The organism is Nannocystis bainbridge (assembly GCF_028368995.1).
In the GTDB taxonomy this organism is placed as follows: Bacteria; Myxococcota_A; Polyangia; order Nannocystales; family Nannocystaceae; genus Nannocystis; species Nannocystis bainbridge.
Genome location: NZ_JAQNDL010000003.1, coordinates 2993038 through 3033751 on the forward strand (window position 1 = coordinate 2993038; position 40714 = coordinate 3033751).

Genomic DNA, 40714 nt, shown 5'->3' on the forward strand with positions numbered 1-40714 from the left:
CGGCCTGCGCCGCGCCTCCGACATCCGCCCTGACGACATCGACATGGCGAGCGTGGCCGACTCGGCGATCGCCCGCATCGACGACCTCGCGCTGCCGCAGGACGACGACGAGATCGAGGCGCGCAGCCATCGCCCGCCGCCCCGCGCGCCCGAGCGGTCGTCGTCGGAGCGCTCGGGCGAACGCTCACCGTCGGAGCGCTCGGGTGAGCGCTCGCCGTCGGAGCGCTCGGGCGAACGCTCGCCCGAGCCGTCGAACGACGGCGTGCCGGTGCTGCGCCGCCGCGTGCAGACGCTCGAGCGCCGCGTCGCTCAACCCGCGACGCCGACCCCCTCTCGCGGCACGCCGACCTCGGTGCCGGCCCTGCGCGCCACCCCGGCCTCGATCCCCGTGCGCGCCACCCCGGCCTCGATCCCCGCCGTGCCCGCGCGCGCCACCCCGACGTCGATCCCCGCCGTCCGCACGACCACGATCCCGCCCGGCCAGAGCTCCGCGCCCGCCCGCAACGCCCCGCCGCCCCGCGCCGACGCCAGGCCGATCAAGAAGGCCAACACCGTCGACCTTCTCGAAGACCCGGAGACGCGCGAGCTGATGCTCGGCCAGTTCTGGCAGTTCGAGGGCGTCAACGGCGTGGCGATCATCTCGAGCACCGGCAAGGTGATCGCCGAGGACATGCGCAACAACAGCACCGTCGTCACGCTCGCCGGCTTCTACATGCGTGGCGCCGCGCGGATCGCCCGCACCCTCGGCTATCACGTGTTCGACGGCGTGATCGCCCGCTCGGCCAGCGGTCAACAGATGATCATGGTCGGCATGGGGGCCACCTCCGCCGTGCTGTCCATCGCGCCGGGGCATGACCCGGAGGCCATCCGCGACGCGATTATGGGAGTCGATACCAAACGATGACCGCCGAGCCGAATCGCCAGCTAGTCAGCCTCCTCGAGGAACTCGACCGGCTCCCCGGCGTCCGCGGCTCGCTGGTGGCGACCGTCGACGGCGGCTACACCGCCAGCGAGAGCAACTTCGACGCCGCCACCGCGACCGACATCGCCAAGACGGTCCGGCGCATGGTCGTCGCCTCGGCCACCGTCGGCTCGCCCATCGAGGAGCTGCTGATCACCTTCCACACCGCCCGCATGATGATCGTCCCCGTCCGCGAGGAGGCGACCCTCACCATCATGCTCGAGCGCGACTCGGCCCAGCCCTCGGTGCGATCGGTCCTGAAGACCAGGCTCACCGGCCTGCGCTCGTCGATCGGCAGCTCGTCGTCCGAGAGCAGCATGTCGGCCGGCTCGGCGCCGATGCCCGAGCCCGAGGACGAGGTCGACCGCCTGATGCTCGGCGAGCTCGGCCCGGTCCTCCGCGAGGTCCAGAACGTGTTCACCTCGTACCTCATCCGCGCCGGCAAGACCGCCGGCGAGGCCGGGGTGATGATGCGCGAGCAGATCCGCGAGTGGCTGCTGATGGTCAACCCGTCGCCCTACACGTTCCCCGTGCTGGTCGACGCGCTGGTCCAGCTGACGAACCGCGACGAGCGCGAGAACTTCAAGGTCGACGTGCAGCAGGCGATGCGAAACTCGCGGCTGTGGCCGAAGAAGAGCGTCCGCTGAGCCGCGACGCGCCGGTCGGGCCGGGCAGCGTGCTCGGCCAGCCCCTCACGCTGCCCTGAAGCCGCGAGCCGTCTGCTTCAAAGACATGCCCTCCAGGACATGTCCTTTCAAGCATTGCCTTCAGGACATGTCCCAAAGGGCATGTCCAGAAAATCCTTAAAAAGATTCACACCGGCACGTCGAACTCGCGCAGGGCCTGGTTCAGGCTGGTGCGCTCGTCGGTGCTCTCTTTGCGGCGGCCGATGATGAGGGCGCAGGCGATCTGGAACTCGCCCGCGGGGAAGCGCTTGGGGCGGGTGCCGGGGACCACCACCGAGCGGGCGGGGACGCGGCCCTTGTAGGTCACGGGCTCCGGGCCGGTGACGTCGAGGATCGGCGTCGAGGCGGTCAGCGTGACGTTGGCGCCGAGCACGACCTCGCGCTCGAGGTGCACGCCCTCGACCACGATCGCGCGCGAGCCGAGGAAGCAGCCGTCCTCGACGATCACCGGCGTCGCGCCTGGCGGCTCGAGCACCCCGCCGATGCCGACCCCGCCTGACAGGTGGACGTTGCGGCCGATCTGCGCGCAGCTGCCGACGGTCGCCCAGGTGTCGACCATCGTCCCGCCGCCGACGTACGCGCCGATGTTGACGTAGCTCGGCATCAGCACCGCCCCGGCCTCGATGAAGCTGCCGTGGCGGGCCGTCGCCGGCGGGACCACGCGCACCCCGGCGCTGGCCCAGTCGCGCTTCAGCGGCATCTTGTCGAAGTACTCGTAGGGCCCGAGCTCGATGGTCTTCATCTCGCAGACCCCGAAGTAGAGCAGGATCGCCTGCTTGACCCACGCGTGGACCGTCCACGGCTCGCCGGCCGCCCCCGGGCTGGCGACCCGCAGCTGACCCCGGTCGAGCGCGGCGATCGTGGCCACCACGGCGTCGCGGTACACCTGGTCTTTGAGCAAGGTTCGATTGGCGAAGGCCTCGCCGATCCGGGCCTGGAGGTCCGCGGGGTCGTGGGACGAGCTCTGCATGCCTCGGGGCATCGCACAGCCCGGTACCGGGGCGCAAGGCGCCCTCGGCCCTCCCGTGGCGCCCGCCCGCCCGGCGGCCGTGGTACCCTCGACGCCGAGGTGTCCATGCCGTCCTGCCTCCGCCGCGTCCCTCTCGCGCTCGTTCTGTCCCTCGCGCTCGCGCCGCTCGCCCACGCCGGCGAGCCGCAGACCGTGTCCCCTGCCGAAGAAGAGGCGCTCTACAAGAACGAGCGCGCCACCGCGTTGCCGGCCAAGGAGAAGCCGGCCGGCGTCAAGTTCGCCCGCGAGGGTTGCTTCAACGACCCCGCGAAGTGCAAGTGCCAGAACAACGACGCCACGCAGAGCCAGTTCTGCGGCACGATGCTCGGCCACTTCTGCCCCGACAGCACGCTGCGCTACCTCGCCGCCGCCTGCATGGACCTGTTCGGCGGCGCGACGCTGTGTCAGTGCGCGGCCAAGCAGCAGATCGAGGGCTACATCAAGGCCGAGGACGCCGCCAAGGCCAAGGCCGACAAAGAGGCCGCCAAGAAGGCCGCCAAGCAGAAGAAGAAGGCGAAGTAGCTCTCTCGGGACAGGCCTTGCGAGCGCACGAGCCTGTCCTTCGGGACAGGCATGACCACCTGTCCCGAGAGCCACCTGCTCAGCGGTCGAACAGCGCCATCAGCTCCGCGTGGCGGCTGGCGGCGTCCTGATAGCCGAGCTCGATGAGCTGGCGGCAGTAGTCCGGGTCGAACAGCAGGTACGACGCCAGGTCGCTCTCCTGGCGGGCGTCGTCGGCGGCCACCGCCCAGCGGATGAGCCGCGCGACGATCCCCGAGTAGCGACTGAGACCGGTGCGGCGCACCGTGTCGAACGCGATCCGGCCGATGTCCTGGCTCGGGCGGATGAGCAGCGTGTCGACCGACTCGTACGCGGTGGTCTTGTCCTTCTGCATCCCGTTGGCCAGCCGCTGGGCGAAGTCGGGCCCGAACTCGCGCGCGCCGGCGGCCAGGATCTGGTTCATGCGCTCCACCCGTTCGATGTCGGCCTCGACCTTCTCGAGCAGCAGCACGTTGAGCACCTTGCCGAGCATGAACATCGCGCTCGGGAAGGTGCCCTCGGCCTCGTGACGGATCTGCCGCACCTCCTCGTCGCCGGGCGTGTGACGCAGGCTGATCACCAGCAGCCGCGTCGCGCCGAGGCGCATCGCCGGGCGCAGCGGCGTCTGCTGGCGCAGGCCGCCGTCGGCGTAGAGCTGGTCGCCGACCCGCACCGCCGGGAACAGCACCGGGATCGCCCCCGACGCCAGCGCGTGCGAGGCGGTGATCGGCGTCAACACCACGTTCTGCCGCTGACTCTCGGGCCAGCGCTGCGGCAGCTTGCCGTCGGCGGTCTGCACGAAGGTGGTGACCGTCCCGGTCGCGACCTCGGTGGCGGTGCAGGCGACCGCGGAGAGGTGACCGTGATGCAGGTTCTCGGTGATGCCGCGCCACGGCAGGCGCGCGCGCACGAAGTTCTGGATCGCGCGCGGGTCGATGAGGCCGCCGATCTGCTGGCCGTGCCCCGCCTTGTCGCCGGTGCGGCCGAACAGCACCTGCGGCAGGCTGCGCATCTGCGTCCAGCCGAACCGGCACACCTCGTCGAGATCGAGCTCGGTCCACACGCGCGCGAGCAGGCGCCCCTGCGCGCGAGGGCGGTCGGCGGTGGCCGCGACGTAGGCGCCGTTGATCGCGCCGATGCTGCTGCCAGTGATGATGTCGAAGCGACACTCGCCGCGGATCCGCTCGCGGATGTATCGCAGGACCCCGACCTCGTAGGCGCCGCGGGCCCCGCCGCCCGACAGCACGAGCCCGACGCGCGGGCGCTCGCCGCTCATGCCGACGCTCCGCGCGAGCGGCCACGAGCGAGCGACGCGGCCCGGTCGTCCGAGCGCCGCACTAGAAGCCGATGTCCTTGCACGTGCACTTCGACGCGTCCTTGCAGTCGGGCGGGGCCGGTTGGTTGCTCGGGTTCATCGACAGCTGGAACACGCGGCCCGCGTCCTGCGGATACTTGTAGATCGTCTGCCACACCGTCTCGCCGTTGTCGGTGCCGGCGATCAGCTTGGCGTCCTCGTTGGTGAGGAACGGCAGCTCGAGCGTGGCCGTGCCAGTGATCGGGCCGGTGTTCGCGGTCGACAGCGGGCCGGCCGAGGCCTCGATCGTGATGAACTCGCAGTTGGCCTTGGGGAACTTGCCGAGCGCCTGGGCCGGGCAGTTCGCGCCCACCGCGTCGGGCAGGTACACCACCAGCGCCGCCTCGCACGACGTGCCGCTGCACCTGTACTGACTCTTGAACTTGTGCCCCTTCGAAGACACGCACGGGTCGACGCACATCTCGATCTTCACCGGGATCTTGTCGCCGGGCTTGACGTTCGTCGCCGCGCACACCGTGCCGCGGAAGAACGGCAGCGTGGCGGTGAAGGTGGCCGGCGCGGGATTGGCCCCGGTGCCCTCGACGTCCAGCTCCTGCAGCTCGCACGTCTTGGTCGTGTCGTCGCACGCCTCGCCGCGGCGAGCACAGGGCGCGCCCGCGCTGCACTCGCCGCCGTCCTCGGCGAAGCAGCCGAACATGAACCCCGCGATCGCGAAGGTCGTGACACCGAACACTCTTCGTAAGCGAATCATGATGGCTTCGTTCCTCTTTGCTCTCAGCGGTGCATCGTAGCCGATGTTTCGCTGACCACGCACCTCCGCGTTCGCCTGGGTGAGACCTGGCGCCGACCGCCGTTTCGTGGCCCTGGGCCGGCAGTTCTACGGTGACTACATTTCGACCCTGGGTATCTAGCGCTTGACACCGGGAGCGCGAGCGCCGGTTCGCATCGTCGCTGTCGCGCGCCCTTTCCAGGAGTTCATTTTCATGCGCTCAAACGCCCTTGTCTCACTCTCCATGGTGCTCGCTTTCGCCGCGTGCAACGAACAGGAGCCCGCGACCTCGGCCACCGACAGCACCACCAACGGCACCACGACGGCGCCGGCGACGGCGACGGAGACGCCAGGGACGAGCACGACGACCACCACCGGGGAGGACGCCACGACCACCACCGGGACCGCCACCGAGGCGCTCCCGACCACCGGACCGACGCCGACCACCGGCACGACCGTCGAGGAGACGACGACCTCGACGACCACGACGACCTCCACGACCACCACCGGCGAGCCCGAAACGGGCGCCACGACGATGACGGTGATCCCCTCGACCGGGCCCTACGAGAGCTGCAGCATCGCCAACAACGTCGAGTGTGACGGCGACGCCGCCTGCGTCGATTCGACCAGCACCACCGGCAAGGTCAAGGGCTCGTTCTGCGCCCCGAAGTGCATGGGCACGTGCCCGAAGCCCGACGGCCTCCCCGCCAGCGTCCAGGCGATCTGCGCCTTCGACACCGACATGGACCAGCAGGCCGACATCTGCGCGCTGCTGTGCATGATGGCCAACGACGACTGCCCCGAGGGCTCGGCGTGCGAGGACATCGGCATCCCCGAGATGCAGATGATGAAGTTCGGCGTATGCACGTACCCGCCAGGCTGACGGGCCGGCGCGTCGCTCAGGCCGCCGCGGTCGCGGCCTTGAGCACGCCCTCGAGCTCGCCGTTGGCGTCCATCTCGCGGACGATGTCGCAACCACCGACGAACTCGCCGCCGACGTAGAGCTGCGGGATGGTCGGCCAGCTGGCGAACTGCTTGACGCCCTCGCGCACGGCCGGGTCGGACAGCACGTTGAAGGTCTCGAACGGCACCGCGTGCTTCTTGAGGATCTCGACCACCATCGCCGAGAAGCCGCACTGCGGGAAGCTCTTGTTGCCCTTCATGAAGAGCATGACCTTGTTGTTGGCGACAAGGTGGGCGATGAACTTCTGGACGTCCTCGTGGGCTTGCATCGGTGGGGTCTCGCAATCAGGTCCGAAGGACCGTGAAGTGGCTCAGGTCCGAAGGACCGTGAAGTGGCTCAGGTCCGGGGGACCGTGGATTCGCTCAGGTCCGAAGGACCGTGGATTCGCTCAGGTCCGAAGGACCGTGGAGTGGCTCAGGTCCGAAGGACCGTGGAGTGGCTCAGGTCCGAAGGACCGTGGAGTGGTGAATTGGCCAGGAGGGTCGCGGCCCGTGCGGGGGGTGGTCCCGCGGGCCGGCCGTCGCGCGCATTCGATCGCCGGGGCCGGCCGGTCGCGGCGTTAGATACACGCTGGCCCGCACCCCAGCAAGGCGCCGTGAACGCCCTTCTTGCGGAAGGTCGCCCGCTCGGGTCATAACCACTACCGCTCGCATGGCGCCGCGGACCCTGCCCTCGCCCCAGTGCTCACGTCGGACCTGGTTGCACGGCCTCGCCGCCGCCGCCGGGGCCGCACTCCTGCCCAGGCCGGCGCGCGCGGACGAGTCCGCCGCCGAGTCGCCGCCCAAGCGCATTCTCATCGTCGGCGACAGCATGATCGCCGGCGGCGTCGGCCTGTTCCTCGAGAACGGCCTGCGTGACGAGCACAGCTATGTGGTCCGGCGCAAGGGCAAGAGCAGCACCGGCCTGGCCCGGCCCGACTTCTTCGCCTGGCCCAAGGAGGCGAAGAAGCAGGTCGACGAGTTCGCGCCCGACGCCGCGGTGGTGATGTTCGGCGGCAACGACGTGCAGGGCCTGCGCATGCCGGACAAGGGCTGGATCACCTGGCCCGAGCCGGAGTGGCCGGAGGAGTACGCGCGGCGCGTCAATGACTTCGCCGACATCGTCGCCGCCGACGGCCGGCCGTTGTTCTGGATCGGCATGCCGGTGATGCGGCCGGAGAAGTTTCACGTGCGGGTCCAGCGGGTCAACACGATCTACCGGGCCGAGATGGCGATCCGCCCGAACGCGCACTTCATCGACATCTGGCGGCTCCTGGCCGACGCCAAGGGCGGCTACACCGACCGGCTCGACGCCGACGGCGAGCCCGGGGGCAAGACGATCCGGGTCCGCGCGGGCGACGGGATCCACCTGAGCGTCGCTGGCGCCCACCGCGTCGAGGCGCATGTGCGGGCCTTCGTCCACGCGGTGCTGTCCGGGTCCCAGCCGGACACTTCGGCCGACCTCGCGGTCGCGGGTGCGCCAGCGGTCGCGCCCACGCCTGCAGGCTGATACCGGCGGGCCTTTCGCGGCCGACAGCCGTGCGCCGCCCGGTCGGGCGCGAACGCGGCGTGGCAAATTTCGACGGGCAAACTCACCTCCGCCATGCGAGGCGATGCACATGCACCTCGCGCGCGGCCGGCCGCTTGGGGCAACATAGCTCGCCCGTGAGCGAGGCCCCGCACAAGCGCCTGCGTGACCGGTGGATCGCGTGGGTCCTCGTGCAGCACCGCCTGGTGCTCGCGCTGGCGCTGCTCCTCACCGTCGTCTCTGCCTACCTTTCGTCGCTGCTGCGCATCGACAGCGACCTGCGTTCGCTGTTGCCCGTGGACCACCCCGTCCTCGCCAGCATCGACCGCATCGAGACTTCGTTCGGCGCGCTCGGCAGCGTCAACGTCGTGCTCAAGGAGGGCTCGCCCGAGCAGCGCCACGCGCTCGCCGACGCCATCGCCGAGCGCGCCGCCCAGAGCCCGCTGGTGCGCGACGTCGAGTACCGCCTGCGCAGCGATTTCTTCGCCGAGCACGCGCTCTACTACCTTGCCGACGCCGAGATGGAGGCGCTCGACGAGCACTTCCAGGCGTGGACGCACTACGAGCTGTGCCGCGCCGAGCCCGACGTCTGCCTCGACCAGCCCGACCCCGAGGCGCCCAAGGCCCTGCGCACCTTCATCCGCAGCAAGCAGGACGCGGCGCTGGCTCGCACCAGCTTCCAGGACTACTTCGAGCGCGACGAGATCTCCGCGCTGGTGCTGCTGATCCACCCGACCCAGCCGTCGAGCGACCTCGACTTCGCCGCGGCGGTGTCGAACCAGATCCGCGCCGACGTGGCCGCGGTGGTGAGCCAGCCCGGCACGCCGTGGGCCGACTCGGGGATCCACTACAGCGTCGTCGGCCCGTACACGATCAAGGCCGAGGAGCGCGAGACGATCCAGCGCGACATGCTGCGCAGCGGCGCGTTCGGGGTCCTCGGCGTCATCGTGATCCTGTACCTGCTGTTCCGCTCGGGCCGCGCGGTGCTGACGCTGCTGGTGCCGCTGGTGTGCGGCGTGACGTGGTCGATGGCGGTGACGGAGATCGTGCTCGGCCGCCTCAACGCGATCACCAGCCTGATCTCGACGGTGGTGGTCGGCATGGGCATCGACGCCGGCATCCACATCCTCGTGCGCGTGCGCGAGGAGCAGGGCCGCGGCAGCGACCGCGAGGCGCTCGCCCGCGCCTTCGGCAACGTGATCGGCCCGCTGCTGATCGCCTCGGCGACCACGCTCGGCGCGTTCGCGGTGATGGCGAGCTCGGTGTTCCCGGCGTTCCAGGAGTTCGGCCTGATCGCCGGCTTCGGCGTGGCGCTGTGCCTGCTGGCGATGGTCACGGTCTACCCCGCGATCCTCTGCCTCGTCGGCGTCAAGCGGGTCGGCGAGCCCGAGGCCGGGCGGCCGCGGCCGCGGCTGCTGACGCGCGTGGTGCTGGCGCGCCCGGGGCTGATGCTCGGGCTGGTGGCGGCGCTGACCGTCGGCGCGGCCGTGTTCGCGCCGCGGGCCGAGTTCGAGAACTCGACCCGCGAGCTGCAGTCGGCCCGCACCCGCGCGCTCTACAAGCCCGAGGTGTTCCTCATCAGCAAGATCTTCGGCAAGGACATCCACGCCGGGGTGCTGGTGGTCTCGACGCTCGACCAGGCGCGCGCGGTGCTGAACCAGGCCCGCGCGGTGCAGGCCGAGCGCATGACCGATGGGACAGGTACCGTCGTCGCCGAGCTGCTCGGCGCGCCCGACCTGTTGCCCGATCCGTCGATCGACCCGGCCAAGCGCAAGGAGACGATCACGGTGATGACGGCCGACATCCCCGAGCGCACGTGGAAGCGGCTCGAGGAGCGCGCGGCCGGCACGGGCGAGGACGCCGAAGAGGGCCTGGCGCCCGAGGACGCGCGTCGGCTGCAGAACATGCTCAAGGCGGAGCCGGTGACGGTCGAGCGCCTGCCGCCGGCGATCCGCGACAAGGTGTTCAGCCCGGACGGCCGCTTCGCGGTCTACGCCTACCCGAACTTCGACGCGGCCGACATCTCCATGGGCCTCCAGTTCATGGAGGAGACGGCCAAGTACACCGAGGGCGTCGAGGGCCTGCAGTCGGACGACGCGCTGTTCGTCGGCGAGACCACGGTCTACGCGCTGATGTATCAGCTGATGCAGTCGGAGGCGCCGACGGTGCTGGCGATGGCGCTGCTGCTGGTCGCGGTGATCGTGGTGGCGCAGATCCGTTCGCTGCCGCGCACGCTGCTGACGCTGGCGCCGCTGCTGCTCGGCATGCTGTGGCTGGTCGGCCTGATGGCGGCGGCGGGCGTGCGCTTCACCCTGTTCAACATCCCGATCTTGCCGGCGATCCTCGGCATCGGCGTCGACAACGGGGTGTACTTGACCGACCGGATCCGCCACATGCGCGACCAGGCCGGCGGGATCGCCCACGCGCTCGGCGAGACCGGCGCGGCGATCGGCGCGGCCACTGCGACCACGGCGATGGGCTTCGGCGCGTTCTGCATCGCCGACTCCGGCGGCCTGCGCGGGATCGGCGTGCTCGCGGTGTTCGGCATCGGCATCGCCGCCGTGACCGCGATCCTGGTGCTGCCGAGCGTGGCCGCGATCGCGGCCCGCCGGCGCAAGCGGTAGTCGTTTTCGCCTTCAAGGACATGTCGCTCGGGACATGTCCTTCGAGACATTTTCCATGGCTGGCCCACGGGTGGCGCGAGGTCGCGCGAGCTGGTAGCGTGCGTGCGTGACTGCGCCGAGCGAGCGAGGGTCCGAGCTGCGGGGCGCGGCCGCGTTCGTCGCCGCGGCGGCGCTGCTGGCGGGGGCGCTCGCGCTGGTGCAGGTGCGGCTCGAGCCGCCGCCAGCGCTCGGCGAAGATGTCCCCGAGGACATGTTCTCCGCGACACGAGCGCTCGCGCGGCTGGAGCGGCTCATCGGCGACGACCTGCCCCACCCGGTCGGCTCGGCCGCGGCGGTGGGCCTGCGCGCGCGCATGCTGGCCGAGTTCGCGGCCCTGGGGATCGACGCGGAGGTCCAGGAGGGCTTCGCCTGCGGTCCGCGCAGCGCCGGCTGCGGGCGGGTGTGGAACGTGGTCGCGGCGCTGCCGGGGATCGAGGACGGGCCGGCGCTATTGGTCTCGGCGCACCACGACTCGGTCGCGGCCGGGCCCGGCGCCGGTGACGACGGCGCCGGCGTGGCGGCCGTGTTCGAGGTGGCGCGGGCGCTGCTCGCCGGCCCGCGGTCGCGCAACCCGATCGTGTTCGTGCTGGTCGACGGCGAGGAGTCGGGCCTGCTCGGCGCGCAGGCGTTCGTCGACGCCCACCCGCGCGCGGCCTCGATCGGCGCCGTCATCAACCTCGACGCCGGCGGCACGCGCGGCGTCACCTCGCTGACGCGCACGACCGCGAACGACGATGGCCTGGTCGCGGCGGTCGCCGAGGCGGTGCCGCGGCCCTACGGCGCCAGCGTGATCGGGGCCGTCTACGGGCTCACGCCCTACGACACCGACTTCACCGTCTACAAGAACGCGGGCTGGCCGGCGCTCGACTTCGGCTTCGGCGAGGACAAGGCCCACTACCACACCCCGCTCGATCGCCTGGACAACCTCGACGCGGCGAGCGTGCAGCACCTCGGCGACACCGCGCTCGCGGCCGTGCGCGCGCTGGCCGGGGCCGACCTCGCGGCCCTGCCCGGGCGCTCGCGGGTGTACGTCGACGCGCTCGGGGCCCGCATGCTGCACCTGCGCACGCTGTGGATCCCCGGGCTCGCCGCGCTCGCGCTCGGGCTGCTCGTACCGGTCGCGCGTCGGCTCGCGCGCGAGTCCGGCGGCGATCGTCGCTCGTGGCTCCGGCGCGGGCTCGGCTTCGCGGCGCTGGTCGGGCTGCCGGCGGCGATCGGCGCCGGGTGGATGGCGGCGATCGCCTGGCTCACCGCGGCCGAGGTCGCCGGCCACGCGGCCCCGCTGCCGGCCCGCGTCGCGCTGTGGACGATCGTGCTGGCGACCGGCGGCGCGCTGGTCGGGCCGCTGGCGCGCGCCGACGCGGCCGCGCGCGCGTGGCTGTGGCTCGGGCCGTGGCTGTGGCTGGCGGCGATCGCCGCGATCACGGCGGTCGCGCTGCCGGGCGCGAGCGTCGGCGTGCTGCCGCCGGCGCTGGTCGCCGGCATGCTGGCGTTTTGGACATGTTTCTTGGGCAATGCTCGTAAGAGCATGTCGTGGAGGACATGGCCCTCGGGACCTGTGATCCTCCTCGGCCTGGCGCTGCCGGCGCTGATGTGGCTGCAGGCGGCGGTGCGGGTCGAGGCGGTGTTCGGCCTCGAACCGGCGGCGGCCGGGGTGCTGGCGCTGCTGGCCTCGCTGCTGGCGCCGCTGTGGCACGGGCTCGGGCGCCTGCGCCGGCCGCTCGTGCTGGCCCTCGCGGTCGCCTGCGCCGTCGCCACGGCGATCGCCGTCACCTCGCCGGCGTACAGCGAGGCGCGGCCGCGGCGCCTGAGCCTGCTGTATCACCTCGACGCCGACAGCGGCGCGGGGCGGTGGATCGTCGGCGCGGACGCGCCGCTGCCGGCCGCGCTGCAGGCGGCCGCGGCGTTCGGCCCGGCCGGGCCGGCGTTCGCGTGGGACAGCGACGCTTCGCCCAGCTTCGTCGCCCCGGACGGTTCGTCGCCGCCCGGGCTGTCGCCGCCGACAGTCGAGCCCGAGGCGGACCCGGAGCCGCCACCGGGCGCGGGTCGGCGGGTGGTGGTGCGCGTGCGGTCGACCCGCGGCGCGCGGGTGATGGCGATGTTCGTGCCCGCGGCCGCGGGGCTGCGCAGCGTGGCGATGAACGGGGTGGTCCTGCCGCCCTACCCGGAGCACCGGCGCAAATACGTCGAGGGCGGCGAGGTCTACGGGATCGTCGCGCCGCCGCCGGAGGGCGTGGTAGTGACGCTCGAGCTGGACAGCGCCGCCGCGGTCGAGGCTGTCGTTTGGGACCTCTCGGAGGGGTTGCCCGCGGCGGGTGACGCGCTGAAGGCGGCGCGCCCGACCTGGGCCGTGCCCTCGCACGGCGGCGACCGGACCATGGTCTCGCGCCAGATCTCGCTATGACGGCCTGGGCGCAGTTCCGTCCACATGGCCGCAGATGGGCCGAAGCACCGGCGACAGCCGGTCCGAGGTCGTCGCCGCCGCCCGGGTTGCGGGCGCGCGAGACCCGAGGCCGGCGAGGCACGAAGCCCTGGCCCGCGCGCCTGCCGGGCCGCGTCGGCGAGCTCACCCGCGGCGCGAAGCTGCCCGGTTTTGTCGCCCTCCGCACGTCCGGCGGCGACGCCCGGCGACATTTGCTATGGTGAACCGGAAGGCGGCTGGCCGCGCGAGCGACGGGCCGTGACAACCCTTCACGACGGACTACTCTGGCTCCACTCATGAACCGCCTCCGGCCCACCAAAGGGCGCCGGCCCTTCGGCACCCCGCGTCGCCTGCGCCCCGACCTCGCGCGTGACGGCGTGCTCGAGGCCGATCGCGAGGCCCCGGAGACGCAAGCGCTGGTGCGCCGCGGGGTCGGTTGGGACCAGTCGGCGGCGCTCGAGACGACCCCGTTCCGCGAGACGGACCCGCTCGATTCGCCGCTGTCGTCGCGGATCTTGAGCCTGCTTTCCGACCCGCGGATCGATTTCCTGACGGTGGCCTCGGCCGCGGACGCGCTCGGCTCGCCGCGCCAGGACGTCGAGAACGCGCTCGAGGCGATGCGCCAGGCCGGCGTGCTGCTGGCGATCGGCGGCGGCTCGGTGGTCCGCTACGGGGTCACGCCCGAGACGAAGGGCGAGCTCGAGGCCGAGTTCCGCGCCGCCGCGCAGGAGCTCGGCGAGCACGCGCTGCTGGCTCGCCTGTCGACCGAGTCGGCCATGGTGCCGTTCGAGGACGAGGAGCCGCGGCTGCCCGCGACCGCCGGCCTGCTGAGCCTGTTCCTGCCCGGCACCGGCCAGCTGCTCAACGGCGACATCGGCCGCGCCTCGCTGGTGTTCGCGGTGTGGAGCCTCGCGTGGATCACCCATCTGTCGCCGGTGTGGACCTTCGTGTGCCTGTACGCCGGCGCCGAGGCGTTCTTGACCGCGAAGATCCGCAGCATGGAGCGCAAGCTGGCCGAGGACAACCACGCGCTGCCGCCCGCCGGCGCCGGCCCGAAGAAGCTGCCCGCGCCGCGGCCGACCTGAGTCCGTTCGGGCAGGTCCCGGGTCGGCTTTGCATCGAGGTGTTCTTTAGAGCATGTCCCCGGGCACATGCTCTTTCGAGCATGCGCGAAGGGGCATGCCCTTTCGAGCATGTCCCTTCGGCACGCCGCGCTCAGCCGTGATCGATCGGCCCCGGCGCGACGCCGCGGGCGCGGCTCGGCAGGGTCAGCGGCACGTAGGGCAGGCGCTGGGCCGGGGTGAACTCGGCCGGCGCGTGCAGCCAGCGGTAGCTGAGCCAGCGCTCGAGCACCGACTGGGTGTAGGCGCGGGTCTCGTCGTAGGGGATGGCCTCGATGAAGAGGTCGAAGTCCCAGTCCTTGCGCTTCTCGAGCCACTTGTCGACCGCGCCGGCGCCCGCGTTGTAGCTGGGGATCGCCAGCGGCACCGCGGCCTCGTCGCCGCCGTAGCGACGGACCAGGTTGCCGAGGTAGAGCGTGCCGAGGTCGAGGTTGAGCGACGGGTCGTGGAGGCGGGCGTCGTTGAAGCTCTCGACGCCGGCCTGGCGCGCGAGGTCCTTCGCGGTCGCCGGCATCAGCTGCACGAGGCCGCGCGCGCCGGCCCACGACGTCACGCCCGGCTCGAACCGGCTCTCGGTCTGCATGATGGCGAAGGTGAGGAACCACGGGACCTGGTGGGCGCCCTCGCCGGCGCGCACGAGGTCGGAGAACGCCAGCGGGTGGGCGATCGTCCACAGCTCGCGGTTGGCGACCCCGGGCGGGCTCTGGCGCCAGCTGCTGCCGAGCGCGCCGAGCAGCCGCTGCGATTCGCCGTAGAGCCCGGCCTGGGCCAGCACCGCGGCCGCGGGCCAGCCGTCGATCTTGGCCTCGCTGAGCTCCTCGCGGGCCTCGTCGCCGAGGCCGAGGCGGGCCAGCAGCAGCGCGCGCTCGGCCGCGGGCGTGGCCGGCAGGTCGAGGCGCGGGGCGGACTGATCGGCCGCCTTCGAGAGCGCCGCGATCCCGCGCGCGAGCGGCTCGTCGCCAGCCTCGCGCAGGCGCGACATAGCCTGAAGGCCAGGATAGCTGAGCGGCGCGGTGGCGACGACGTCGAGCCAGGCGGTCACGGCATCGTCGGCGCGGCCGAGCCGGTGCAGGCCGCGGCCGCGGAAGTAGTGCAGCTTGGCGCGGTCGCGCAGGTCGAGGCCCTTGCCGGCGAGGCCGTCGTCGGCCAGCTTGAGCGCGTCGGCCGGGCGGTCCTGCGTCAGCGCCAGCACCAGCAGCCGGCGCCGCGCCTCGAACGCCATGTCGCCGCCGGCGAACTCGCCCAGCATGCGCTCGTAGGCCTGCCGCTCGCGCGGCTTGTCGCTCTTCTCGGCCCACGACTCGCCGGCCAGCAGCAGCGAGTCGTCGGCGTAGCTGTGGTCAGGGAACTCGTCGGCGACCGCGGTGAACTGCTTGGCCGCGCGCTCGTACTCGCCCTCGGCGTAGCGGCCGCGACCGGCCTGGTAGAGGGCCTTGACGAGGGTGTCCTTGCGGACAGGCCCGGCCTTGCGGCAGGCCATCGCCGCCGACTCGAACACCGGGCGCGACTTGGCCCGCTTGCGCTGCTTGAAGATCGCCGTGCCCTTGAGGAACAGCGCCTCGCAGCGGTCGGCCTCGGGCGGCTGCAGCGCGAGGAACTCGTCGACGTCGCGCAGGACCGCGGCGTAGCGGCTGCGCGCCAGTTGATCGCGGATCTTCGCCAGCTGGCGCTGACGCATGGCGTCGCGGTCCTCGGTGAAGCTGCGCCGCAGTCCGACCTTCTGCGCCAGCGCCGGCAGCCGCTCCTCGGCCTCGCTGCCGTAGTCGGACAGCGGCACGTCGAGCAGCAATTTTTCGTAGAGCTCGATCGCCTCGCGCAGCTCCTCGGGCGCCTCGCCTTCGGCCAGCAGCCGGGCCCGCTTGGCCCGCACCTCGTGCCGCCGCGGCGACTCGGGGAACTTGGCCAGGAAGCCGGCGTACTGCGCCAGCGCGCCGGCGCGGTCGCCGGTGCGCGCCTTGGCGTCGGCGCCGGTGATCGTCGCGGCCGGCTCGATCGCGGTGCCGGCCGCGGCTTCGACCAGGCCGGCGAGCGGCGCCACGGCCTTGTCGGGCATGCCGGCGTCCAGCCACGCCTGGGACTCGAGCAGGCGCAGGCGCGGGGCGACCGCGGACAGCCCGGGCGCCGTGCGGGCCTCGGCCAGCCGCCTGGCGCCCTCGGCGTACTTCTGCGCCCGCAGGTCCTCGAGCGCGCGCAGCCACAGCGCCGCCCCGCGGTCGTCGGCCGCGAGCGCGCCGTCCTGCAGCACCTCGTCGAGCAGCTTGACCGCGGCGGGGAAGTTCTGCCGCTCGCGCGCGAGGATGGCGTCGCGCCCGGGCCCGCTGGAGAACCACAGCTTGCGCTCGGGCTCGGCGACCGTCGGCGGGTCCTTCTTGGCGTCCTTGTCGGGCTCGCTGTCTTGCCGGCCGAGGTCGCCGGTGAACAGCGGCGGGGTGGACTCGCCGCGACATGCCCCAAAGGACAGGCTCATCAGGACGAGCAGGGCGACCGGGCCGCGATTCGAAAGGCGTTGCATCACCTGCTCCTTAGACCAGCCGCGTCGGCTCGTTCTCTGGGTCGTAGATCTCGACGCGATCACCACCGGCGCGGCGGGCGATCGTCAGCGCGACCTCGGCGGCCTTGATCAGCGCGTCGGCGGTCGGCTCGTGCAGCAGCGCCAGGTCGGCGACCCCGAGCGACAGCGTCACGTGCGTCGCATCGGCGCCGGGCAGCTCGCGCGCGGCGATCGTCTCGCGCAGCCGCCGGGCGGCCCGCGAGGCCCGCATGGCGTCGACGTCGCGGCACAGGAAGGCGAAGTCCTCGTCACCGAGGCGGGCCAGCAGGTCGTCGCTGCGGGTGCTCTCGACGATCGTCAGGCACATGGCCCGCAGGACCTGGTCGGCGGTCGCGTCGCCGACGCTCGCGCGCACGCCGGCGAAGCCGTCGACCTCGAAGCGGACCAGCGCCAGCGGCTTGCCGTGCCGCAGCGCCACGGCGACGTCGCTCTCGAGCCGATTCAAGAAGTAACCGCGGGCGAACAGGCCGGTGAGGCGGTCGCGCAGCGTCGACTCGTACAGCTCGCGCTGGTGGTCGTCGTCGGTGTCCTCGTGGAAGGTGAAGCGGAGCACGCTGGCGGCCCCGAGCTGGATCTTGTCGCCCTCGCGCAGCGCGTAGCGATCGACGCGCTCGCCGTTGGCGAAGGTGCCGTTGGTCGAGCCGGCGTCGGACAGGTAGTACACGCCCTTGTCGACCGTTACGGCCGCGTGGGTGCGCGAGATTCCCTCGTCGTTGACCCGCACCGTCGCCGTCAGCCCGCGGCCGATCGTGGTGTACTTGGGGTCGAGCTCGAACATCTCGCCCATGCGGTCGCCCGCGAGCACCACGACGAACGCCTTCCGCGGCGCCTCCTTGTCGGAGGCGCGGTCGGGAGCCTGAAATCGTCCGGGCGCGGCGGCCACTGGCCGGCATCGTAGGGCCCGCCGGCCCCGCGGGGCAACATTTGGGCCCTTCCAGGCCGGGGCGCCCGCGGCGCGCGCTGGAGGGCTTGCGCGGGCCGGGTGGCCGCCCCATACTCGTGATTCACCGCGGCGCCCGTCGTCGCGGCGAAAGTCCAACCACTCACGGGGGTGTCAGGTTTCGACGGGGGTTCTGAACGTGATGGATTGCGTGCCGGGGCTGCTCACTCAGCCACGTAAAAATGAGTGGGAATCATAGCTGCCAACGACAACAGCTACGGCCAGATGGCCCTCGCGGCGTAAGAACCCGCGACATCCCCCCCCCAGAGGCTCCGATAGGGACGGGGGTGTGATTACCGGAGCTAGCGTGAGCGCCTCGCCCCGAGCGCTCGTGCGAAATGAGGGGATCGCGACGGAGAGGGCCTGCCGTGGGCATGCTCCGGAGCTAAATCAAATTCAGCGGCTACGCACGTAGTGGTCCCACCGGATGGCTCGCGGACCCGGGTTCAACTCCCGGCGCCTCCACTCGGCCGGACTCGGCAACCGAGTCCGGCCAACCTTTTTTCGCACGGTAACGAGCAAGGTCTCGTCCACCATGCCGCCCCGCTGGCAGACCCGCCCCACGGCAGTCTGAGCGGGGCGTACTTTTTTGGTCGCCCGCGGCTTCGAGAGCGAGTTTGCCGCAGCCGGGTATCCGGCTCGCCCACGGCAGCGCCTCGCTAGTCTTGCCGCGACCGGCCGAGCTGAGATTCGCGGCCGTGACGGGCGCGCTGGCTGGGGACGCTCCTGGTCGCCCCAAACTGAGCCGCCGCGAACGGCCTCGAGCAGCTTGGCGCGCTTGGCCTTGTACTCCTCTTAGTGAGGAGCTCGGCCTCGAACGCGGCCTTGAGCTTGCGCAGCTTGGCCTCGAGGCTGTTGTCGTCGGCGGCCGCTGCTGCGGCTGCTGGAACTGCTGCTGCTGCTTCACGGCGCCGGCATCCCCGACAGCCGAGCGCTTGCCGCGATCGGCTTCCAGGTCCCCGACCCTGCCCGGGACACCGCGTCGGCTCTCGGCCTCGAATCTCTCAGGAGATACCGTCGATGCAGTCGGCCACGGCGAACAGCGCCTGGTCGCCGGGGTCGTCGGGGTCGAAGCAGGCCTCGTCCACGCTCTGGGCGGCCGCGGGCAAGGCGGTGATCCGGCGAAAACCCTGGCCCGGGCGCAGACGCGGCGAGCGGAGCAGGTACACGCGTCCCCGCGAGACGTAGAAGACCCGGCGCTCGTCGGCGTAAAAACCGTCCCGGACGCGCACCAGCGCGAAGTCCTCGCCGTATACGTGCATCTCGAGCGTCGCGGCGGGCGCGGTGCGGGCGACCTTCCGGGTCTCCGGGGTCATGAAGGTCGCAAAGTCGAGCTGCTCCCAGGCCTCGTAAGCACGCATCGGTCGCCTCCGATCAGACAGCATTTAACAGCGGCCGGCACCCACGCCGTCAAGCGCCATCGCCGACAAGCCCGCGAGCCGGCTGTGCCTCGCGCTGGGGATAAGCCCGAGACCGCCGCCGGAACGCGCGACCGACGGGGCTCTGCGGCCATGCAGAAGCAGGATTCGCGCGTCCGCGCTTGAGCCCGCTCGCGCGAGCAAACCGCACAGGCCGCACCTGCCGCGCCAAGGCCCGCGCGGAGGCGCGCAGCTCGCATGTCCTTTAAAACATGTTTTAAAGGGCATGGTCCAAAAGCCCTGCGCATGAGGACACGTCGAGCCGCGCCGGAGGGCCCAGGGCAGGAACAGCCTGACGAACTCGATTCACTCGAGCCCGAGCGACCCACACGAGCACCACCACGTTTACGCATGTCCCTCGGAACATGCCCCTCAGGACATGCTCTTTGAAGCATGTCCCCCGGAGCATGCCCCTCAGGACATGCTCTTTGAGCAGAAGAGCCCGAAGGTACAGCTCAGCCGAGCTCGACGCGCACCGTCGAGATCAGCCGGCGCAGCGCGCGGGCCACCACTTCGGTGTCGGGGTGACGCAGGATCGCGTAGCCCTCGCCGTCGTAGGAGTCCGCGCGGGGTTGACCGATCTGCGGCAGCTTCACGTCGACCACCAGGGAGCCGAGGTCGCGCTGGGCCTCGTTCAACCCGTGGAGCGCGACCACGCGGGCGCCCGGGCGGGACTTGCCCTGACCGCGGAAGAACGCCACCCCGGCCGCGTACTTGCGCACCGGCGAGTCCCACTGATCCAGCACCACCAGTCGGGCCCAGCGCTCGTAAAAATCGACGTCGTGGGCGTACGAGTTGAGGCTGACGATCTGCGCCCCGGGCGGGCGCGCGCCGACCTCGGAGATCGCCACCGGCGGGCCGCCCGGGCGGTCGCGGCGGAACCACTCCATGTGCGACAGACCGGTGCCCATCCCGAGCGCCTGCAGGGCCGCCAGCGCGTGCGGGCGCGCGAGCCGGGTGTCCTCGGTCTCCTCCTCGCGCGGCATCATCACGGTCCACTGAATCCACGGGTTCTCGAGCACGTGCAGCGGCGGCGGATCGTACAGCGTCGACGAGAACCACACCGGCTTGCCCTGGATCGTCACCGTCTCGAACGAGCGCTCGCGGCCGGTCACGAACTCCTCGGCCACCGCCGGGCGCTCGGGCGACGGGCGCAGCGCCGACAGGGCGTGGTGCAGCGTCTCGGCGTCGGTGACGCGGAACGTGCCCTTGGCCGCGGCCGCGTCGGGCGGCTTCAAGATCAGCGGGTAGCCGACGTCGAGCGCGAAGGCCCAACCCTCGCCGGCCGAGGTGATCCTTCGGTGGCGCGCGCACGGGACTCCGGCCCGCTGCAGCACGTCCTTCATGCGCGCCTTGTCGCGGAAGTTGCGCGACACCTCCTCGCCCATGCCCTCGATGCCGAGGCGGTCGCGCAGCTGACCGAGCTGGACCTGCAGCTGCTCGAGCGTGCCGAGCAGGCGGTCGACCCCGCCGAGGCGGTGCCCCACCGTCTTGACCGCGCCCTCGAGGTGGCCGACGTCGAGCGCGTCGGCGACCCGCTCGAACGCCGCCAGCCGGCGCCGCACCTCGGGCGCGATCCGGTCGAGCGGCTCCTGCGAGATCAGCCCCAGGCGCACGTTCGGCAGCGACGCCACCGCGTGCACGAAGCGCATCGTCGCCGGGAGGTTGAAGGGGGCGATGAAGATGACGGCGGGCATGATCGGATGTCTCTTCGCGCAGGTCCTTCGGGACAGGAACCTACGGACAGGCTCAGGAGTGCTCGGCCAGGTACTTCGGCAGCATCTCGCGCCAGGTCGGCCAGTCGTGGTCGTGGTCCTCGCCCCACAGGTCGACGCGGTTGGGCACGCCGCGGCGGCCGAGCACGCTGGCGATCTCCCACGAGTTGCCCGGCCGGTCCCAGCGGCCCTCGCCGACCGCGAGGATCGCCAGGCGCGTGCGCAGGCGGGCCAGCTGCGGGCCCTCCGGCAGCGTCGGCACGAAGTGGATCGGCGAGAAGTAGTGGAGGTCGAGCGTGTGCACGCCGTCCATCCAGCCGGTGAGGTTGTAGGTGCCGCTCATGCCGATCGCCAGGGCGAACGCGTCCGGGTGGCGGATCAGCGAGGCGACCGCGTTGAGCGCCCCGATCGACGCGCCCGCGGTGATGATCTCGATGTCGGGCGTCTGGCAGTCGGTGCGGATCGCCGGCACCAGCTCCTCGGCGACGAACGCGTCGTACTGGTTCTGCAGCCACGCCTTTTGCTGCGGCGAGCGGTCGTCGCGGATCCAGTTCTTCCCGGCCGTGCTGTCGGGCGAGTAGACCTTGATCCGGCCGGCGTCGATGAGCGGCGAGAGGGCGCGGATCATCAGCATCCGCTCGCACTCCTCGCAGTCGCCCCCGGCCGTCGGGAACAGGAGCACAGGGCGGCCGTAGCTGCCCCAGCGCGCAAAGGAGACCTCCTGACGGAGGCGCGACGAGTACCAGGTCGAGCGACTCTTATCCATGGCCATGGTTGAGGAGGCACCGCGAGGCGGGCCGGGTGGCCGGCGCCGACCCCGTCGCGCGGGGCCGGTCGAACCGGTTCTTTGGGACATGTCCTTCGACACAGGCTAGTTCTTGGCCTTCTTGCCCTTGCCGCCCTTCGGCGGGGCGGCGGGCTTGAGCGGCGCGAACGCGGCCGGCTCGGGCTGCGCGGCGACCTCGGCCGCCGGCGCCTTCTCGGTCGGCGTGGCGACCTCGGGCGTGGCGACCTCGGGCGTGGTGGTCACGGGCGTGGTGGTCACGGCCTCGGGCGTGGTCACGACTTCGGGCGTGCGCACGGCCTCGGGCGTGGTCACGACTTCGGGCGCGGCAGCGGCGGCCGTCGCCTGCTCCTTGGCCGTGTTCATGCGGTCAGCCTCGCACTTGCGCCAGAACTGGATCAGGCCGAAGAAGTGGTCGGTGAACGCCTCCACCTCGTGGGCGGGGAACAGCGCGGCGACCTTCTGGCGCACGAAGCCCTTGGCGGTGTCGGTGCCGAAGAACTCCCACGTGACCTCGTCGAGGTGCGTCAGGTGCTTGGCGACGAACTCCTGGAAGCGGTCGTGCTCCATCCGCTCGCGGGCGATCTTGGCGTAGCCGGCCAGGCGCTCGCGGTACGGCAGGTCCTTCTTGGCGATCTCGAAGAACGGCGCCCAGTCGAGGTTGAGCGCCTTCTTGCGCCCGGTCGCCGCGCAGAACAGCGACCAGCGGATCATGTTCTTGACCAGCTCGGGGAAGTGGAAGTGCAGCGACGTGACCTGGAAGTCGGGGCACGCGTTGGCGAAGTCGATCGGGTAGAAGGTCCCCTCTTTGCGCAGCGACTCGCACGAGTTGAACTCCCAGCCGAAGAACGCGTTGATGGTGAGGCAGGTGTCCTGGAGGACGCTCCACTCCTCGCCGTCGACGAAGAAGAAATCGACCTTGTAGCGGTCGTGCAGCGGCGCGTCGGGGTCGTAGCGGACGATGTGGACCTGCGGGCCGATGCCGATCGCGCGCACGAACAGGTCGAACGGGTCGACCGCGCGCTGCAGGTGCATCACCCGCCGGCCGCTCTGCTCGTAGGCCTTGAGCAGCTGCTGGGTGTTGTTGATCTTGGTGACCCCGACCCACGCGCCGCCGTCGTAGGGCTTCATGAACAGCGGATAGCCGAGCTTCTCGCCGATCTCCGCCAGCTCGAACTTCCGCCCGTAGCGCTCGAGCATCGGGTAGATGTCGGGGTTGTCGGGCGAGAGCTCGCGCGGCGGCACCATCCACGTCTCGGGGATCGGCATGCCGAGGGCCATCATCGCCGAGTAGGTCGTGTGCTTCTCCATCGACTGGAGCGACCACGGATTGTTGAGGACGTAGAGGCCGTCCATCACCACGGCCTTCTTGATCCACTCGCGGCTGGTATGGAACCAGTGCGTCAGGCGATCGAGAACCATGTCGTAGCGGACAGGCTGACGTAGGTTGAACGGCTCGACGCTGACGCGCTCGACGTGGAACCTGATCGCGTCCTCGCCCGAGGGGATGCTGAGATCGAGGCGATTGACGATCTCCTCATAGCAAGCGGGCCAGCACAGGTCGGCCCCGAGGGACAATCCGATGTTCTTGGTGACGTTGGCCATGTCGGCTTCTCCTACGGCAGCCGCGACTCTTGCCAAATTCGCCCCAGTTTGCAAGGGCCGGCGCCAGCGCCGTCGGCTACTCGTAGACCATCCACAGCGGCCCCGGGAACAGCCACGAGAGCCCGCTCCGCAGGCGATCGCGCCAGTTCTCCCAATTATGACCGTCGCGCGCCTCCTCGTACTTGACCTCCATGCCGGTCGATTGGAGGAGCGGCACCAGCGACCGGTTCTCGTAGATGAGGCTCTCGTAGGTGCCGCAGCTGAGATAGACCTTGTCGCTCGGCCTGCCCGGGTTCTCGCGGAAGTTGTTGACGAAGTCGACGACCTTGGCGAACACCGGTCCGCGCTTGCTCTCGCCGATGTCGGTGAACGCGAAGCTCCCCGATTGCAGGAGCAGCCGCCCGAACGTGCCCGGGTAGCGCCACGCGGTCGAGAGCGAGGCGACCCCGCCGAAGCTCGCGCCCATCAGGCACCGCGCCGCGGGCGCCGCGTACAGCGGGTACTGCTTCTCCATGAAGGGCAGCAGGTGCTCGGCGATGAAGGCCGCGTGGAGCGGGTTGTTGGGGTACTCGCCGATGCGGTCGCCCGGGTGGGTCAGCGCGGCCACCAGCGGCGCGACCTCGAGGCGGTGGATCAGGTTGTCGAGCACCGACTTGAGCGCCGCGTAGCGCATGTAGTCGCCGCCGTCGTGGACGATGAGCAGCGGGTACCGGCGGCTCTCGCGGAACCGGGCCGGCAAGTAGATGCTGACCCGCTGGGTCCCGAGCGGCGTGCCCTCGAGCTGGGTCTCGATCATCGTCCCCGGCCTGGCCTCCGGGTCATGTTCGGCCCAGCCGGGCGTGCGATAGCCCTGGCCGTGGGCCACCGAGTTGGCGCCGAACGGGTCGTGCGCGAGGTTGGGGTTCAGCGGGTCGCGGATCCACGTGCCGGTGCCGCCGAGGATCACCTCGAGCTTGTATTCGACGCGCGACTGCGGCGGCAGCTCGAGCGTGTGGTACCAAAAGTCGCTGCTGCCGACCCGCGTAAACGGCTGCGACGAGCCGAGGCCGAACACCCAGTGGCGCAGGTTCACCTGGTCGCCCGGGCCGCGGTAGACGAACGTCGCGTTGCGCCCCTCGATCAGCGGGAACGAGTGCGTGCGCAGGAACTTGTCGATCGCCGCCGCGTCGACCGGGCCGTGCGCGAGGAAGCTCTGGATCGCCAGCTTCATGGGCGGGTGCAGACGGGTGTTCATGGCCGGCATCAGTGCAGCGCCACCAGGTGGCCGTCGGTGCGGAGCTGGAACGTGTTGGACCCGGCGCTCCAGCGCGGGCCGTCGAAGTGGATGAAGCAGCGCTCGTCGAGCGCCACGCAGGTGGCCGGCGCGAACCGGCGGGCGAACACCGTGATGCGCCCCGGGTCCTGCAGGTTGAGCCGCCGGCGCGCGTGCGGCAGCGGGACCACGCCCGGGAACAGCCCGAGCCCACCTTCTAGGACCTCGGCGTTGCCGCGGCCCTGCGGCGGGCTGTCGTGGAACAGCACGATCCGGCTGGCCAACACCATCGCCCCGGCCGACCAGGCGATGATCGGCAGGTCGGCGAGACGTGGCCCGAGGTCGAACAGCCGCAGGCGGTTATAGAGGACCGCCACGTGCCCGCCGGCGATCGCCACCCCGGCGCAGTCGGCCAGGATCGCCTCGATCTCCTTGAGCTGCTTGAGGATCGCCGGCCGCTCGAGCGGCTTCACCTTGCGATCGAAGTCCCGCTGGATGTGCTGGGTCTTGACCACGTGGTGGGCGTCGAGCAAGCGGACGGCCTGGACCGCCTCCTCCAACTCGGCGTCGACGAGGTCGCGCGGCGCCTGGGCCTGCTGGACCCGCCGCGCCGCCTTGAGGTGGCTGGCGAGCCGCAAGCGGTACAGGTCCTGCAACTGGCGCAGACGGTCCTGCTTGGCCCGGTGGGCGGCGAACAGCTCGGGGTCCTCGCGGAAGGCCGTCTCGGCCCGCGCGTGCAGCATCAAGTTGACGGCCCGGTTGCCGAACGCGGCGCACAGCTCCTGGTCCTCGTCCTCGCGCTCCTGCCAGCCCGCGGTGACGGCGGCGATCGGGCCGTCGATGCCGAGCATGTCGGCCGCCTTGTCGACGATCGGGTGGAGGCGTTGGGGGCCGAGGAGCACGCCTCGGGTCATGGAGTTGTTCTCCTGCGCGAGCCCGTGGTAAGGCCCCTCTGGGGCTTCATCGCGTCGACCCGTTCGACGCAATCGGCGGCCCGGAGGGGTACAATCTCGTCATGCATGTCCTGTTCGTCGCCCCGCACTTTCCCTCTTACCAGAGGCATTTTGTCCGCGCCATGCATTCGGTCGGCGCCCGCGTGACCGGGATCGGCGAAGCGCATCCTTCGCAGCTCGACGACGAACTGAAGAGCTGGCTGCACGGCTACGAGCAGGTGCCCTCGGTGGTCGACGAAGGTGCTCTCTACGACGCTGTCCGGCGCTGCCAAAAGCGCGAGTGGGTCGACCGCCTCGAGTGCACCATCGAGGCCCACATCATCTCCACCGCCAAGGTGCGCGAGGCGACCAAGATCCCCGGGCCTTCGGTGCAGTCGGCGATGCTGTGCCGCGACAAGCCGATGATGAAGGAGTTCCTGCGCAAGCACGACATCCCGTGCGCGCAGTCGACCGGCGTCGACACGATCGAAGAGGGCCTGGCCTTCGCGCGTCGGGTCGGCTTCCCGCTGATCGTCAAGCCGCGCGCCGGCGCCGGCGCCTCGGGCACCTCGCGCGTCGACGCCGAGCCGCAGCTCGTGCAGACCCTCCGCGAGATGAACGTCGGCCGCGGCGCCTCGGTCGCGCTCGAGGAGTTCATCGAGGGCCACGAGGGCTTCTACGACACGCTCTCGATCGACGGCCGCCCGGTGTTCGAGTTCGTCTCGCACTACTACCCCAACGTGCTCGACGCGATGCGCAACCGGTGGATCACGCCGTACATCGTCTCGACCAACCGCCTCGACGGGTCCGGCTACGACAACCTCAAGGAGATGGGCCGCAAGGTGATCGAGGTGATGGACCTCGGCACCACCGCGACCCACATGGAGTGGTTCTCCGGGCCCAAGGGCCTCAAGTTCTCCGAGATCGGCTCGCGCCCGCCGGGCGTCGGTCAGTGGGACGTCTACGCCGACGGCAACGACATCGACATCTACCGCGAGTGGGCCAACGCGGTCGTGCACGGCCGGGTCGAGCGGCGGCCGTCGCGGCGGTTCGCCAGCGGCATCATCGCCCTGCGGCCCGACCGCGACGGGCGGATCCGCGGCTACGAGGGCCTCGACGACGTCCAGCGCCGCTTCGGCCAGTACATCTGCCGCGCCCACCTGCCGCCCGCCGGCTGGCCGACCCAGCCGATCGAGGCCGGCTACATGGCCAACGCGTGGATTCAGATGCGTCACCCCGACTACGACGCGATGCGCGAGATCTTCGAGATCATCGGCCGCACCGTGAAGGTCCGCGCCGGCTGAGGAGCCAGTCCATGAAGGTCCTCTTCATCTCCCCCCACTATCCCGAAGAGATGCTGGACTTCACCCGCGGCCTCGCCGAGGTCGGGGCCCAGGTCTACGGCGTCGGCGAGCTGCCGAAGGCCGCGCTGCCGGCCAAGGTCCAGCGGCACCTCCGCGACTACTTGCAGATCCCCAGCCTGTTCGACGAGGACTCGGCCGTCCGCCACATCGTCCAGGCGGCCCGGCGGTTCCGCCCCGACCGCGTCGAGTGCCTGTGGGAGCCGTGCGTCGTGCTGGCGGCGCGCGTGCGCCAGGAGCTCGGCATGCCAGGCATGAGCCCCGACGTCGCCATCGGCTTCCGCGACAAGCCGATCATGAAGCAGCGGCTGTTCGACGCCAACCTCCGCGTGCCGCGGTTCGCCCGCGTCCGCACCGCCAAGGAGGCGTTCGAGGCCGCCTACGCGATCGGCTACCCGGTGTGCGTCAAGCCGGTCGCCGGCGCCGGCTCGGCCGACACCTACCGCGTCGGCGACGACGCCGAGCTGCGCGCGGTCCTCGGCGCCGTCGAGCGCCACCCCGAGATCAACCTCGAGGAGTACATCGAGGGCGAGGAGTTCACCTACGACACCGTCTGCATCGACGGCGAGCCGGTGTTCGAGAGCGTCGCCCAGTACTTCCCCAAGCCGATGGAGGGCCGCAACAACGAGTGGATCACGCCGGCCCAGGTGGTCTTCCGCGACCCCTATCAGCCGGCGCTGATGCCCGGCATCGAGCTCGGGCGCAAGGTCATCAAGGCGCTCGGCATGACCACCGGCTTCACCCACATGGAGTGGTACAAGAAGCCCAACGGCGAGGCCGTGTTCGGCGAGATCGCCGCCCGCTCGCCCGGCGGCAAGCTCGTCGACCAGATGAACTTCGCCAACGACTTCGACCTCTACCGCGAGACCGCCCGCGCGATCTGCTGGAAGAGCTTCGAGGCCAAGCCGCAGCGGCGCTACCACGTCGCCGCGCTGTTCAAGCGGGCCGTCGGCCAGGGCAAGATCCGCCGCATCGAGGGCCTCGACCAGATCCAGCAGCGCCTCGGCCCCAGCCTCGTCGTCACCGACCTGCTACCGGTCGGCAGCAACCGCCGCGACTGGCGCCAGACCCTGCTGTCCGACGGCTTCATGATCCTGCGCCACCCGGACTTCCGCACCTGCATGGACATGATGCGCTTCGCCATCTCGACCCTGCGGATCCACGCCGCCTGAACCGAGCCTGCAGGTGTACGAAGGGACATGCCCAAACGGGCATGTCCCTTTTTCCATGCGCGAAAGGGCATGTCCTTGTGGACATGCCCCTTCGTTCAGGCTTCAGTCGGCCTTGACGCCGGCCGCGGCCGCGTGGGCGCGGTCGCGGACCCACTTCGAGATCGCCCGCAGCGGCTCGGCCTTGTCGCCGAGCGGGGCCGCGAGCGCGTCGCACTCGCCGACGAGCTGGTCGACGCGGGCCAGCGCCTGCGCGCGCAGGGCCTTCTGGTCGTCGTCGAGGATGTCGTCGGCGTGCTGGAACGCGATCCCGAACTTGAGGCCCCACGTCTCCATCGACTGCACCGTGTCCGCGTCGGCGCCGGCGTAGAGGGCCCCGAGCGCGCCGGCGGCGGCGTACAGCGCCCCGGTCTTGAGCGCGTGGACCTGCTCGAGCGCGGCGAGGTCGTGCGCGTCTTGCCCGAGGGCCAGGTCGAGCGCCTGGCCGCCGACCATGCCGTCGACGCCGGAGTGGTGGGCGAGCACGCGGGCCGCGGCGACCAGGTTGGCCGCCGGCACGCGGTCGGCCCCGCGCATCAGCGCCATGAAGGCCTGGCTGAGCAGGGCGTCGCCGACGAGGATCCCGCCGGCGTGGCCGAAGGCGACGTGGACCGTCGGCTGGCCGCGGCGCTCGAGGTCGTTGTCCATCGCCGGCAGGTCGTCGTGCACGAGCGAGTAGGCGTGGACCATCTCGAGCGCGCAGCAGGCCGGCAGCGCGGCCTCGGCGGCGCCGCCGACGGCCTCGCAGGCGGCGATGATCACCAGCGGTCGCATGCGCTTGCCGCCCTGCAGCACCGCGTAGCGCATGCCCTCCTTGAGGCGGCCGGGGTCGCCGGCGCCGCCATCGGGCAGCGCGCGCACGATGGCCTCGTCGACCAGCTTGCGGCGCTCGCCGAGGTAGGCGTTGAGCTCAAAAGTTTTCGTCATCGTCGTCACTCTCTTCCGCTTCGCCGGCCCCCGGGAACGGCACCGCCTCGTCGCGGCCCTCGAGCAGGACCTCGACCCGCTGCTCGACCGCGTCGAGCAGCGACGTGCCGCGCCGCGCGAGTCGCACGCCGTCTTCGAAGCGCTGGAGCGCCGTCTCGAGCGGGAGGTCCCCGGCCTCGAGCTCGGCGACCACGCGTTCGAGGCTGGCGAGCACCTGATCGATGGCGGGGCCGTCGCGCGCCGGCTCCGCCGCGGGGTCGGCGGGTTTCCCGGCTGCGGGGCGCTTGGATGGGTTCGGTTTGCCCGGGGACGCCATGCGGCCGCGGAGTATACGGGCCGGAGATCCAGCCTCGCAACGCTTGCCGCGGCGGCTTTGCCGCGATAGGTTTCCTGCCGATGCACGACCGTCGGCATTCTGGGCTGCCCGACCTCGAGAGCTTGATGGGGCAGTTCCACGCCTATCTCAGCAAGAAGCAGCTCAAGTCGACCCGTCAACGCGACCTCATCGCGCAGAAATTCTTCGCCGCCCACGGCCACATCAGCATCGAGGAGCTGCTCAACCTCAGCCGCGCCGAGAACCCGCGCATCGGCTACGCGACCGTCTACCGCACGCTCAAGCTGCTCGCCGAGTGCGGCCTCGCGGCCCAGCGGCGCTTCGGCGACGGCCAGACGATGTACGAGACCGCCGGTGACACCGAGCACCACGACCACCTGATCTGCATCGAGTGCCAGCACGTGCTCGAGTTCCAGAACGACGACATCGAACACGAGCAGGAGCGGGTCGCCCGCAGCTTCGGGTTCAGCCTGGTCCGCCATCGGCTCGAGCTCTACGGCCTTTGCCCCAGGGCTCGCGGGATCAAGGGCGGCTGGTGCCCCAACGAGGAGCAGCGCAAGCTCAGCGACTGAAGTACGCTGTTTGTGCTGCGCGTCACCATGCCCGAAGCCGATCTCCAGGTCCTGCTGCAACAGATCGCCGCGCTCGCCGCCGTCGCGCTCGCCGCGGGCTGGCTGACCGCCCGCTGGCTGGTCCGCCGCAAGGGCGAGTGCGGCGGCTCGTGTGCCCGTTGCGAGGGCGCGAGCGCGTGCGAAAAGGCGGCAGGGTCGGCCCCGCACGACCACGGCACCGGCTCCGGCTCGCCGAAGGGCGTGCGTTCACCCGCGCTCCGCGTCATGCAGTCGGGGCCCGGTTCGGCCGCGCACCCTGGAAATCTGCCCGGCCCCCCCGCCGTCTGACGCCGCACCATCGGAGCCTCTCATATGCGCAAAGCCTCGCGTTCTCTCCTCCTGTTCTCCTTCGCCCTCGCCCTGGGCGCCTGCGCCGGCGGTTACTCCGGCAAGTTCAAGGGCAACGGCACCGGCGCGCGCGTGCCGGCCTCGCAGGTCAAGACCGTCGCCTCCAGGGACGCCCTCGGCGACACCGCGTACACCCAGCTCGGCACCGCCATCGGCAAGGCTCCCTCCGCGCAAGAGGCCGTCGACCTCGCCAGGGAGCACTGCGGCATGAACGGCGGCAACCTGCTGATCCTCAACACCCAGCCCTATCAGTCCGGCAGCCGCTGGATCGCCGACGCCGCCTGCGGCACCGACGGCGCCGCGCCCAAGGCCGCCAACACCTCCGGCAAGGGCAAGCCGGCCCGCTGATCGCCCCCGAGCGGCTCGCGCCCGAGCCGGCTCGCAACGCAGAGCGCCCCCGAGCCCGAACCGGCCCGGCGGGCGCTCTGTCTTTTACGGCATGTCCCTCGGGACCTGTCCCGACGCGCATGCTCTCACGGACATGCCCTCACGGACATGTCCTCGCGGACCTCTCAAAGGTCCTGCTCGAACGAGCCCGACTGTCCGGCGCGCTCGTTGAGCAGCCGCTCGCGGCGGGCGCTCTCGTTGGCCTCGTCTTCGCGGCGCGCGTGCTCCATCAGCAGCCACGTCACCGACAGCGGCGCGAGCGACAGGTCGCCGAGCTCGCGCGGCTCGAGCGTGAAGAACTCGAAGTGTCCGCCCTCCCAGCCGAGCAGGTCGAACACGCGGTCGATCGCCGAGGCGGCGTAGCCGAGGTTCTTCACGTCGCGCAGCACGCCCTGGACCAGCCGCAGCACCGCGCTGTCTTGCCCGCTGTCGAGCCGCAGGTCGCCGGTCTTCTTCTCGGCCTCGAGGAACGACAGCACGCTGCCGAGGCGGACGTGCTGCAGGTCGCCGCGCAGCCCGCGGTTCTCCACGGCCCCGAGGCCGGTGCGGCGCGCGACCACGCCTTGCAGGCGGGCCACGATCTCGTCCGCGGACAGGTTCTTCGGCAGGAAGTCGTCGACGCCCATGCGATAGCCCTGGAGGCGCGACATGTCGTCGGACAGCGCGGTCAGGAACACGATCGGCACGTGGGCCAGCTTCTTGCGGCCGCGGGCCATCCGCAGCAGCGTCCAGCCGTCCATCTCGGGCATCTCGACGTCGGTGAGCAGCAGGTCCGGCTCGCTCTTGAGCGCGGCCGAGATCGCCATCAATCCGTTGTCCGCGGTGGTGACGTTGAGCCCGCGCTCGCGCAGCGCCGCAGCCATCTCCGCGCGCACGCTCGGCGAGTCGTCGACCAGCAGCACGTTGAGCGCGCGCGACGGCGGCGGCTCGGCTTGCGGGCTCGTCGAAGCGTCGAGCACCGAGTTCACGCACAGGCCGAAGATCCGCTCCTGCTCGGCCGTGAACGCGGCCAGTTGGATCAGCGTGCCCTTGCCGCCGTCGGCTCCGAGGTCGACCGCCGTGCCGCTGAGGTACAAAATGGCGCGGTTCGGCAGGCTCAGCTTGACCCGCACCGGCTGGCCCGTCTCGAGATTACGAACGCCCGGGAGCAGCAGAAACCCGCGTCGCAGGTTGTCTGTGTACTCTACGAGGAAGTCGTCGTAGGATTCGAAGCGCACGCCGAACGTGGCGATCTTCGCAGGCTTCGGCGCGTCAGCCATCCCGTCGCCACATCCTACGGGTTTTCCCCGCGAGGATCCAACGACAGTCTTCACTGGCCCCCACGACACTCACTCGAGATAGTATCTGCAAGTGAACATTTCGCGCAGCGCACCGAGGCACGCCAGGTCGGCCATGACCGCGTCCGCGGCGCTGAGTTCGCTCGGCGCCTTTGCGCTCGTCCTGGCCTCGATGTTCGTGGTGCCGTTCGCGCTGTGGTGCAACTTTTCGCTCGCGCGGACCGCTCAGCTCGACGCCCGTGTATCGGCCCCGTGGCTGTGGATCCTCGCGTTCGTCGTCACTCTGGGCCTGCCGGTCGCCCTCTCCGTGTGGAAGTACGGCACCGACGGCCGCCGCCTGTCCGCGGCGATGATGTGGCTGCCGTTGCTGTGGAACCTCGGCGCGATCCTTCTCTGCACTCAGGTGATCCCGGGTTTGCTGGTCCAGTCGCTCCGGGCCCAGGGTGACCTCGCTGGCACACGCTTCGGTGATTCTCACAAGGTCGCGCGGATCCTCAGTGCGGTGGGCAACGGTCTCGCAGATCGCCTCGCCCCGCCCGCCGCGCCGCGCGCCGCGGCGAGAGCGAGCGAGTCCGCGCCGACGCCCGTGACCCTCGCGCCGGGCGCCGCGCCGAACACTGCGATCGCCGTGCCCTTCTCCGCCGCCGGCAACGCGATCCTCATGAACGTCCAGCTCGAGGGCCCCGGCGGTCGCCTCGATCTGCCGTACCTGTTCGACACCGGCGCCTCGTTCACCACCGTGCACACCGAGACCGCCGCCAAGCTCGGGCTCAAGGTCCCGGCCGACGCGCCCACGCTGCAGTTCAACACCGCCAGCGGCCCGCGCGAGAGCCGGATGGTCTACTTGCCGGTGCTGCGCCTCGGCGGCATCGAGCTCAACGGCCTGCTCGTCAGCGTGTGTGACGGCTGCGCCAACGACCGCTCGCAGGGCCTGCTCGGGCTCAACGTCATGCGCGAGTTCCTGGTCGAGATGGACTACCAGGCCGAGCGCATGAAGCTCTTGCCGCGCCCGCACGACGGCCGGGCCAACCGCGCCTACGACATCTACCCGGCGGTCCAGATCGAGGTCGAGGGCTCGCCGGAGATCTGGCTCGGACGGATCCGGTGGATCTTGCTGGTCAAGAACCGCAGCACCGTGGCGATCGAGAACGTGCTGCCCGAGGTCCACTTCTCCGACGGTCAGCGCATGGCCGGGGCCCGCATCGCCCGCATCGAGCCTGGCGGCTCCGGTCGCTCGCTGGTCGAGGGCAAGACCGTCGCCGAGGATCACGAGAAGCTCGGCTTCACCCTCGCGCTCGCCGAGGCGTACTGGTGATCGCATGCCCGTCGAAGCCGCCCCGACCTTCGAGTGGTCCTACGTCTTCCTCGCCGTCCTGATCCCGGTCGCGATCCTCGTCTACATGCTCGGCAACTTCCGGGCGAAGCGCCTCGGCAGCGCCCGCAACCTCGAGCCTCAGGGTCGCCGCATGCCGAAGGGCGCGATCCGCAGCGACCCGCAGTTCTCCGGCTTCGTCGGTCGCGCCCTCGAGCGTGGCCTGCTCACGCCGATCGCCGCCGCTGACGCCCAGCCGATCATGATCCGCGGCGTCATCACCACCGCCGACGGCAACCTCGGCGGCGCCCCGGGCCGCGAGTGCGTGTGGCGCAACCGCAGCGGCGCCCCGCGTGACGCCGCCGTCGCCGCCGAGATCGTCGTCGTCAGCGACGCCACCGGCCGCCTCACGCTCGAGAACCTCGACCGCGCCGAAGTCATCGCCCCCGAGGAGAAGACCGGTCCGCGCGTGGCCGGCTCCGGCCTCTACATCGGCGACGAGATCGAGGTCATCGGCCGGTTCAAACCCGAGCGGTTCGGCAGCGACCCCGACCCGACCCGCCTCGTCTACGGCTCGATGGGCGGCGACGGCAACCTCTACGTGCGCGTCCACAGCCGGTCGAATTTGCCCGCCGCGGCAGAAACTCCCGTGCCCGCCGCCGCCGAGGCGTTATCCTCCCCAGCCTCCCCCGCCCAGGCCCCGCAGGAGACCACCGAATGAAGCGCATCCTCGTCTGCCTCGCCGCGTTCAGCCTGACCGCGGCTTGCAAGAAGTCCGCGGACACCGACAAGCCGTCCGACGACAAGCCCGCCACCACCGACGCCGACAAGCCGGCGCCCGTCACCACCGAGCCCGACCCGCCCGCGATCGCCGAGGCCCGCGCCAAGTACATCGCCGGCCAGTACGGCCAGGTCATCGAGACCATGAAGCCGCTCGTCGACGACCTCAAGTCGAAGGAGAAGGCCCGCGCCTCCGGCCTCGGCGCTGCATGGTTGTCGCTCGCGCTCGCCGAAGACGTCGTCGAGAACGCCAAGGAGCCCGCCGACCACGCCCAGGCGATGGCCGAGCAGACCGGCGACCCCGAGGTGAAGATCGCCGCCAAGCTGGCTCAGGGCGCTTACAAGCTCAAGACCGAGGACTTCGCCGGCGCCGCCGCCGACTTCGAGGAGGCTTACAACCTCCAGAAGGACGGCCCCAACGCCGGCCTCGCCCTCGTCATGTACGGCAACACCAAGATCAACCTCGCCTTCGGCGGCGAGGACAACGCGATCGTCAACCCCGGCGAGCTCGACTCGGCCGCCTCGACCTTCGTCAAGGCCCAGCGCCTGGTCGAGAAGCAGCCGGGCAACGAGCTCCTCGGCGCCCGCGCGCTCGAGGGCCAGGCCGCCGTCGTCCGCTACAAGGACAAGAAGAACACCCCCGAGGCGTGCCGCCTGATCGCCGAGGCCGCCAAGATCTACACCACCAAGGGCGCCGGCCAGCCCTTGATCGACGCGGCCAACGCGCTCCAGGACGAGGCCAACTGCGGCCCCGCCCCGGCCGCCGCGAAATGAGCCCGACGGCAGCGGTGCCTCACCGCTGCCCATCACGACCGCCGCCGCGCCGCCTCATCCGCGGCGCATGGCGCCGGGCCTGGACGGGCGCCGGGCCCTGCGCTCCGCGCCTGCGTCGTCGCTGCTTGCCGCTGCAAAGTCACCAGCGCTCGTGAGCGCGGGGCTTCTCGCCGCGTCGCGCATCTGCGACAACCTTTCGGCCATGGAGCCCGCAGCGGGTCAAGATCCGTACCTCAATCACTGGGCCGACGCGGCCGCCGCCAAGACTCTTGCCGCGCACGCGGACGCCAAGGTCGTCACCGTCGCCGCCGGCATCACGCCTTCGGGCGTCGTCCACGTCGGCAACTTCCGCGAGGTCATCACCGTCGACCTCGTCGCTCGGGCCCTGCGCGACCGCGGCGCCGACGTCCGCTTCATCTACTCGTGGGACGACTTCGACGTCCTGCGCAAGGTCCCGGCCGACATGCCGCAGCGCGACATGTTGAACGACAACCTGCGCCGCAGCATCAGCGCCGTGCCCGACCCCTACGGTGAGCACGACAGCTACGCCGGGCACAACATCGCCGCCTTCGAGAAGAGCCTCGCCCCGCTCGGCATCCAGCCCGAGTTCATCCGTCAGTCGCAGCGCTACCGCGCCGGCGCCTACGCCGAGGGCATCCGCCTCGCCCTCAAGCACGCCGCCGACATCCGCGCCGTCCTCAACAGCGTGCGCGACAAGACCACCGCCAACACCCGCCTCGAGGACGGCTGGCTGCCGCTGTCCGGCTTCTGCGACAACTGCGGCCGCGACACCCTCGCCTTCGCCGTCCAGGACGAGTGGACCGTTCATTACGACTGCAGCGCGTGCAAGCACGCCGCCGACGTCGACCTGCGCCAGGGCGGCAACCTCAAGCTCCCGTGGCGCATCGACTGGCCGATGCGCTGGGCCCACGAGCGCGTCTGCTTCGAGCCCGGCGGCAAGGACCACAGCACCGCCGGCGGCAGCTTCGACACCGCCAAGGACATCGTCCGCGTCGTCTACGGCTGGCAGGCCCCCGAGTACGTCGGCTACGACTTCGTGCGGATCAAGGGCCGCGCCGGCAAGATCTCGAGCAGCAAGGGCGACGTCGTCACCGTCTCCGACTGCCTCGAGATCTACGAGCCCGAGGTCCTGCGCTGGATGTTCGTCTCGTTCCGCCCCAACACCGAGTTCCAGATCAGCTTCGACCTCGACGTCATCACCCTCTACGAGAACTTCGACCGCACGCGCCGGATCGCCTACGGCGTCGAGCCGGCCAAGGACGCCCAGGCGCGCCTCGTCGCCCAGCGCACCATGCAGCTGGCCAGCGTCGACCACCGCCGGATCGGCGAGGGCGACGTCCTGCCGTTCGTGCCCGGCTTCCGCCACCTCAGCATGACGCTGCAGATCTTCGAGGGCGACCTCGACAAGACCGTCGCCTACTACGCCGAGGCGGGCCAGATCAACGGCGACGAGTCGCGCCGCCTGACCCGCCAGCGCGCCCGCTGCGTGTGGAACTGGATCGCCGAGTGGGGCCCCGACGAGTTCCGCTACCAGCTGCGCCGCGAGCCTAAGCTGCGCGAGCTGTCCGCCGACGAGGCCACCTGCCTCGCCCGCCTGCTCGCCCCGCTGCGCGGCCGCGAAGAGATCCGCGAGGACGAGTTGGTCCCGACCATGAAGACGCTGTGCGAGGGCACCGGCCTCGACAACAAGACCTTCCTCCCGGTCGTCTACGACCTGCTCATCGGCCGCGACAAGGGCCCCAAGCTGACCACGCTGATCACCGCGATCGGGACCGGCCCGCGCCCTGTCCCTGCTCGCGCCGAGCCTGCCCGCCGGGACATGACCACCAAGTGGCATGGTCCTTCGGACATGCTCCGAAGGACCTGTCCTCTCGAACACGATGGGCAGCAAGCACAGCCCTGGTGCGAACGGCCCTGCTACCGACGCCCACGCCCGGTCGCAGGAGCCTCGCAGTGCGCTCATCCCTCACGCGGGCCACGCCGCGAGCACCGCCGCCCTCGATTCGCGCGCTAGCCTACCACGCAGCGCGTGGCGTCCTCCGCCCCGAGCCCGCAGGAATCCCACGCCACGTGGTCGACGTACGGCTCCTCCGCCGCGATCGCCAGCGGGCACGCCAGCTCCGCGCCACCAGCTCCGGCATCACCTCGCCGCGCCTCCTTTAAAAGGCTTTGAGCCGCTTCTCGCGCTCGGCCACGCAAAGCGTCAGCGTCTCGATCGCCGCCGCCAGCACCGCGCGCACGTTCCTCGCGCGAGCCCTGGCACCCGCGCAGCCGCACCTGCCGGTACCACGCCAGCAGCGCGTAGCAGCTGGCGCGAATGTAGCGGACCTGCCGTGCGCGCCCTGTGGTTCGGCCGCGTCGAGTTGGTCGGTGCGCGTAGGCGATGTCGACCGCGCGCGGGCGGCTGCCACCATCAACCTGTCCTCGGGACATCCTTGCGCACCACCTGGCCCGCGCCCGTCACCGCGCCGAAGCCGACCTCGCGCGGCCCGACCATCCCGCCCGCGCCGCCGAGGAAGATCCGTCGCTCGCGCAGCAGCACCCCGCGGGGCACGTCGCCGACCAGCGACGCCGTCGCCTTGTCCCCGCGCGCCCCCCACGGCGTGAAGTTGAAGTGGATGAACCCGCTGCCGACCTCGGAGGACTTCGCGCGAAGATCACTCCGAGGTCGGCAGCGGGTTCATCCACTTCAACTTCACGCCGTGGGGGCGCGCGGGGACAAGGCGACGGCGTCGCTGGTCGGCGACGTGCCCCGCGGGGTGCTGCTGCGCGAGCGACGGATCTTCCTCGGCGGCGCGGGCGGGATGGTCGGGCCGCGCGAGGTCGGCTTCGGCGCGGTGACGGGCGCGGGCCAGGTGGTGCGCAAGGATGTCCCGGAGGACAGGTTGATGGTGCAGCCGCCGCGCGCGGTCGACATCGCCTACGCGCCCGACCAACTCGACGCGGCCGAACCACGGGCGCGCCGGCAGGTCCGCTACATCGCCCAGCTGCACGCGCTGCTGGCGTGGTACCGGCAGGTGCGGCTGGCGCGGGTGCCAGGCTCGCGCGAGGACGTGCGCGCGGTGCTGGCGGCGGCGATCGAGACGCTGACGCTTTGCGTGGCCGAGCGCGAGAAGCGGCTCAAAGCCTTTTTAAAGGAGCGCGGCGAGGTGATGCCGGAGCTGGTGGCGCCGGAGCTGGCGTGCCCGCTGGCGATCGCGGCGGAGGAGCCGTACGTCGACCACGTGGCGTGGGTCCGCGGGCTCGGGGCGGAGGACGCCACGCGCTGCGTGGAGTGGCTGCGCGCGATCGAGGCGGCGGTGCTCGCGGCGTGGCCCGCGTGAGGGATGAGCGCCTGCGAGGCTCCTGCGACCGGGCGTGGGCGTCGGTAGCAGGGCCGTTCGCACCAGGGCTGTGCTTGCTGCCCTCGTGTTCGAGAGGACAGGTCCTTCGGAGCATGTCCGAAGGACCATGCCCTTGGGGTCATGTCCCGGCGGGCAGGCTCGGCGCGAGCAGGGACAGGGCGCGGGCCGGTCCGATCGCGGTGATCAGCGTGGTCAGCTTGGGGCCCTTGTCGCGGCCGATGAGCAGGTCGTAGACGACCGGGAGGAAGGTCTTGTTGTCGAGGCCGGTGCCCTCGCACAGCGTCTTCATGGTCGGGACCAACTCGTCCTCGCGGATCTCTTCGCGGCCGCGCAGCGGGGCGAGCAGGCGGGCGAGGCAGGTGGCCTCGTCGGCGGACAGCTCGCGCAGCTTAGGCTCGCGGCGCAGCTGGTAGCGGAACTCGTCGGGGCCCCACTCGGCGATCCAGTTCCACACGCAGCGGGCGCGCTGGCGGGTCAGGCGGCGCGACTCGTCGCCGTTGATCTGGCCCGCCTCGGCGTAGTAGGCGACGGTCTTGTCGAGGTCGCCCTCGAAGATCTGCAGCGTCATGCTGAGGTGGCGGAAGCCGGGCACGAACGGCAGGACGTCGCCCTCGCCGATCCGGCGGTGGTCGACGCTGGCCAGCTGCATGGTGCGCTGGGCGACGAGGCGCGCCTGGGCGTCCTTGGCCGGCTCGACGCCGTAGGCGATCCGGCGCGTGCGGTCGAAGTTCTCGTAGAGGGTGATGACGTCGAGGTCGAAGCTGATCTGGAACTCGGTGTTGGGGCGGAACGAGACGAACATCCAGCGCAGGACCTCGGGCTCGTAGATCTCGAGGCAGTCGGAGACGGTGACGACGTCGCCCTTGCTGCTCGAGATCTTGCCGGCGCGGCCCTTGATCCGCACGAAGTCGTAGCCGACGTACTCGGGGGCCTGCCAGCCGTAGACGACGCGGACGATGTCCTTGGCGGTGTCGAAGCTGCCGCCGGCGGTGCTGTGGTCCTTGCCGCCGGGCTCGAAGCAGACGCGCTCGTGGGCCCAGCGCATCGGCCAGTCGATGCGCCACGGGAGCTTGAGGTTGCCGCCCTGGCGCAGGTCGACGTCGGCGGCGTGCTTGCACGCGCTGCAGTCGTAATGAACGGTCCACTCGTCCTGGACGGCGAAGGCGAGGGTGTCGCGGCCGCAGTTGTCGCAGAAGCCGGACAGCGGCAGCCAGCCGTCCTCGAGGCGGGTGTTGGCGGTGGTCTTGTCGCGCACGCTGTTGAGGACGGCGCGGATGTCGGCGGCGTGCTTGAGGGCGAGGCGGATGCCCTCGGCGTAGGCGCCGGCGCGGTAGCGCTGCGACTGACGGATGAACTCGGGCTGGATGCCGAGCGGGGCGAGGCTCTTCTCGAAGGCGGCGATGTTGTGCCCGGCGTAGCTGTCGTGCTCACCGTAGGGGTCGGGCACGGCGCTGATGCTGCGGCGCAGGTTGTCGTTCAACATGTCGCGCTGCGGCATGTCGGCCGGGACCTTGCGCAGGACGTCGAAGTCGTCCCACGAGTAGATGAAGCGGACGTCGGCGCCGCGGTCGCGCAGGGCCCGAGCGACGAGGTCGACGGTGATGACCTCGCGGAAGTTGCCGACGTGGACGACGCCCGAAGGCGTGATGCCGGCGGCGACGGTGACGACCTTGGCGTCCGCGTGCGCGGCAAGAGTCTTGGCGGCGGCCGCGTCGGCCCAGTGATTGAGGTACGGATCTTGACCCGCTGCGGGCTCCATGGCCGAAAGGTTGTCGCAGATGCGCGACGCGGCGAGAAGCCCCGCGCTCACGAGCGCTGGTGACTTTGCAGCGGCAAGCAGCGACGACGCAGGCGCGGAGCGCAGGGCCCGGCGCCCGTCCAGGCCCGGCGCCATGCGCCGCGGATGAGGCGGCGCGGCGGCGGTCGTGATGGGCAGCGGTGAGGCACCGCTGCCGTCGGGCTCATTTCGCGGCGGCCGGGGCGGGGCCGCAGTTGGCCTCGTCCTGGAGCGCGTTGGCCGCGTCGATCAAGGGCTGGCCGGCGCCCTTGGTGGTGTAGATCTTGGCGGCCTCGGCGATCAGGCGGCACGCCTCGGGGTGTTCTTCTTGTCCTTGTAGCGGACGACGGCGGCCTGGCCCTCGAGCGCGCGGGCGCCGAGGAGCTCGTTGCCCGGCTGCTTCTCGACCAGGCGCTGGGCCTTGACGAAGGTCGAGGCGGCCGAGTCGAGCTCGCCGGGGTTGACGATCGCGTTGTCCTCGCCGCCGAAGGCGAGGTTGATCTTGGTGTTGCCGTACATGACGAGGGCGAGGCCGGCGTTGGGGCCGTCCTTCTGGAGGTTGTAAGCCTCCTCGAAGTCGGCGGCGGCGCCGGCGAAGTCCTCGGTCTTGAGCTTGTAAGCGCCCTGAGCCAGCTTGGCGGCGATCTTCACCTCGGGGTCGCCGGTCTGCTCGGCCATCGCCTGGGCGTGGTCGGCGGGCTCCTTGGCGTTCTCGACGACGTCTTCGGCGAGCGCGAGCGACAACCATGCAGCGCCGAGGCCGGAGGCGCGGGCCTTCTCCTTCGACTTGAGGTCGTCGACGAGCGGCTTCATGGTCTCGATGACCTGGCCGTACTGGCCGGCGATGTACTTGGCGCGGGCCTCGGCGATCGCGGGGGGTCGGGCTCGGTGGTGACGGGCGCCGGCTTGTCGGCGTCGGTGGTGGCGGGCTTGTCGTCGGACGGCTTGTCGGTGTCCGCGGACTTCTTGCAAGCCGCGGTCAGGCTGAACGCGGCGAGGCAGACGAGGATGCGCTTCATTCGGTGGTCTCCTGCGGGGCCTGGGCGGGGGAGGCTGGGAGGATAACGCCTCGGCGGCGGCGGGCACGGGAGTTTCTGCCG

Annotated in this window: 37 protein-coding genes and 1 other RNA gene (1 of these 38 cut by a window edge); 19 read left to right on the forward strand and 19 right to left on the reverse strand. The window is 71.0% G+C overall.

The window, feature by feature from the left end; all coding sequences use genetic code 11:
* Positions 1-904: the 3' portion of a response regulator gene (locus POL25_RS37175; protein ID WP_272091110.1), read on the forward strand. 905 nt of this gene lie to the left of the window's left edge; 904 of the gene's 1809 nt are visible here — the last part of the coding sequence; the start codon falls outside the window, past its left edge; it ends in the stop codon at positions 902-904.
* On the forward strand, positions 901-1608 hold the full coding sequence (locus tag POL25_RS37180; protein ID WP_272091111.1) for a roadblock/LC7 domain-containing protein: 708 nt from the start codon (positions 901-903) through the stop codon (positions 1606-1608). The genes POL25_RS37175 and POL25_RS37180 overlap by 4 nt, the downstream gene beginning before the upstream one ends.
* Positions 1609-1774: 166 nt before the next feature.
* On the opposite strand, the gene POL25_RS37185 is transcribed toward POL25_RS37180, so the two are convergent.
* Positions 1775-2617, reverse strand: coding sequence for a 2,3,4,5-tetrahydropyridine-2,6-dicarboxylate N-succinyltransferase (locus tag POL25_RS37185; protein ID WP_272091112.1), 843 nt, complete (start codon positions 2615-2617; stop codon positions 1775-1777).
* 105 nt (positions 2618-2722) lie between these two features.
* Here POL25_RS37185 and POL25_RS37190 point away from each other — a divergent pair, with 105 nt between their 5' ends.
* Positions 2723-3178 carry a hypothetical protein gene (locus POL25_RS37190; protein WP_272091113.1) on the forward strand — a complete coding sequence of 152 codons (456 nt, stop codon included), beginning with the start codon at positions 2723-2725 and terminating at the stop codon, positions 3176-3178.
* 79 nt (positions 3179-3257) lie between these two features.
* Here POL25_RS37190 and POL25_RS37195 read toward each other — a convergent pair whose 3' ends face one another.
* Positions 3258-4472: a patatin-like phospholipase family protein gene (locus tag POL25_RS37195; RefSeq protein WP_272091114.1), complete on the reverse strand. Its 1215-nt coding sequence runs from the start codon at positions 4470-4472 to the stop codon at positions 3258-3260.
* A gap of 61 nt (positions 4473-4533) precedes the next feature.
* The gene (locus POL25_RS37200) at positions 4534-5262 is read right to left on the reverse strand and encodes a hypothetical protein (protein WP_272091115.1); all 729 of its coding nucleotides are present in this window, start codon (positions 5260-5262) and stop codon (positions 4534-4536) included.
* Positions 5263-5524: 262 nt separating this feature from the next.
* Here POL25_RS37200 and POL25_RS37205 point away from each other — a divergent pair, with 262 nt between their 5' ends.
* Positions 5525-6163 (forward strand): hypothetical protein, encoded by a 639-nt coding sequence (locus tag POL25_RS37205; RefSeq protein WP_272091116.1) that lies wholly within the window; start codon positions 5525-5527, stop codon positions 6161-6163.
* 16 nt (positions 6164-6179) lie between these two features.
* Here POL25_RS37205 and grxD read toward each other — a convergent pair whose 3' ends face one another.
* Entirely contained in the window at positions 6180-6512 is a 333-nt protein-coding gene (gene grxD / locus POL25_RS37210) for a Grx4 family monothiol glutaredoxin (protein ID WP_272091117.1), read from the reverse strand.
* A gap of 383 nt (positions 6513-6895) precedes the next feature.
* Between grxD and POL25_RS37215 the strand changes: the two genes are divergently transcribed.
* From POL25_RS37215 to POL25_RS37230, 4 genes are all read left to right on the forward strand, one after another.
* A complete protein-coding gene (locus tag POL25_RS37215; protein ID WP_272091118.1) occupies positions 6896-7732 on the forward strand; it encodes an SGNH/GDSL hydrolase family protein in 837 nt (278 codons plus the stop codon).
* A gap of 155 nt (positions 7733-7887) precedes the next feature.
* On the forward strand, positions 7888-10374 hold the full coding sequence (locus POL25_RS37220) for an efflux RND transporter permease subunit (protein WP_272091119.1): 2487 nt from the start codon (positions 7888-7890) through the stop codon (positions 10372-10374).
* A gap of 106 nt (positions 10375-10480) precedes the next feature.
* Positions 10481-12817: a M20/M25/M40 family metallo-hydrolase gene (locus POL25_RS37225; protein WP_272091120.1), complete on the forward strand. Its 2337-nt coding sequence runs from the start codon at positions 10481-10483 to the stop codon at positions 12815-12817.
* 314 nt (positions 12818-13131) lie between these two features.
* A complete protein-coding gene (locus POL25_RS37230; RefSeq protein WP_272091121.1) occupies positions 13132-13920 on the forward strand; it encodes a hypothetical protein in 789 nt (262 codons plus the stop codon).
* A 130-nt stretch (positions 13921-14050) separates the two neighbouring features.
* On the opposite strand, the gene POL25_RS37235 is transcribed toward POL25_RS37230, so the two are convergent.
* Both POL25_RS37235 and POL25_RS37240 read right to left on the reverse strand, forming a co-directional pair.
* Complete coding sequence (locus POL25_RS37235) at positions 14051-16468, reverse strand: transglycosylase SLT domain-containing protein (RefSeq protein WP_272091122.1); 2418 nt, start codon at positions 16466-16468, stop codon at positions 14051-14053.
* Between the two features lie 10 nt (positions 16469-16478).
* Positions 16479-17390, reverse strand: coding sequence for a diguanylate cyclase domain-containing protein (locus tag POL25_RS37240; protein ID WP_272091123.1), 912 nt, complete (start codon positions 17388-17390; stop codon positions 16479-16481).
* Positions 17391-17554: 164 nt separating this feature from the next.
* Here POL25_RS37240 and ssrA point away from each other — a divergent pair.
* Positions 17555-17915, forward strand: a transfer-messenger RNA (tmRNA) gene (gene ssrA, locus POL25_RS37245).
* A gap of 536 nt (positions 17916-18451) precedes the next feature.
* Here ssrA and POL25_RS37250 read toward each other — a convergent pair.
* The 6 genes from POL25_RS37250 to POL25_RS37275 form a co-directional block, all read right to left on the reverse strand.
* Positions 18452-18808, reverse strand: coding sequence for a hypothetical protein (locus POL25_RS37250; protein WP_272091124.1), 357 nt, complete (start codon positions 18806-18808; stop codon positions 18452-18454).
* A gap of 512 nt (positions 18809-19320) precedes the next feature.
* Complete coding sequence (locus POL25_RS37255) at positions 19321-20562, reverse strand: ATP-grasp domain-containing protein (protein ID WP_272091125.1); 1242 nt, start codon at positions 20560-20562, stop codon at positions 19321-19323.
* A 52-nt stretch (positions 20563-20614) separates the two neighbouring features.
* Entirely contained in the window at positions 20615-21346 is a 732-nt protein-coding gene (locus POL25_RS37260; RefSeq protein ID WP_272091126.1) for an esterase family protein, read from the reverse strand.
* A gap of 105 nt (positions 21347-21451) precedes the next feature.
* Positions 21452-22969, reverse strand: a complete 1518-nt coding sequence (locus POL25_RS37265; protein ID WP_272091127.1) for an ATP-grasp domain-containing protein — start codon at positions 22967-22969, stop codon at positions 21452-21454.
* A gap of 76 nt (positions 22970-23045) precedes the next feature.
* The gene (locus POL25_RS37270) at positions 23046-24203 is read right to left on the reverse strand and encodes an alpha/beta hydrolase-fold protein (protein ID WP_272091128.1); all 1158 of its coding nucleotides are present in this window, start codon (positions 24201-24203) and stop codon (positions 23046-23048) included.
* Between the two features lie 8 nt (positions 24204-24211).
* Positions 24212-25135 carry a Type 1 glutamine amidotransferase-like domain-containing protein gene (locus POL25_RS37275; RefSeq protein ID WP_272091129.1) on the reverse strand — a complete coding sequence of 308 codons (924 nt, stop codon included), beginning with the start codon at positions 25133-25135 and terminating at the stop codon, positions 24212-24214.
* Positions 25136-25236: 101 nt separating this feature from the next.
* On the opposite strand from POL25_RS37275, the gene POL25_RS37280 reads away from it, so the two are divergent.
* Together POL25_RS37280 and POL25_RS37285 are read left to right on the forward strand one after the other, a co-directional pair.
* Positions 25237-26457 carry an ATP-grasp domain-containing protein gene (locus POL25_RS37280; protein ID WP_272091130.1) on the forward strand — a complete coding sequence of 407 codons (1221 nt, stop codon included), beginning with the start codon at positions 25237-25239 and terminating at the stop codon, positions 26455-26457.
* Between the two features lie 11 nt (positions 26458-26468).
* A complete protein-coding gene (locus POL25_RS37285; protein ID WP_272091131.1) occupies positions 26469-27686 on the forward strand; it encodes an ATP-grasp domain-containing protein in 1218 nt (405 codons plus the stop codon).
* A gap of 102 nt (positions 27687-27788) precedes the next feature.
* Here the strand turns inward: POL25_RS37285 and POL25_RS37290 are convergent, their stop codons facing one another.
* Both POL25_RS37290 and xseB read right to left on the reverse strand, forming a co-directional pair.
* On the reverse strand, positions 27789-28649 hold the full coding sequence (locus tag POL25_RS37290) for a polyprenyl synthetase family protein (protein ID WP_272091132.1): 861 nt from the start codon (positions 28647-28649) through the stop codon (positions 27789-27791).
* On the reverse strand, positions 28633-28965 hold the full coding sequence (gene xseB, locus POL25_RS37295; protein WP_373372074.1) for an exodeoxyribonuclease VII small subunit: 333 nt from the start codon (positions 28963-28965) through the stop codon (positions 28633-28635). Before xseB ends, POL25_RS37290 begins: the two co-directional genes overlap by 17 nt.
* Before the next feature lie 80 nt (positions 28966-29045).
* Between xseB and POL25_RS37300 the strand changes: the two genes are divergently transcribed.
* Genes POL25_RS37300 through POL25_RS37310 form a run of 3 tightly spaced genes read left to right on the forward strand, consistent with a single transcriptional unit; the run spans position 29046 to position 30290 of the window.
* A complete protein-coding gene (locus POL25_RS37300) occupies positions 29046-29555 on the forward strand; it encodes a Fur family transcriptional regulator (protein ID WP_272087219.1) in 510 nt (169 codons plus the stop codon).
* A gap of 27 nt (positions 29556-29582) precedes the next feature.
* A complete protein-coding gene (locus POL25_RS37305; RefSeq protein WP_272087214.1) occupies positions 29583-29882 on the forward strand; it encodes a hypothetical protein in 300 nt (99 codons plus the stop codon).
* 24 nt (positions 29883-29906) lie between these two features.
* Positions 29907-30290 (forward strand): hypothetical protein, encoded by a 384-nt coding sequence (locus POL25_RS37310; protein ID WP_272087213.1) that lies wholly within the window; start codon positions 29907-29909, stop codon positions 30288-30290.
* Between the two features lie 164 nt (positions 30291-30454).
* Here the strand turns inward: POL25_RS37310 and POL25_RS37315 are convergent, their stop codons facing one another.
* Complete coding sequence (locus POL25_RS37315) at positions 30455-31588, reverse strand: response regulator (RefSeq protein WP_272087212.1); 1134 nt, start codon at positions 31586-31588, stop codon at positions 30455-30457.
* A gap of 133 nt (positions 31589-31721) precedes the next feature.
* Between POL25_RS37315 and POL25_RS37320 the strand changes: the two genes are divergently transcribed.
* From POL25_RS37320 to lysS (POL25_RS37335), 4 genes are all read left to right on the forward strand, one after another.
* Complete coding sequence (locus POL25_RS37320; RefSeq protein ID WP_272087211.1) at positions 31722-32921, forward strand: retropepsin-like aspartic protease family protein; 1200 nt, start codon at positions 31722-31724, stop codon at positions 32919-32921.
* 4 nt (positions 32922-32925) lie between these two features.
* Positions 32926-33639, forward strand: a complete 714-nt coding sequence (locus tag POL25_RS37325; protein ID WP_272087210.1) for a hypothetical protein — start codon at positions 32926-32928, stop codon at positions 33637-33639.
* Positions 33636-34472 carry a hypothetical protein gene (locus POL25_RS37330; RefSeq protein WP_272087209.1) on the forward strand — a complete coding sequence of 279 codons (837 nt, stop codon included), beginning with the start codon at positions 33636-33638 and terminating at the stop codon, positions 34470-34472. Before POL25_RS37325 ends, POL25_RS37330 begins: the two co-directional genes overlap by 4 nt.
* Before the next feature lie 202 nt (positions 34473-34674).
* Positions 34675-36507: a lysine--tRNA ligase gene (lysS, locus tag POL25_RS37335; protein WP_272091133.1), complete on the forward strand. Its 1833-nt coding sequence runs from the start codon at positions 34675-34677 to the stop codon at positions 36505-36507.
* 399 nt (positions 36508-36906) lie between these two features.
* Here the strand turns inward: lysS (POL25_RS37335) and POL25_RS37340 are convergent, their stop codons facing one another.
* Entirely contained in the window at positions 36907-37047 is a 141-nt protein-coding gene (locus tag POL25_RS37340) for a hypothetical protein (protein ID WP_272091134.1), read from the reverse strand.
* Positions 37048-37195: 148 nt separating this feature from the next.
* Here POL25_RS37340 and POL25_RS37345 point away from each other — a divergent pair, with 148 nt between their 5' ends.
* On the forward strand, positions 37196-37816 hold the full coding sequence (locus tag POL25_RS37345; protein ID WP_272087225.1) for a hypothetical protein: 621 nt from the start codon (positions 37196-37198) through the stop codon (positions 37814-37816).
* 139 nt (positions 37817-37955) lie between these two features.
* On the opposite strand, the gene lysS (POL25_RS37350) is transcribed toward POL25_RS37345, so the two are convergent.
* The 3 genes from lysS (POL25_RS37350) to POL25_RS37360 form a co-directional block, all read right to left on the reverse strand.
* Positions 37956-39596 (reverse strand): lysine--tRNA ligase, encoded by a 1641-nt coding sequence (gene lysS, locus POL25_RS37350; protein ID WP_272087208.1) that lies wholly within the window; start codon positions 39594-39596, stop codon positions 37956-37958.
* 318 nt (positions 39597-39914) lie between these two features.
* Positions 39915-40427, reverse strand: coding sequence for a hypothetical protein (locus POL25_RS37355; protein ID WP_272087226.1), 513 nt, complete (start codon positions 40425-40427; stop codon positions 39915-39917).
* Positions 40424-40633 (reverse strand): hypothetical protein, encoded by a 210-nt coding sequence (locus tag POL25_RS37360; protein WP_272087227.1) that lies wholly within the window; start codon positions 40631-40633, stop codon positions 40424-40426. The genes POL25_RS37355 and POL25_RS37360 overlap by 4 nt, the downstream gene beginning before the upstream one ends.
* Positions 40634-40714 lie beyond the last annotated feature (81 nt).

Coding starts and splice junctions, on each gene's coding strand:
- POL25_RS37215 (WP_272091118.1), top strand. CDS start 6,896: ATGGCGCCGCGGACCCTGCCCTCGCCCCAGTGCTCACGTCGGACCTGG.
- POL25_RS37360 (WP_272087227.1), bottom strand. CDS start 40,633: ATGAAGCGCATCCTCGTCTGCCTCGCCGCGTTCAGCCTGACCGCGGCT.
- lysS (WP_272087208.1), bottom strand. CDS start 39,596: ATGGAGCCCGCAGCGGGTCAAGATCCGTACCTCAATCACTGGGCCGAC.
- POL25_RS37205 (WP_272091116.1), top strand. CDS start 5,525: ATGGTGCTCGCTTTCGCCGCGTGCAACGAACAGGAGCCCGCGACCTCG.
- POL25_RS37190 (WP_272091113.1), top strand. CDS start 2,723: ATGCCGTCCTGCCTCCGCCGCGTCCCTCTCGCGCTCGTTCTGTCCCTC.
- POL25_RS37265 (WP_272091127.1), bottom strand. CDS start 22,969: ATGGCCAACGTCACCAAGAACATCGGATTGTCCCTCGGGGCCGACCTG.
- POL25_RS37355 (WP_272087226.1), bottom strand. CDS start 40,427: ATGAAGCCGCTCGTCGACGACCTCAAGTCGAAGGAGAAGGCCCGCGCC.
- POL25_RS37320 (WP_272087211.1), top strand. CDS start 31,722: ATGACCGCGTCCGCGGCGCTGAGTTCGCTCGGCGCCTTTGCGCTCGTC.
- POL25_RS37270 (WP_272091128.1), bottom strand. CDS start 24,203: ATGAACACCCGTCTGCACCCGCCCATGAAGCTGGCGATCCAGAGCTTC.
- POL25_RS37315 (WP_272087212.1), bottom strand. CDS start 31,588: ATGGCTGACGCGCCGAAGCCTGCGAAGATCGCCACGTTCGGCGTGCGC.
- POL25_RS37180 (WP_272091111.1), top strand. CDS start 901: ATGACCGCCGAGCCGAATCGCCAGCTAGTCAGCCTCCTCGAGGAACTC.
- POL25_RS37185 (WP_272091112.1), bottom strand. CDS start 2,617: ATGCAGAGCTCGTCCCACGACCCCGCGGACCTCCAGGCCCGGATCGGC.
- POL25_RS37200 (WP_272091115.1), bottom strand. CDS start 5,262: ATGATTCGCTTACGAAGAGTGTTCGGTGTCACGACCTTCGCGATCGCG.
- POL25_RS37290 (WP_272091132.1), bottom strand. CDS start 28,649: ATGACGAAAACTTTTGAGCTCAACGCCTACCTCGGCGAGCGCCGCAAG.
- grxD (WP_272091117.1), bottom strand. CDS start 6,512: ATGCAAGCCCACGAGGACGTCCAGAAGTTCATCGCCCACCTTGTCGCC.
- xseB (WP_373372074.1), bottom strand. CDS start 28,965: ATGGCGTCCCCGGGCAAACCGAACCCATCCAAGCGCCCCGCAGCCGGG.
- POL25_RS37285 (WP_272091131.1), top strand. CDS start 26,469: ATGAAGGTCCTCTTCATCTCCCCCCACTATCCCGAAGAGATGCTGGAC.
- POL25_RS37280 (WP_272091130.1), top strand. CDS start 25,237: ATGCATGTCCTGTTCGTCGCCCCGCACTTTCCCTCTTACCAGAGGCAT.
- POL25_RS37195 (WP_272091114.1), bottom strand. CDS start 4,472: ATGAGCGGCGAGCGCCCGCGCGTCGGGCTCGTGCTGTCGGGCGGCGGG.
- POL25_RS37325 (WP_272087210.1), top strand. CDS start 32,926: ATGCCCGTCGAAGCCGCCCCGACCTTCGAGTGGTCCTACGTCTTCCTC.
- POL25_RS37255 (WP_272091125.1), bottom strand. CDS start 20,562: ATGCCCGCCGTCATCTTCATCGCCCCCTTCAACCTCCCGGCGACGATG.
- POL25_RS37275 (WP_272091129.1), bottom strand. CDS start 25,135: ATGACCCGAGGCGTGCTCCTCGGCCCCCAACGCCTCCACCCGATCGTC.
- POL25_RS37305 (WP_272087214.1), top strand. CDS start 29,583: ATGCCCGAAGCCGATCTCCAGGTCCTGCTGCAACAGATCGCCGCGCTC.
- POL25_RS37250 (WP_272091124.1), bottom strand. CDS start 18,808: ATGCGTGCTTACGAGGCCTGGGAGCAGCTCGACTTTGCGACCTTCATG.
- POL25_RS37230 (WP_272091121.1), top strand. CDS start 13,132: ATGAACCGCCTCCGGCCCACCAAAGGGCGCCGGCCCTTCGGCACCCCG.
- lysS (WP_272091133.1), top strand. CDS start 34,675: ATGGAGCCCGCAGCGGGTCAAGATCCGTACCTCAATCACTGGGCCGAC.
- POL25_RS37235 (WP_272091122.1), bottom strand. CDS start 16,468: ATGCAACGCCTTTCGAATCGCGGCCCGGTCGCCCTGCTCGTCCTGATG.
- POL25_RS37300 (WP_272087219.1), top strand. CDS start 29,046: ATGCACGACCGTCGGCATTCTGGGCTGCCCGACCTCGAGAGCTTGATG.
- POL25_RS37260 (WP_272091126.1), bottom strand. CDS start 21,346: ATGGATAAGAGTCGCTCGACCTGGTACTCGTCGCGCCTCCGTCAGGAG.
- POL25_RS37310 (WP_272087213.1), top strand. CDS start 29,907: ATGCGCAAAGCCTCGCGTTCTCTCCTCCTGTTCTCCTTCGCCCTCGCC.
- POL25_RS37330 (WP_272087209.1), top strand. CDS start 33,636: ATGAAGCGCATCCTCGTCTGCCTCGCCGCGTTCAGCCTGACCGCGGCT.